The 41,147-nt window shown below is 65.9% G+C and carries 38 protein-coding genes and 2 tRNA genes; 14 read left to right on the top strand and 26 right to left on the bottom strand.

The features are described from left to right. Positions 1 to 282: 282 nt before the first annotated feature. Complete coding sequence (locus K7W03_RS15575; RefSeq protein ID WP_222886761.1) at positions 283 to 1,266, top strand: TerC family protein; 984 nt, start codon at positions 283 to 285, stop codon at positions 1,264 to 1,266. Between the two features lie 85 nt (positions 1,267 to 1,351). Here K7W03_RS15575 and K7W03_RS15570 read toward each other — a convergent pair whose 3' ends face one another. Both K7W03_RS15570 and K7W03_RS15565 read right to left on the bottom strand, forming a co-directional pair. Further along, positions 1,352 to 1,750, bottom strand: coding sequence for an acyl-CoA thioesterase (locus K7W03_RS15570; protein ID WP_222886760.1), 399 nt, complete (start codon positions 1,748 to 1,750; stop codon positions 1,352 to 1,354). 106 nt (positions 1,751 to 1,856) lie between these two features. Next, positions 1,857 to 3,932: a S9 family peptidase gene (locus tag K7W03_RS15565; protein WP_222886759.1), complete on the bottom strand. Its 2,076-nt coding sequence runs from the start codon at positions 3,930 to 3,932 to the stop codon at positions 1,857 to 1,859. A 93-nt stretch (positions 3,933 to 4,025) separates the two neighbouring features. Here K7W03_RS15565 and K7W03_RS15560 point away from each other — a divergent pair, with 93 nt between their 5' ends. Next, the gene (locus K7W03_RS15560) at positions 4,026 to 5,807 is read left to right on the top strand and encodes an aminopeptidase P family protein (RefSeq protein WP_222886758.1); all 1,782 of its coding nucleotides are present in this window, start codon (positions 4,026 to 4,028) and stop codon (positions 5,805 to 5,807) included. Positions 5,808 to 6,066: 259 nt separating this feature from the next. Then, positions 6,067 to 6,141 (top strand) — tRNA-Thr (locus K7W03_RS15555). Positions 6,142 to 6,321: 180 nt separating this feature from the next. On the opposite strand, the gene K7W03_RS15550 is transcribed toward K7W03_RS15555, so the two are convergent. From K7W03_RS15550 to K7W03_RS15495, 12 genes are all read right to left on the bottom strand, one after another. Beyond that, a tRNA-Phe gene (locus K7W03_RS15550) sits at positions 6,322 to 6,397 on the bottom strand. A 51-nt stretch (positions 6,398 to 6,448) separates the two neighbouring features. Then, the gene (locus K7W03_RS15545) at positions 6,449 to 6,643 is read right to left on the bottom strand and encodes a DNA gyrase inhibitor YacG (RefSeq protein WP_076605773.1); all 195 of its coding nucleotides are present in this window, start codon (positions 6,641 to 6,643) and stop codon (positions 6,449 to 6,451) included. After that, complete coding sequence (locus K7W03_RS15540; protein ID WP_061938618.1) at positions 6,633 to 7,622, bottom strand: hypothetical protein; 990 nt, start codon at positions 7,620 to 7,622, stop codon at positions 6,633 to 6,635. The genes K7W03_RS15545 and K7W03_RS15540 overlap by 11 nt, the downstream gene beginning before the upstream one ends. A 6-nt stretch (positions 7,623 to 7,628) precedes the next feature. After that, complete coding sequence (locus K7W03_RS15535) at positions 7,629 to 8,201, bottom strand: Maf family protein (RefSeq protein WP_222886757.1); 573 nt, start codon at positions 8,199 to 8,201, stop codon at positions 7,629 to 7,631. A gap of 12 nt (positions 8,202 to 8,213) precedes the next feature. Continuing rightward, positions 8,214 to 8,432: a translation initiation factor IF-1 gene (infA, locus tag K7W03_RS15530; protein ID WP_003049127.1), complete on the bottom strand. Its 219-nt coding sequence runs from the start codon at positions 8,430 to 8,432 to the stop codon at positions 8,214 to 8,216. A gap of 59 nt (positions 8,433 to 8,491) precedes the next feature. Beyond that, complete coding sequence (locus K7W03_RS15525; RefSeq protein ID WP_222886756.1) at positions 8,492 to 9,781, bottom strand: adenosylmethionine--8-amino-7-oxononanoate transaminase; 1,290 nt, start codon at positions 9,779 to 9,781, stop codon at positions 8,492 to 8,494. A gap of 56 nt (positions 9,782 to 9,837) precedes the next feature. After that, positions 9,838 to 10,221, bottom strand: a complete 384-nt coding sequence (locus K7W03_RS15520) for a hypothetical protein (RefSeq protein WP_373278244.1) — start codon at positions 10,219 to 10,221, stop codon at positions 9,838 to 9,840. A gap of 253 nt (positions 10,222 to 10,474) precedes the next feature. Continuing rightward, positions 10,475 to 12,502: a M13 family metallopeptidase gene (locus K7W03_RS15515; protein WP_222886755.1), complete on the bottom strand. Its 2,028-nt coding sequence runs from the start codon at positions 12,500 to 12,502 to the stop codon at positions 10,475 to 10,477. A gap of 110 nt (positions 12,503 to 12,612) precedes the next feature. Continuing rightward, positions 12,613 to 13,230, bottom strand: a complete 618-nt coding sequence (bioD, locus tag K7W03_RS15510) for a dethiobiotin synthase (protein ID WP_222886754.1) — start codon at positions 13,228 to 13,230, stop codon at positions 12,613 to 12,615. After that, on the bottom strand, positions 13,227 to 14,351 hold the full coding sequence (locus K7W03_RS15505; protein ID WP_222886753.1) for an 8-amino-7-oxononanoate synthase: 1,125 nt from the start codon (positions 14,349 to 14,351) through the stop codon (positions 13,227 to 13,229). Before K7W03_RS15505 ends, bioD begins: the two co-directional genes overlap by 4 nt. Positions 14,352 to 14,526: 175 nt before the next feature. Further along, positions 14,527 to 17,685: an efflux RND transporter permease subunit gene (locus K7W03_RS15500; protein WP_025549753.1), complete on the bottom strand. Its 3,159-nt coding sequence runs from the start codon at positions 17,683 to 17,685 to the stop codon at positions 14,527 to 14,529. A 52-nt stretch (positions 17,686 to 17,737) separates the two neighbouring features. Next, entirely contained in the window at positions 17,738 to 18,910 is a 1,173-nt protein-coding gene (locus K7W03_RS15495) for an efflux RND transporter periplasmic adaptor subunit (protein WP_222886752.1), read from the bottom strand. Between the two features lie 186 nt (positions 18,911 to 19,096). On the opposite strand from K7W03_RS15495, the gene K7W03_RS15490 reads away from it, so the two are divergent. After that, entirely contained in the window at positions 19,097 to 19,345 is a 249-nt protein-coding gene (locus K7W03_RS15490) for a GlsB/YeaQ/YmgE family stress response membrane protein (protein WP_025549751.1), read from the top strand. A 59-nt stretch (positions 19,346 to 19,404) separates the two neighbouring features. Here the strand turns inward: K7W03_RS15490 and K7W03_RS15485 are convergent, their stop codons facing one another. From K7W03_RS15485 to K7W03_RS15475, 3 genes are all read right to left on the bottom strand, one after another. Further along, positions 19,405 to 19,659 carry a GlsB/YeaQ/YmgE family stress response membrane protein gene (locus K7W03_RS15485; protein ID WP_025549750.1) on the bottom strand — a complete coding sequence of 85 codons (255 nt, stop codon included), beginning with the start codon at positions 19,657 to 19,659 and terminating at the stop codon, positions 19,405 to 19,407. Between the two features lie 158 nt (positions 19,660 to 19,817). After that, positions 19,818 to 20,117 (bottom strand): DUF1153 domain-containing protein, encoded by a 300-nt coding sequence (locus tag K7W03_RS15480; protein WP_007687284.1) that lies wholly within the window; start codon positions 20,115 to 20,117, stop codon positions 19,818 to 19,820. A gap of 108 nt (positions 20,118 to 20,225) precedes the next feature. Further along, on the bottom strand, positions 20,226 to 20,522 hold the full coding sequence (locus K7W03_RS15475) for a hypothetical protein (RefSeq protein ID WP_025549749.1): 297 nt from the start codon (positions 20,520 to 20,522) through the stop codon (positions 20,226 to 20,228). Between the two features lie 124 nt (positions 20,523 to 20,646). On the opposite strand from K7W03_RS15475, the gene mnmA reads away from it, so the two are divergent. The 8 genes from mnmA (at position 20,647) to K7W03_RS15435 (ending at position 30,729) form a co-directional block, all read left to right on the top strand. Beyond that, complete coding sequence (gene mnmA, locus K7W03_RS15470) at positions 20,647 to 21,753, top strand: tRNA 2-thiouridine(34) synthase MnmA (protein ID WP_044661219.1); 1,107 nt, start codon at positions 20,647 to 20,649, stop codon at positions 21,751 to 21,753. A 132-nt stretch (positions 21,754 to 21,885) separates the two neighbouring features. Then, the gene (gene hisG, locus K7W03_RS15465) at positions 21,886 to 22,548 is read left to right on the top strand and encodes an ATP phosphoribosyltransferase (RefSeq protein ID WP_025549747.1); all 663 of its coding nucleotides are present in this window, start codon (positions 21,886 to 21,888) and stop codon (positions 22,546 to 22,548) included. A 120-nt stretch (positions 22,549 to 22,668) separates the two neighbouring features. Then, positions 22,669 to 23,958 carry a histidinol dehydrogenase gene (gene hisD / locus K7W03_RS15460; protein ID WP_222886751.1) on the top strand — a complete coding sequence of 430 codons (1,290 nt, stop codon included), beginning with the start codon at positions 22,669 to 22,671 and terminating at the stop codon, positions 23,956 to 23,958. Positions 23,959 to 24,024: 66 nt separating this feature from the next. Beyond that, positions 24,025 to 24,471 (top strand): transcription antitermination factor NusB, encoded by a 447-nt coding sequence (gene nusB / locus K7W03_RS15455; RefSeq protein ID WP_025548292.1) that lies wholly within the window; start codon positions 24,025 to 24,027, stop codon positions 24,469 to 24,471. 123 nt (positions 24,472 to 24,594) lie between these two features. Beyond that, the gene (thiL, locus tag K7W03_RS15450; RefSeq protein ID WP_222886750.1) at positions 24,595 to 25,509 is read left to right on the top strand and encodes a thiamine-phosphate kinase; all 915 of its coding nucleotides are present in this window, start codon (positions 24,595 to 24,597) and stop codon (positions 25,507 to 25,509) included. Positions 25,510 to 25,738: 229 nt separating this feature from the next. Further along, positions 25,739 to 27,862, top strand: a complete 2,124-nt coding sequence (locus K7W03_RS15445; RefSeq protein ID WP_025548289.1) for a sodium-translocating pyrophosphatase — start codon at positions 25,739 to 25,741, stop codon at positions 27,860 to 27,862. 106 nt (positions 27,863 to 27,968) lie between these two features. Further along, positions 27,969 to 29,891 carry an alpha/beta hydrolase family protein gene (locus K7W03_RS15440; RefSeq protein ID WP_222886762.1) on the top strand — a complete coding sequence of 641 codons (1,923 nt, stop codon included), beginning with the start codon at positions 27,969 to 27,971 and terminating at the stop codon, positions 29,889 to 29,891. A gap of 157 nt (positions 29,892 to 30,048) precedes the next feature. After that, the gene (locus K7W03_RS15435; protein WP_044661213.1) at positions 30,049 to 30,729 is read left to right on the top strand and encodes a DUF2490 domain-containing protein; all 681 of its coding nucleotides are present in this window, start codon (positions 30,049 to 30,051) and stop codon (positions 30,727 to 30,729) included. A 175-nt stretch (positions 30,730 to 30,904) separates the two neighbouring features. Here the strand turns inward: K7W03_RS15435 and feoB are convergent, their stop codons facing one another. The 3 genes from feoB to K7W03_RS15420 form a co-directional block, all read right to left on the bottom strand. Beyond that, positions 30,905 to 32,767 carry a ferrous iron transporter B gene (feoB, locus tag K7W03_RS15430; protein ID WP_222886749.1) on the bottom strand — a complete coding sequence of 621 codons (1,863 nt, stop codon included), beginning with the start codon at positions 32,765 to 32,767 and terminating at the stop codon, positions 30,905 to 30,907. Beyond that, a complete protein-coding gene (locus K7W03_RS15425) occupies positions 32,764 to 33,021 on the bottom strand; it encodes a FeoA family protein (protein WP_025548285.1) in 258 nt (85 codons plus the stop codon). Before K7W03_RS15425 ends, feoB begins: the two co-directional genes overlap by 4 nt. An 88-nt stretch (positions 33,022 to 33,109) precedes the next feature. Further along, on the bottom strand, positions 33,110 to 33,775 hold the full coding sequence (locus K7W03_RS15420) for a COQ9 family protein (RefSeq protein WP_048576395.1): 666 nt from the start codon (positions 33,773 to 33,775) through the stop codon (positions 33,110 to 33,112). Between the two features lie 187 nt (positions 33,776 to 33,962). Here K7W03_RS15420 and K7W03_RS15415 point away from each other — a divergent pair, with 187 nt between their 5' ends. Continuing rightward, positions 33,963 to 35,045, top strand: coding sequence for an alkene reductase (locus tag K7W03_RS15415; protein WP_025548282.1), 1,083 nt, complete (start codon positions 33,963 to 33,965; stop codon positions 35,043 to 35,045). Between the two features lie 163 nt (positions 35,046 to 35,208). Here the strand turns inward: K7W03_RS15415 and ribH are convergent, their stop codons facing one another. From ribH to K7W03_RS15385, 6 genes are all read right to left on the bottom strand, one after another. Further along, positions 35,209 to 35,631, bottom strand: a complete 423-nt coding sequence (gene ribH, locus K7W03_RS15410) for a 6,7-dimethyl-8-ribityllumazine synthase (RefSeq protein WP_044661210.1) — start codon at positions 35,629 to 35,631, stop codon at positions 35,209 to 35,211. A gap of 11 nt (positions 35,632 to 35,642) precedes the next feature. Then, on the bottom strand, positions 35,643 to 36,926 hold the full coding sequence (gene ribB, locus K7W03_RS15405; RefSeq protein WP_222886748.1) for a 3,4-dihydroxy-2-butanone-4-phosphate synthase: 1,284 nt from the start codon (positions 36,924 to 36,926) through the stop codon (positions 35,643 to 35,645). Positions 36,927 to 36,996: 70 nt separating this feature from the next. Next, positions 36,997 to 37,611, bottom strand: coding sequence for a riboflavin synthase (locus K7W03_RS15400; RefSeq protein ID WP_222886747.1), 615 nt, complete (start codon positions 37,609 to 37,611; stop codon positions 36,997 to 36,999). Positions 37,612 to 37,673: 62 nt separating this feature from the next. Then, the gene (gene ribD / locus K7W03_RS15395; protein WP_264319080.1) at positions 37,674 to 38,663 is read right to left on the bottom strand and encodes a bifunctional diaminohydroxyphosphoribosylaminopyrimidine deaminase/5-amino-6-(5-phosphoribosylamino)uracil reductase RibD; all 990 of its coding nucleotides are present in this window, start codon (positions 38,661 to 38,663) and stop codon (positions 37,674 to 37,676) included. Between the two features lie 20 nt (positions 38,664 to 38,683). Then, a complete protein-coding gene (locus tag K7W03_RS15390) occupies positions 38,684 to 39,211 on the bottom strand; it encodes a hypothetical protein (protein WP_044661207.1) in 528 nt (175 codons plus the stop codon). 26 nt (positions 39,212 to 39,237) lie between these two features. Continuing rightward, complete coding sequence (locus K7W03_RS15385) at positions 39,238 to 39,930, bottom strand: energy transducer TonB (protein WP_222886745.1); 693 nt, start codon at positions 39,928 to 39,930, stop codon at positions 39,238 to 39,240. Positions 39,931 to 40,351: 421 nt separating this feature from the next. Here K7W03_RS15385 and ssb point away from each other — a divergent pair, with 421 nt between their 5' ends. Next, positions 40,352 to 40,924: a single-stranded DNA-binding protein gene (gene ssb / locus K7W03_RS15380; protein WP_025548273.1), complete on the top strand. Its 573-nt coding sequence runs from the start codon at positions 40,352 to 40,354 to the stop codon at positions 40,922 to 40,924. Positions 40,925 to 41,147: the final 223 nt, after the last annotated feature.

The raw sequence follows: 41,147 nt of genomic DNA, 5'->3' as shown, positions 1-41,147 counted from the left end.
TTTTGGCCAATTCAGGACATTCCCCTCCCGCCTGCGGGAGGGGAATGTCCTGAATTGGCCAAAACCTACCCCCTCCACCTCAGGCCGGTTGATTTTTGCCGCCTCACCCTTTATCCTCCCCCCCTCGCGGACCGGGCCCCTCTGGCGCGCTTTTCCCAGCGCGTGATGTCGGACCGCATCGGACTATCCGATGCGCATGGCGGTCTGGCTCACCCCATCCCCCATTCATGGCAGCGGATTTCTCCGATCGACCTTTGTCGTTGAACGAGAGGAGCATATCCCATGGAATTTCTCGTCACGGACTGGCTGGGGACGCCCGCCTGGTTCTGGCTCGCCTTTTTCGCCATCGTCGTGGCGCTGACCGCCTTCGACCTTGGTTTCCTGCACAAGGAGAACAAGGAAATCGGCATCAGGGAGAGCCTGAAACTTTCCGTCTTCTACATCAGCATCGCCTGCGCATTCGGCCTCTGGGTCTGGTTCGTCCGCGGGCCTGAGCCGGGCATGCAATATTTTACCGGCTTCTTCATCGAGAAGGCGCTGTCCATCGACAATGTCTTCGTCATCAGCCTGATCTTCTCCACTTTCGCGATTCCGGCGAAATATCAGTATCGCGCGCTGCTTTGGGGCATTATCGGCGTGATCGTGCTGCGCGGCCTGATGATCGCGGGCGGAGCCATGCTGCTGCACCAGGCCTATTGGGTGCTGTACCTGTTCGCCGCCTTCCTGATCTTCACCGGCATCAGGATGATGTGCACCGGGGACAAGCCGATGGACGTCGGCAACAATCCGGCGATCCGCTTCATTTCCCGCCATATGCGGGTGACGCCGGAGCTGCATGGCGAGCATTTCCTGGCGCGCATGACCGATCCGAAGACCGGCCGGGCGGTGACGGCGGCGACGCCCCTGCTGCTGGCGCTGGTGGTGATCAATTTCGCGGACCTGGTGTTCGCGGTGGACAGCGTGCCCGCGATCTTCGCGATCACGACGGACACGTTCATCGTCTATACGTCGAACGTGATGGCGATATTGGGCCTGCGGGCGCTCTATTTCGCGCTGGCGGCGATGGTGCACCGCTTCCACTATCTGAAATATGCGCTGGCCGCGATCCTGGTGTTCATCGGAGCGAAGATCTTCGTGGCGGACTTCCTGCTAGGCGGCGACAAGTTTCCGCCGGTCCTCAGCCTGGGCGTCACCTTCGCGCTGATCGGCGCGGGGGTGGGCTGGTCGCTGTGGAAGACGCGGGAAGAGGGAAGGCGGATGGCGTAAGCGACACCTCGGCCTTGCGTCCGGACCTTATGCCGGGAGATGGATCCCCGCCTGCGCGGGGATGACGGACATGGGTTGGAGGCGGTCAGGAGGTGAGGAAGCGGGCCGCGACTTCGGGAGGAACCCGGAGGATGCGGCCCATTTCCCGGTCGATGATCGCCCAGGTGGACTTGGCCGCGACCTTCACCTTGCCGTCCGGGCCGGTGAATTCCATATGCCGGTCGAAACGGGCGCCGCGCGGGCCTTCGGGAATCCAGGTGCGGGCGGTGACGGTTTCGCCTTCCCGGACATTGCCGCGATAGTCGATCTCATGTCGGGTCACGACCCAGACATAGGCGTCGAGATGCTCCGGCGCGGCGTCGCGGGTCCAATGCTCGGTGGCGACCTGCTCCATCCACTGCACCCAGACAGCGTTGTTCACATGGCCCAGAATGTCGATATGCCCGGGACCGGCGGTGAATTGGGTGGTGTAGGTGGAGGGCATTATCCTCTCCCTCCGTTCGGGCTGAGCCTGCCGAAGCCCCTTCCTTCTTCGAGAAAAGAGAGCCCCTTCGACAAGCTCAGGGCGAACGGAGGAGAGGCGGGCGCCTTCATGCCTCGTCGATGCCCAATTGCCAGAGGATGAAGGCGAATTCCTCCGCCGTTTCGTGGAGGCTTTCGAAGCGGCCCGACTTGCCGCCATGGCCCGCGCCCATATTGGTCTTGAGCAGCAGGATGTTGCCGTCCGTCTTCGTCGCGCGCAGCTTCGCCACCCATTTGGCCGGTTCCCAATAGGTCACGCGCGGGTCGTTGAGCCCCGCCGTCACCATCAGCGGCGGATAGGCCTGGGCGCTGACATTGCTGTAGGGATCGTAGGACAGGATCGTCTCGAACGCCGCCTTGTCCTCGATCGGATTGCCCCATTCGGGCCATTCGCCCGGCGTCAGCGGCAGCGTTTCGTCCAGCATGGTGTTGAGCACGTCCACGAAGGGAACATGCGCCACCACCGCGCCCCACAGGTCGGGGTCCGAATTGATGACTGCCCCCATCAACTCGCCGCCCGCCGATCCGCCGGAAATGCTGATCCGTCCCTTCGAGGTGTAGCCACGCTCGATCAGCCCCTTGGCGACGTCCACGAAATCGGTGAAGGTGTTGGTGCGCTTGTCGAGCTTGCCGTCCAGATACCATTGCTGGCCGAGGTCGTCGCCGCCCCGGATATGGGCCAGCGCAAAGGCGAAGCCCCGGTCCAGCAGCGACAGGCGGCTGGTGGAAAAGCCCGGCTCCATCGCAATGCCATAGGCGCCATAGCCATAGAGATGCAGCGGTGCGCTGCCGTCGCGGGGCAGATCCCTGGGATAGACGATCGACACCGGGATCGGCGTGCCGTCGCGGGCCGGGATCATGAGACGCTCGGTCGCGTAGCGGGTCGCGTCATAGCCGGAGGGAATCTCCTGCACCTTCAGCACTTCCAGCTCACCGGTGGCGAGGTGATAGTCGTAGATGGTGTCGGGCGTGACCATCGATTCATAGCCGATGCGCAGCTTCGTCACGTCATATTCGGGATTATCGTCCAGCGACGCCGAATAGCTCGCCTCCGGGAAGGGAATGCGCCTGGCGCTGTGGGTCGCATAGTCGCGCAGTTCGATCTGGTCGAGGCCGTCCTGCCGCCCCTCCGTGACGTAGAAGCCCTTGAACAGCGTGAAGTCGGTCAGGTAGAAATGCGCGTCCGGGGCGATCACTTCGGCCCAGTCGCCGGGATTTTCCAGCGACGCCTTCGCCAGCCGGAAATTGGGATGCGTGTCGTTGGTGCGGATGTAGAGCGTGCCCTCATGCTCATCCACCTCATATTCGCGGCCCGGCTTGCGCGGGGCGACGAGCAGCGGCTGGGCGGCGGGATTGTCGGCGGGGAGCAGCCAGACCTCGCTGGTCACATGGTCGCCGGTCGCGATCACGATCCATTTTTCGGATGAGGTGAGGCCGACCGAGACGCGGAAGCCCTCATCATCCTCATGGAAGAGTTCGACGTCGCTTTCCACCGGCTGGCCCAGCCAGTGGAGGCGGGCATTGTCGGTGCGCCATTGTTCATTGGCGATGCCGTAGAGCAGTCCCCTGCTGTCGCTCGTCCAGACCAGCGAGGATAGGGTATCGGGGATCACCTCCGGCAGGATTTCGCCGGTGAAGAGGTCCTTGATCCGCGCCTCGAACCGTTCGGAGCCATTATTGTCGATGGCATAGGCGAGGTAGCGGCCGTCCGGGCTGACCGACAGGGCGCCGAGGCGGAAATAGTCATGCCCCTCCGCCAGCGCGGGTTCGTCCAGGATGAGCTGATCCTCGGCGCCGTCGTCCCGGGCGGCCACGGGCCTGCGATACCATTTGCGATATTGGGCGCCGACCTCGAACGCGCGCCAGTAGATATAGTCGCCGTCCTTCTGCGGGACCGAGCTGTCATCTTCCTTGATGCGGCCCTTCATCTCCTCGAACAGGCGGTCGGTCAGCGCCTTGTGCGGCTGCATCGCGGCCTCGAAGAAGCCATTCTCCTCCTCCAGATAGGAGAGCACGTCCCTGTCCTTCACCTCCGGATAGCCGGGATCGCGCAGCCAGGCATAGGGGTCCTGCACGGTGATGCCGTGACGGGTGAAGCTGTACGGGCGGCGGGCGGCGGCAGGGACTTGGGCGGGAACGGTCATTCAATGTCCTGATCTGGCGAAACTGTGCTGGTCTGCTTATGTTGGCGGCCATAGGCCCTGCGCAAGAGGGCCGGCAAGTCCAAGGGAAATTTGATGTCTAGCTATGAAGACCGGCTGAAAGCCCTGCGCGCCCAACTGGTGCGCGATGAATTGCATGGCTTTGTCGTGCCGCTGACCGATGAGCATATGAGCGAATATGTCGGCGCCTATGCGCAGCGGCTGGCCTGGCTGACCGGTTTCCAGGGATCGGCGGGCAGCGCGGCGGTGCTGCCGGAGGAGGCCGCGATTTTCGTGGACGGCCGCTATACCTTGCAGGTGCGCGAGCAGGTGGATGGCGCGCACTGGCAATATGAGAGCGTGCCGCAGACCTCCGTCGCAGCGTGGCTGGGCGAGCATGCGCCGGTCGGCGGACGGATCGGCTATGATCCCTGGCTGCATACGCGCGCCTGGGTGAAGGCCGCGAGCGAGGCTTTGGCCGAACGCGGCGCGGAACTGGTGGCGGTGGACACCAATCCGGTCGACGCCATATGGCCTGACCGCCCCGCGCCCAGCGACGCCAAGCTGGTAGTGCATGAGGACCGCTATGCCGGGCAGTCGGCGGCGGAGAAGCGGCAGGCCATGGCCGACTGGCTGGTGGCGAAGCATGCCGATGCGGCGGTGCTGTCCGCACTCGATTCGCTGGCCTGGACCTTCAACATCCGGGGCAAGGATGTGGAGCGGACGCCGGTCGCGCTCGCCTATGCCATCGTCCATGCCGATGCGACCGCGGACCTCTATGTCGCGCCGGAGAAGATCGACGAAGCGGTGGTGAAGCATCTGGGCAATGCGGTGCGGGTGCATGACCGCGAGGCGTTCGCGGATGCGCTGGCGGGCTTTGCGGGCAAGACGGTCGCCGCCGATCCCGAACGGGCGGTGGCGGCGATCTTCACGGGCCTGGAGGCCGGCGGCGCGCATGTGCTGGCGTTGCGCGATCCGGCGGTGCTGCCCAAGGCGGTGAAGAACCCGGTCGAGATCGCCGGGCACAAGGCGGCGCAGGCGCGGGACGGCGCGGCGCTCAGCCGTTTCCTGCACTGGATCGCGACCGAGGCGCCCAAGGGCGGCGTCGACGAACTGGGCGCGGCGGCGAAGCTGGAGACGTTCCGCAAGGAGACCGGGCTGCTGGAGGACCTGTCCTTCGACACCATTTCCGGAGCGGGCCCCAATGGCGCGGTGGTGCATTACAGGGTGGAGGAGAAGACGAACCGGCCGATCGAGACGGGCAGCTTCTATCTGGTCGATTCGGGCGGGCAATATCGCGACGGCACGACCGACGTGACCCGCACCGTCGCCATCGGCACGCCGACGCAGGAGATGAAGCGCCGCTTCACGCTGGTGCTGAAGGGGCATGTCGCCCTTGCCCGCGCGCAGTTTCCCAAGGGGACGCGGGGCGGGCAGCTCGACGTGCTGGCGCGTCAGTTCCTTTGGGCGGAAGGGCTGGATTATGCCCATGGCACCGGGCATGGCGTCGGCAGCTTCCTGTCGGTGCACGAAGGGCCGCAGCGGATCGCGACCTTCGGCGGCGGGGACGAAGCGCTTCAGGCGGGGATGATCCTTTCCAACGAGCCGGGCTATTACAAGACCGGCGAATATGGCATCCGCATCGAGAATCTGGTGCTGGTCGAACCCCGCGACGTGCCGGGAGCGGAGCGGGAGATGCTGGGCTTCGAAACGCTGACCTACGCGCCCATCGACCGGAATGCGATCGCGACGGAGTTGCTGACGGACGAGGAGCGCGCGTGGCTGGATGCCTATCACGCCCGGGTGCTGGAGATCGTCGGCCCGCAGTTGGAGGGCGGTGCGCTCGAGTGGCTGAAGGGGGCCTGCGCCCCGCTATAATGGACCGGAATTACCCCTTGGCGCCGTCGGGGTGTCGGGGGTTTCCGCGTCGCGCGATTCGCGGGACTGTGCCTTGCGGCGACGCAGATTGTCCCGCAACGCCTGCGCCAAGCGCTCTTTCCGTTCGTCCTGACCGTTTGTCATGGCCCGCCCATAATCAAATTGCATCTTCTGCCGCAAGCCGCCTTGACATGGCGCGAGGAGGCAGCCATAGGCCCGGCTCCGCCGGCGCGATAAGCCGGATGGAACTGAAAATAGTGCTGCCGTAGCTCAGTGGTAGAGCGCATCCTTGGTAAGGCTGAGGTCGCGAGTTCAATCCTCGCCGGCAGCACCATTTTTCCTGATCTGTCTGTGATGCAGATTTTCCCAAAGCCGAAATAAGCGCGTGGTTTGAACGGGTGCGCCAGTATCGTCGCGGAGCCATCACCCGGATGGCAGTGGACGATATACCGCAAGCCGGCCAAATATATACCGTCATTCCCGACGGTCATAGGCCTATGGAATATTGGGGAAATGGTGCCCGGGGACGGAGTCGAACCGCCGACACTGCGATTTTCAGTCGCATGCTCTACCAACTGAGCTACCCGGGCACGGGCGACGGTGAGGACCACCTGTCGTTTGGTGAGGCGTGCCTATAGGCATCAGGCCGGGGTGCTGTCTACCCCATCTTCGTCACTTTTTTTCATCTCGTCCGAAGCAGGTGCGCCGGGGACGCGGTAGCCCTCGCCCAGCCATTGCAGAAGGTCGCGATCGCGGCAGGCCTTTCCGCAGAAAGGGCGGGTTTCAGGGTGCGAGGGCTGGCCGCAAATCGGGCAGGAGGAGGCTTTAGGAGACATGGCCGGCCGATATGGTCAGTGCCGCGTCCGCCTTCAAGCCGATCACGCCGCCGCGCCGTTTGGCGAGCTGTTCGATCCAGTCGGTCGCCTTGTGCAGGCGGTCGATGATCGCAGGCGCGGCCGTGATCGTCGCCGGGCCGCCATTGCCGTGGCGCTCGGCGCGGCGCAGCAGCGCCAGGGCCGCCGTCTCGACCGGGTCGGCGCGGAGCAGTTCCATGAGGTTCATGCGTTCCCGGCGGCGGATGATCTGGACGAAGCCGAAGCCGTTGACCGCCGTGCGCTCGAAGGGGAGCGGCAGATATTTGTCAATCTGAGCGGAGGCGACGGCGCGCTCGTCCTTGTTGTTCATCGTCGGCAGGTCGATGCCGATCGATCCGGTCAGGCCCATGCGGCGGATCGCCTGCGCCGCCAGCTTCGCGCCCTTGGGGCCGAGCTTGGCCGGGGGCAGGGAGCCGTCGACGTCGATCAGGATCATCGCGGGCGTGGGGAAGATGCGCAGCGCCGCTTCCTCCGTGCCGATCTCGCCGGAGATCGCCTCTTCCATCAGTTCGCTCCAGCCATGGGCTTCGAAGCGGTCTTCCTCATGCGCGGGGCAAGGGACGATGGGCAGCCCGGTGGCGCGCAGGCGCTGGAGCAGGCTTGGGGCAGGATGCGCCTTGGAGCCGGGCTGGGCGATGCGCGCCTTGGCGAGCTTGGCGCGCCCTTCCTCCGGGATGGCTTCGCGCAGGATTTCGAGGAGGATTGTCGCGCCCTCCGCGATCTTCGGCGGGATGGGTTCGACCAGAACCTCTTCGCCGGAGATCAGGCGGGCGATGCCGCGCTTCTTCGGGATGACGGTGCGGATCAGCTTGCCCTGCATCACCGCACCGGCACGGGCGGCGTCGCTTTCCCGTTCGATCTGCGCTTCGACCAGCCGGCCCTTTTCGATCAGCGCGGCGCGGGCCTCGCCAATGCCTTCTTCGTAGAGCCATTCGGCCATGTGCGGTTAGTCCAGTGGATAGCCCGCTGCCTTTAGCAGCGCGCGGGTTTCGTAGAGGGGCAGACCCATGATCGCGCTGTGGCTGCCCTGGATGGCGCGGATGAGTCCGGCGGCGCGGCCCTGTATCGCATAGCCGCCCGCCTTGCCGCGCCATTCTTCAGAAGCGATATAGGCTTCGATTTCGGCGCGATCGAGCCGTTTGAACGTGACGATATTGGTCGAGAGGCGGTGGCGGGCCTTGCCCTCCGCGTCGATCAGGGTGATTGCGCTGAAGACGCGATGGCGGCGGCCGGACAGGAGTTGGAGGCACTCGCGCGCTTCGGCTTCCGTTTCCGTCTTGGGCAGGATGCGGCGACCGGCGGCGACCACCGTGTCGCCAGACAGGACCAAGGCGCCGGGGTGACGCCCTGCCACCAGCGCGCCCTTTTCGGCGGCGACGCGAGCGGCGTAGGCGGCGGGAAGTTCGCCCTTCCGGGGTGTTTCGTCGAGGTCGGCCGGGTCCACCGCGTCCGGAGACGCGCCGATCTGACCCAGAAGTTCACACCGTCTGGGAGAAGCCGAAGCAAGGATGAGCCGCATGCGTGAGGCGGCTTATTTGAAGCGGTAGGTGATCCGACCCTTGGTCAGGTCGTAGGGAGTGAGTTCGACCAGCACTTCGTCGCCCACCAGCACGCGGATGCGGTTCTTGCGCATCTTGCCGGCGGTGTGGCCGAGGATCTCGTGATCATTTTCAAGCCGCACGCGGAACATGGCGTTGGGGAGAAGCTCCACAACCTGTCCGCGCATTTCAAGCAGTTCTTCTTTTGCCATAATATCCTGGAAAGCCGAAAAATCGCGCCGCCATAGCGCCAAAATGCGGAAAAAGAAAGTCAGGCGGGACGTCCGAACTTTTCACCGGCTTTTTGAAGCACCGCGAAGACGTGATCGAGCTGATCTGCGTCAAGGCAATAGGGCGGCATCAGATAGATGGTGTTTCCCAGCGGCCGCAGCAAGAGGCCGTTTTCATGGGCAAAGGCGCGCAGGCGCGGCGCGACGTCGGACAGATAGCCGGCGTCCGGCGTGATCAGGTCGATGGCGGCGATGGCGCCCAGCCGGCGAGGCCCCGCAAAGGCGGGATGCGCGCCGAGTTCTTCGAGTCGATCCGCCATGGCCTGACCGAGAGTCGCGATGCGGCCAAGCACATCCTCCTCCCGCCAGATGGCGAGATTGGCGGCGGCGGCGGCGCAGGCTATGGCGTTGGCCGTGTAGCTGCTGGAATGGTAGAAAAGGCGGGCGCGGTCGGTGGACCTGTGCGCGTCGAAGATGCGCGGCGTGGCGAGCGTCGCGGCGAGCGGGATCGCGCCGCCGGTGATGCCCTTCGCCACGGCCATGATGTCCGGCACCACGCCGGCCTGATCGCAGGCGAAAAGGGTGCCGGTGCGGCCCCAGCCGGTCATCACCTCGTCCGCGATGAAAAGGACGTCGTGGCGCGCGCAGATCGCCGCCATGTCCCGCAGGACGGAAGGCGGGTAGATCAGCATCCCCCCTGCCCCCAGGATCAGCGGTTCGACGATGAAGGCGGCCGGCCTTTGCGCGCAGGCGGCCTCCAGCGCGTCGAGCGTCGCCTGTTCCTTGCCCTCATGGGGAAAGGGGATCGTGTCCACATCGAACAGCAGCGGCGACCAGGCGGCGTTATAGACCCCGCGTTCCCCCACCGACATGGCGCCGATGGTGTCGCCATGATAGCTGTGCTGGAGGACGAGGATGCGGTGGCGCGGGTCGGAAAGGCCGTCCAGCGCCCGGTTGTGCCAGTAGCCAAGCGCCATTTTCAGCGCCACTTCGACCGCCGTGGAGCCGCTGTCCGAGAAGAAGACATGAGCGAGAGGGTCGCGATCCGCGGCCCTGGGGGCCAGTTCGATCAGCCCGCGCGCCACCTCCTCCGCTGGTTCATGGGTGTAGCCGGCGAAGATCAGCTGGTCGAGCCGCCCGGCCTGCCCGGCGATCGCCGCGGCGATCCGGGGATGGCAATGGCCGTGGGTCGTGACCCACCAGCTTGAAATGCAGTCGATCAGCGTGCCGCCGTCGGCCAGATGCAGCAAAGCCCCCTCGGCCCGGCGGACGAGGGGGATCGGCTCGTTCAAGCCATGCTGGAAAAAAGGGTGCCAGACGGGAGAGGTCATGGCCGCTGCTTAGGCCGATGACCTCTCCCAATGCAATGATGCTTCCAACGCCGCGCTTACTGGGCGGGCGGCGCGGCCGGCGAAGCCGGAGCCGCACCGGCCGCAGGCGCCGCCGGAGCGGCGGGCGCGGACGGAGCCGCCGCCTGGATCTTCTGCTGGAGCGCGGGGTCAGCCGCAGCCGCCTGGCCGATCTGGTTGAACTTTTCCGGCGGAATGCCGGACGCCTGAAGCGCGGCCAGCATCTTGGGCTGCTTGTCGGCTTCAGCGATGGACGTATCCTGCTGAATCTTCGTCACCTCGACCGCAGCGGCGGCGAACTGCTTGATCTCCGCATCGCTGAACGTGCTCGCGCCCGCCGCCGCTGGAGCAGCCGGGGCGGCGGGAGCGGCAGCGCCCTGCGCCAGCGCCGGGCCTGCAACCGCCAGCGCGATCGAAGCCATGCCGCTTTTCAGAATGATTGATTTCAGACCCGTCAAAATGCTTCTCCTCAAACTTGCACAGACTTTGAACGCCAAGCTGAGGAAGAGGTTGAACCGATTAAAGGGCGATCCGACAAAATGTTGCATTTGAGAGACGGTCAACAAAGAAAATGCGGTTAATCGCCTGTAACTCACGATTCATCGTCCGATGAAATCATTACGTAGCAAGAACGAAAAATGGGGCCGGAATCACTTCCGGCCCCGGTCCATATCCTTACCAGATCTTCACGCGATCTTGCGGTGCAAGATAGATCTTGCCGCCTGCATCAGGCTTGAAAGCCGCATACCACTGATCGAAGTTGCGTACGGTGTCGGTACGATATTGCGATGGCGAATGGGGATCGGTGACGAGCCGCTGGCGCAGATTGGGTTCGCGATAATTGCGCCGCCACACCTGCGCCCAGCCCAGGAAGAAGCGTTCATCGCCGGTGGTGCCGTCGATCACCGGCGCGGGCTTGCCGCCCAGCGACGCATGATAGGCGTCCAGCGCCACCGCGACTCCGGCCAGGTCCCCGATATTCTCGCCCAGCGTGAAGGCGCCCTTCACATGCGCGCCCGGGAAGGGTTCATAGGCGTCATATTGCTTGACCAGCCTGTCGGTCAGCGCCTTGAAATTGGCGACGTCCTGATCGCTCCACCACTGGTTGAGCTTGCCGGTCTCATCATATTTCGCGCCCTGATCGTCGAAATGATGGCTGAGCTCATGGCCGATCACCGCGCCGATGCCGCCATAATTGACCGCCGGATCGGCATGGGGATCGAAGAAGGGCGGTTGCAGGATGGCGGCGGGGAAGACGATCTCCACCATGCCGAAATTGGCGTAGGCGTTGATCTCCATCGGGGTCATGCCCCATTCCCAGCGGTAGATGGGCTTGCCGAGCTTGCCCATCTGATAGTCGAACTCATACTGGTTCGACCGCAGCGCATTGCCGAACAGGTCGCCGCGCTGCATCGTCAGGCCGCTATAGTCGCGCCATTTGTCGGGATAGCCGATCTTGGGCGTGAAGGCGGCCAGCTTCTTGTGGGCGCGGGCCTTGGCGGCGTCGCTCATCCAGGTGAGACCGTCGATGCGGCGGCCCATGGCGGCGATCACATTCCTGACGAGCTGGTCCATCGCCGCCTTGGTTTCGGGCGGAAAATATTTGGCGACATAGACCTTGCCCACTTCCTCTCCCATGGAGGATTTGAGGAAGTCCACCGCCCGCTTCCAGCGCGCCTCACGCTCCGGCGTGCCTGAGAGGGTGGTGCCGTAGAAGGCGAAATTCTCATTGGCGACCGCGTCCGGCAACTGGTCGGCAAAGCCGTGCAGCGTGCGCAGCAGCAGCGCGTCCTTGAGTACGCCGACCGGGGTCTTGGCGATCAGCGCGGCTTCCCCGGCCACGGCGCTGGGCTGCGACACCAGCAGATCCTTGGGTGCGAGCCTGTTGGCGGCGAAAAAGGCGGCGAAGTCGAAGCCCGGCGCGGCCTTTTGCAGATCGGCCAGCGTCATCTTGTTATAGGTCTTGTCGGCGTCGCGGCTGTCGACCTGGGTCCAGTGGACCTTGGCCACGTCCGTTTCGAACGCCATCAGCGCGGCGGCGCGGGCCTTGGCATCACTTTCTCCCGCGAGGGTCAGCATCTTTTCCAGATGCGCGACATAGGCGGTGCGGATCGCCGCCATCTTGGCGTCGGGTTCCAGGTAGAAGTCGCGGTCGGGCAGGCCCAGGCCCGACTGGTGCAGGACGAGGATGTAGGTTTCCGGGTCCTTGTCGTCCTGATTGACGTAGAAGCCGAAGGGGCCGTCTATGCCGGCGCGGGCGGCTTCGGCGGCGAGCCGGGCATAGGACGCCTTGTCCTTCACCGCCCCGATCTTCGCGAGCCACGGCTTGACGGGGGTCAGGCCCTTCTTCTCCACCGTCGCGGCGTCGAGATAGCTGGCATAGGCATTGCCGATCTTGCTGTTCGGATCGCCCTGCGCGGCGTCGAGAATGGCCTTGGTCCGTTCGCGGGACAGATCGTCCAGCGTGTTGAAAGCGCCGTAATTGGACTTGTCGGCGGGGATGGGCGTGTTCTTCGCCCAGCTACCGTTGGCGTAGTCGTAGAAATCGTCGCCGGGCTTCACCGACCTGTCCATGCCGGCGCTGTCGAAGCCGTAGCTGCCATAGGTGGGCTTTGCGGCCGGATCGGTCGTCTGACCGGTCTGGGCCACGGACGCGCCTGCGGCCAGCGCAACTGCCGCCGCGCCGAGGAGGAGATATTTCATCAAAGCTTTCCCTTGCTTTATGCGATGCAGGGAATTGAGCGCTTCGAAGCGAGGATGTCCATGTCGTTTGTCGAAAAACTTGGGCGCTTTCCGCTTTGCCGCACCGGTCTTTAGCCGGGCAGACGGATCGATGCTGCGAAAGCCCTCCGCAACTGCCCCGCATCCAGCGGATCGAGACAGGGCAGGCGGCCAAGGCTGGGAACCTTGCCCAGCAGCGGAACGATCCGTTCATTTTCCTCATGCGGTTCGCCGATGAAGACGATGCCGGCGATGGGGATGGCCCGCGCCCGCAGGGCCTCCAGGCTGAGCAGGCTGTGGTTGATGGTGCCAAGCCCCGTCCGCGCGCAAAGGATCGCGGGCAGGCCCCAATGCGCGAACAGGTCGATCATCAGCATCCTGTCGCTGACCGGTACCATCAGGCCGCCGGCGCCCTCGACCACCAGCGGGCCGTCCACCTTCGGCAGGGCAAGCCGGTCAAGCGCGATCTCTACCCCGTCGATCCGCGCCGCCAGATGGGGCGAGGCGGGCGTGGTGAGGCGATAGGCTTCGGGCAGGATATGCGCCGGAGGCAGGCCCGACAGCGCGGCGACCCGCTCCCTGTCGCCCTCCGGATCGACGCCCGCCTGCACCGGCTTCCAATAATGGGCGCCAAGGGCACCCGCCAGGCCGGCGGCAAAGACCGTCTTGCCGATGTCCGTATCGGTGCCCGTGACGATGAAGCCGCTCACGCCGCCACCCGCCGCAAAATGTCCCCCAGGGCGGCGATGTCGGCGCGCCCCACGTTCAGCGTCAGCGAGATGCGCAGCCGGCTGGTGCCCGGCGGCACCGTCGGCGGACGGATGCCGCGCACGTCGAAGCCGGCCTCCTGCAAGGCGGCGGCGGTGGCCATGGCGCGGCGGTCCTCGCCCAATATCACCGGCACGATCTGGCTGCGCGGGCTTGGCAGGCCGAGCGGCGCGCAGATATTCTCGCCCGCATCGACCATCAGCGTCTTCAGCCGCTCGCGCAGGTCGCCCGCCTGCTCGATCCGGTCCAGCGCGGCGGAGACCGCCACCGCCATCAGCGGCGACGGCGCGGTCGAGAAGATGAAGGCGCGCGCCCGGTTGATGAGGTAATCGATCAGAATGCGCGGCCCGCAGATCAGCGCGCCCTCCACGCCCATCGCCTTGCCGCAGGTGTGCAGCGTCACGACATTGTGCAGCCCGTCCAGCCCGGCCGACAGGCCCCGTCCGGAAGGGCCGAAGACGCCGGTGCCATGGGCCTCGTCCAGGATCAGCATGGCGTCATGCCTGGCCGCCAGCGTTGCGAGGTCGCCGAGCGGCGCCACGTCGCCGTCCATCGAATAGAGCGTTTCGACCGCGATCCACACCCGCCCCTTGCCGCCCTCCTGCCGCCAGGCGGCGATCAGGTCGGCAAAGCTTTGCACATCATTGTGGCGGGCGAAGACGGCCGCGGCCTTCGACATGCGGATGCCGTCATGGACGCTGGCGTGGATCAGCTCGTCCGCGACGATCAGGTCGCCGCGCTGCGGCAGGGTGGAGAACAGCGCCAGATTGGCGGCAAAGCCGTTGGCCATGAACAGCGCCGCCTGGGTGCGGAAGAAAGCGGCGGCCTTCGCCTCCAGCCCTTCATGTTCGGGCGCGTTGCCGCGCAGCAGGCGCGATCCGCCGGACCCCACCGGCACCCCGCGCGCCACGGCATCGGCCACGGCCTGACCGATAATCGGATCGCCCGCCAAGCCGAGATAGTCGTTGGAAGCGAAGTCGCGCCCCGCGCGAGGCGTCAGGCTGCGCAGGCGGCCGCGCTTTTCCAGCGCGGCGAGCTGCGAACGGAAGGGTTCGCTGGTCATGGCGCGGCCTATAGGCCCGCGGAGCGGGAGCGGGCAAGCCCGACCGCCGATCCGCCGTCCGGCTTTGGCACGGTGGGGCGGATAGCGGGCGTTCGCGTTCGGTTCAGGTGAACCGTGCCCCTGCCTTCGCGGGAGCACGGCGCATTATGAGAAAAGCTGAAAGGCAGAAACCACCCTATTCCGCCGGTTGCGCCGTCGCAGCGCGGTTGTCGCCGGGCTTGTAGGTCAACAGGCGGCGGCCCAGGCGCGGGCCGACCCATTCCTCGATCCCCAGCGCCAGGCTGAATGTCGCGGGCACGATCACCAGCGTCAGCACGGTCGAGAGGATGAGCCCACCGATCACGGTGATGCCCATGGGCGCGCGCCATGCGCCGTCGCCGCCCAGCGACAGGGCCGTGGGCACCATCCCCGCCACCATCGCCACGGTGGTCATGACGATGGGCTGGGCGCGCTTGTGCCCGGCGTCGATGATCGCCTCCAGCTTCGGCACGCCCTTGCCCATTTCCTCCAGCGCGAAGTCGATGACGAGGATCGAGTTCTTGGCGACGATGCCCAGCAGCATCAGCAGGCCGATCAGCACCGGCATGGACACCGGATTGCCGGTCAGGTGCAGCGCCACCGCCCCGCCCAGCGGCGCCAGCAGCAGCGACCCCAGGTTGACGAACGGAGGCATCAGCCGCTTGTAGAGCAGCGTCAGCACCGCCAGCACCAGCATGATGCCGGAAATGACGGCGATGACGAAATTCTGGATCATCTCCGCCTGCCACTTGCTGTCGCCGGTATTCAGCTTCTGCACGCCCAGTATCTTGCCGGCGGCGATGGCCTTCATGGTCGGCAGGGCGTCGATCTTGGCCATGGCCTGGCTGGTGACGATGCCCGGCGCCAGGTCCGCGCCCACGACGATGCGGCGGATCTGGTTGTAGCGGCGGATCTGCGTCGGACCCGCGCCGAATTCTATGTCGGCCACGACCTTCAGCGGTACAGACCCGCCGCTGACCGTGGGCACCGGCATGTTCTGGATCGTCGCAAGGTCGCGACGGCTGTTTTCCGCGACCGCCACGCGGATCGGAATCTGCCGGTCGGACAGCGAGAATTTGGCGCTGTTCTGGTCGATGTCGCCGATCGTCGCGACGCGGATCGTCTGGCTGAGCGCGGCGGTGGTGACGCCCAGGCTGGCGGCCAGGTCGAAGCGCGGCTTGATGACGATTTCCGGCCGGTTCATGTCGCCCGCCACCCGCGGCGCACGGATTTCATGGATGCCCGCCATTTCCGCCACCAGCCTGTTGGCGGTTTCCTCCAGCTTCACCGGATCGTCGCTGCCGAACATGATGATGATGTCGCGGCCGAAGCCGCCGCCCGACTGCGACTGGAAATTGACGCGGGCGTCGGCCACCTGCTGGAATTTGGGCGCGACCTTGCGTTCCCATTCGACGGAGGAGATGGGCCGGTCCTTCCTCAATGTCAGGAAGATGTCGGCGCCCGTCGTCTGGATGTCGGCAAAGGCGGCCTCTACCATATCCTTGTCGGCGGCGAGCATGTCCGCGACCTTGCGCGTGATCGCCGTCGTCTGTTGCAGGGTGCTGCCGGGCACGGTTTCGATCTTCACTTGGCTGAAATCGGTGTCGATCGTCGGCTGGAACGACATGGGCAGCGTGCCGAAGGCGAAAATCGTGGCGACAAAGGCCAGGAAACCCATGCCCAGCGTCCAGATGCGGTGGTCGCGAATCCAGGCGGTGAAGCGGGCCATGCCGCCCCGGGCGCGATGGGCGACGGCCTTGCGCTCGTCCAGCGACCAGCGCAGCACGGCCATATAGGCGTCCATCAGCCAGCCCTCGCCATGGCTTTCCTGGCCATGCGCCTTCAGGAAATAGGCCGCGATCATCGGCGTGATCAGGCGCGCGACGGCCAGGCTGAGCAGCACCGCGACCACCACGGTCATGCCGAACTGAATGAAGAACTGGCCCGAAATGCCCGGCATCAGCGCGACGGGCAGGAACACCGCGACGATCGCCATGGTGGTCGCCAGCACCGCGAGGCCGATTTCGTCGGCGGCGTCGATGGAGGCCTGATAGGCGCTTTTGCCCATGCGCATGTGGCGCACGATATTCTCGATCTCGACAATGGCGTCGTCGACCAGCACGCCCGCCACCAGGCTGAGCGCCAGCAGCGAGATGCCGTTCAGCGTGAAGCCCATCATGTCCATGAACCAGAAGGCCGGGATCGCGGACAGCGGAATGGCGAGCGCGGAGATCATGGTCGCCCGCCAGTCGCGCAGGAACAGGAAGACGATGACGACGGCCAGCACCGCGCCCTCGATCATCGCCTGCATGGCGCTGTGATACTGGCCCTTGGTATATTCGACGCTGGTGTAGAGCTGCTTGTACTGGACCTTCGGATTTTCCTTCCGGAGCTGGTCCAGCACCTTCATCGCCTCGTCGAAGACGGTGACGTCGGACGATCCCTTGGCCTTTTCCATGCTGAAGCTGGTCACCTGCCGCCCGTTCATCAGGGACAGCGAACGCTGTTCGGCATACATGTCGCGCACGTCGGCCAGATCGGCCAGCTTGACGGTGCGGCCGCCGGAAATGGCGATCTGGGTCTGGCCCAGGGCATAGGCGTCGCGGGCGTTGCCGAGCACGCGGATCGCCTGTTCGGCGCCCGCGATTTCGGTGCGGCCGCCCGCCGCGTTGAGGTTCACCTGCTGAAGCTGCTGGTTGACCTGGGACGCCGTGATGCCATGCGACTGCAGCTTGGCCGGGTCCAATATGACGCGGATTTCGCGGGACACGCCGCCGCCGCGCTTGACCGCCGCCATGCCCGGCACGGCCAGCAGCCGCTTCGCCACCGTATTGTCGACATACCAGGACAGCTCCTCCAGCGTCATGTCGGTCGCTTCGGCGCTGAAATAGGCGATAGGCCCGCCGTCGATGTCCACCCGGCTGACCTGCGGCTCCAATATCCCTTCGGGCAGGTCGCTGCGGATCTGGTCGACGGCGTTCTTCACATCGTTGACGGCGCGGTCGACGGGCGTGCCGATCTGGAACTGCACATTGGTGTTGGATTCGCCCTCCGACACCCAGGATGTGATCTCGTCCACGCCGCTGATGCCGCGCACGGCGGCCTCGACGCGCTGCGTCACCTGCGTCTCCAGCTCCGTCGGCGCGGCGCCGGGCTGGCGCACGACGACGCTGGCCATGGGGAAGCTGACGTCGGGATTCTGGTTGACGTCCATCCGGCTGAAGCTGACCAGGCCGGCCAGCAGCAGCGCGACGAACAGGACGATCGGCGACACCGGGTTGCGGATGGCCCAGGCGGAGATATTACGAAAACTCATGACGGCTTCCTCGCCTGCCGGTGGATGCGCCGGTCAGACGCATCCCGCCGCTTCATTTCGACTTGCCGGCTTCCGGCTTCACCTTCTGCCCCGGCGTCAGGAACGCGCCGGCCGAAGCCACGATGCGTTCGTCGCCGTTGAGGCCGTTCAGGATCGACACGCCCGCATCGGTCACCTGACCGATCTTGACGTCGCGCCGCTGCACCTCGTCCCGGCCGTTGACGACATAGACGAAATTGCCCTTCTCGTCGCTCTGCACCGCCGATTCCGGCAGCATCGGCGCGGAGCCGGTGCCGCTGACGATCGCGGCGGATGCGAAGCCGCCCGGACGGATCGCCGGATTATAGGGGATGGCGATGCGGGCGATGCCCTGCCGGGTCTGATTGTCGACCACCGGCGACACCTGCCAGACGCGCCCGGCAAATTGCGCCGTGCCGCCGACCGGGGTCACGGTGGCGCTGTTGCCCGGACGGATCGCGGCCAGATCGCCCTCGCTGACCTGGGCCAGCATCTCCATCTCCCCGCCCTTCGCCATGCGGAACAGCACGGCGCTGCCCGAACTCACGATCTGGCCAGGTTCCACCGCGCGGGTCAGCACCAGGCCCGCGGCGGGCGCGCGGATGTCGAGGCGGCCAGTGCGGGCGCGCTGTTCGGCCAGCTGCGCGATGGCGACGCTGACGCGGGCATTGGCGGCGTCGCGGGTGGCGGTGCGCTGGTCGATGTCGGCCTGGCTGATGAAGCCGCGCGACACCAGCGCCCGGGCGCGGTCGAGCTGCGCCTGCGCCAGCTTGGCGTCGGCGCGGTTGACCTCCACCTGCGCGGCGAGGGAGCGGATCTGCTCGGTCTGGACGGAGCGTTCGACCGTCGCCAGCACCTGGCCGGCGCGCACCCAGTCGCCCGGCTGGACCAGCACGCGCGTCACCGCGCCGCCTTCCCCGACCACGCCCACCGGCATCTCCACCCGCGCCGCGAGCGATCCGGTGGCGCTGACGGTGTTCGATACGGTCGACCGGCCCGGGCTGATCACCGTCACGACCGGCGCCTGCACGGCGCCGGCGGGCGCCTCCGCCCCTTTGCCGTGCATGCTGACCCAGGTGGCGGCGGCGATCAGGATGATCGCGATCACGGCGCCGATCGTCAGCCGACGGCGCCAGACGGAGCGTTCCTCCTGCTCGCCAAGGACATCTGCCGGAGCGTCGCCGACCAATGAAGTTTCGTAATTCATCCTGAACCCATCTTTCGGCCATAGGCGCCGTTCGGGTTGCTGTATTATATGAATACATCACCCGGCTCAAGCCCCCATTATCACGGCGGTGCGGAGGACGGCAAAGCCCTTCCGCCGCGCCTGCGGGCCCTTGCCAAAGCGGCACGACTATGGCGCTATGCCCTGTATGGCGGCTGGAGGGCGGCGATGGAATTGCTCGGATGGATCATGGTCGGCCTGTTCGCGGGTGCCATCGCGCGGCTGGTCATGCCCGGGCGCGATCCGGGCGGCTGCGTCGTCACCATATTGCTGGGCATCGCCGGCGCGCTGCTGGCGGGCTATGTCGGGCGGCTGCTGGGCGTCTATGCGCCCGGCGAGCAGGCGAGCTTCATCGCGGCGGTGCTGGGGGCGATCGGCGTGCTGGCGCTCTATCGCTTCTTCTCCGGGCGGGGCTGAACGCAAAAAAGGGCCGCGCCCTTTCGGGGCACGGCCCTTTTGATCGTCTCCGGCGCTGTTTAGCGGACCGAACCGCGACGGACCAGATTGACGATCGCGAGCAGGATGATGGCGCCGACCAGCGACACGAGGAAGCTGTAAAGCGTCAGGCCGTCATTGATCGAACCGCCGCTGAAGATCAGGCCGCCGATGAACGCGCCGACGATGCCGACGACGATGTTCAGCAGGATGCCCTGTTGTGCGTCGGTCCGCATGACCATGCTGGCAAGCCAGCCGATGATGCCGCCGACAACGAGCCACAAGATGATGCCCATTTCTCACTCTCCTTGGACCATAGCCCCTTTCGGGTGGGCTGATCTGTTCAACGGAGAAGTCGGCGTTACGTTCCCTTTCGCACTTGACAAAGAAGAAGGCCGCCGGATGACATATCCGGCGGCCTTCCTGTGCGACCCTTCATTGCTGAAACGGATGATCAGTATTTCTGCTGCCGTTCGTAGAGGGACTTGTAATATTGGATGCGCGTCACGCGCAGGCCGTGCATGCCCGAACGGTCGACGGCGCGCTGCCAGCTCGCAAATTCCTCCAGCGTCAGCGAATAGCGCGCGCAGGCTTCGTCCACGGTCAGCAGGCCGCCGTTCACGGCCGCCACGACTTCAGCCTTGCGGCGCACGACCCAGCGAGTCGTATCGACGGGCGGCAGGCTTTCCAGAGTCAGGGGTTCTCCAAGCGGCCCGACGACCTGTGCAGGTCTGATTTTCTGGTTTTCGATCATTATCACCCTCAATAAGCGGCACTGGCGTTGCCGATTTCAGCAGTGCTTGCCTGTTTGCGCTTCAAGCCCTGAACAGGCCCTAAAGCGCCACGGTAAACGCCCCCTTCATCATCCTTTCCCCACCTTTAAACGGTTCGCGATCAACGGGTTAAAGCTGCCCGCGAGCCCCACGGCCTCGATCTTGCCGCCGGAACGTGGCGCGAGAATATCGGCCAGTTCCTGGACCCAGTCTCCCTCGATCTCCTGCCCCCGCAGGACGCCTGCGACCGCCTGCGCGGTGGGGCTGGCCGCCTGCGCCGCCGCCGAAGCGGCCCGCAAGGACGGCCAGACCGGCACGCGCCGCCGGCCCGAAGGCTTGACGAAGCCGGCCTTGAGCCCGCCCGTCCTGAGGAATCCCAGATCCATGGGAGAGCGGTTTACGGAGCAAAGGATAAGGTCCGGTAAATTTGCCCCCGAAATGGGGTATGGAATGCGACGAAACGTTGAATTCGTCTGGCACCCCGAAGGGCGGGCGACTATATGCGCGCGCATGCAGCCCCAGTTCCAGCTAAACGAGCCGCTCGATGCGCGGCGCATCGTCGTCGCCATGTCCGGCGGCGTGGACAGCAGCGTCGTCGCCGCGCTCGCCGCGCGCACGGGGGCGGAGACCATCGGCGTCACGCTCCAGCTCTACGATCATGGCGCGGCGGTGGGGCGGACGGGAAGCTGCTGCGCCGGGCAGGACATACGCGACGCGCGGGCGGTCGCGGATCGCATCGGCATCGCCCATTATGTCTTTGATTATGAAAGCCGGTTCCGGGATTCGGTGATCGCTGATTTTGCCGACGAATATATGGCCGGGCGCACGCCCATCCCCTGCGTGAAGTGCAATATGGGGGTGAAGTTCACCGATCTGTTTGCAATAGCCCGCGATCTGGGCGCGGACTGTCTCGCCACCGGCCATTATGTGCGTCGGGTGGAGGGAGCGCAGGGCGCCGAACTGCATCGCGCCGCCGATCCGGCGCGGGACCAGAGCTATTTCCTCTTCGCCACGACTCAGGCGCAGCTCGACTATCTGCGCTTCCCGCTGGGTGGCCTGCCCAAGCCGCAGGTGCGGGAGATCGCGGCGGAACTGGGCCTGTCGGTGGCGATGAAGCCCGACAGCCAGGACATCTGCTTCGTGCCGGACGGCGACTATGCGAAGATCGTGCGCAAGCTGCGGCCCGACGCTGATGAGGGCGGCGACATCGTCCATATCGACGGCCGCGTGATGGGCACGCACAAGGGGATGATCCACTATACCGTCGGCCAGCGCAAAGGGCTGGAGATCGGCGGCCAGGCCGAACCGCTCTATGTCGTGCGGCTGGATGCGCAGGCGCGGCGGGTGATCGTCGGGCCGAAGGCGGCGCTCGCGGTTTCGGCGGCAAGGCTGAGCGACATCAACTGGCTGGGCGGGGATTTTTCCGGGCCCTTGACGGCCAAGGTGCGCTCCATGGCCAAACCCGTCCCGGCCCGGCTGGAGGGTGAGCGGCTGGTCTTCGACGCGCCCGAATATGGCGTCGCGCCGGGGCAGGCGGCGGTGCTCTATGCCGGGGACCGGGTGCTGGGCGGCGGCTGGATCGCAGCGACGGAAGCGGCGCTGGCGGAGGCGGCGTAAGCCCCTCCCCGCTGCGACTAAGCTACGCCTGCGGCATGGCAAGTCTCGCTCCCCTCCCGCAGGCGGGAGGGGTTGGGGGTGGGCCTGCGCGACCTTGTTCTTTCAGGCTTTCGCAAGTAAGGCCCGCGCGTCATGACTCGTCCGCTCACCTTCGCCATTCCCAAGGGCCGCATTCTCGATGAGGCGCTGCCCCTGCTTGCCAAAGCCGGTATCGAGCCGGAGGCGGAATTCCATGACAAGAAGAGCCGCGCGCTGCGCTTCGCCACCAACCGGCCGGACGTGTCGATCATCCGCGTGCGCGCCTTCGACGTGGCGACCTTCGTCGCGCATGGCGCGGCGCAGATCGGCATCGTCGGATCGGATGTGCTGGAAGAGTTCGACTATTCGGAAATCTATGCGCCCGTCGACCTCGACATGGGGCATTGCCGCCTGTCGGTGGCGGAACCCGAAGGTCTTGCCGACGAGGACGAAGCGGCGATGAGCCATGTGCGCGTGGCGACCAAATATCCCCACCTGACGCGCAAATATTATGAGGCGCGTGGCATTCAGGCGGAATGCGTGAAGCTGAACGGCGCGATGGAGCTGGCCCCTTCGCTGGGCCTGTCGCGGCGGATCGTGGACCTTGTGTCCTCGGGCGCGACGCTGAAGGCCAATGGGCTGGTGGAAACCAACGTCATCATGCAGGTGTCGGCGCGGCTGATCGTCAATCGCGCCGCGTTCAAGATGCGATCGGCGGAACTGACGCCGCTGGTGGATGCCTTCCGCAAGGCCGTGGGGGTCAAGGATGCGGCGTGATCCCTTCACCGTCGTTCGCGCGCAGGTGGGAACCCGTCTCCCGCACGTTGCGCTTGGTGCGTCTTATGGGAGATGGATCCCCGCCTCCGCGGGGATGACGGCAATGGAAAGGGTGCGCCCATGACCTTCCGCCTTTCTACCGCCGACAGCGATTTCGCAGCCGCCTTCGCCGCCCTGGTCGATGCCCGGCGCGAGGCCGATGAGGATGTGTCGCGCGACGTCACCGCTATCCTGAAGCGCGTGCGCGCCGAGGGCGATGCGGCGCTGGCCGACTATACCAGCCGTTTCGACCGGCATGACCTGAACGTTAGCGGCTGGGCGGTCGAACCCGCCGAATGCCGCAAGGCGCTGGACGGCCTTTCGACCGAATTGCGCGACGCGCTGGAACTCGCGGCGGCGCGGATCGCGGCCTATCATGAAAAGCAGAAGCCGCAGGACAGCGACAGCGTGGACGCGGCGGGCGTCCGTCTCGGCGCGCGCTGGAATGCGGTGGATGCGGCTGGACTGTACGTGCCGGGCGGGCGGGCGGCCTATCCCAGTTCGCTGCTGATGAACGTCATCCCCGCCAGGGTCGCGGGCGTCGAGCGCATCGCCATGGTCACGCCCACCCCCCATGGCGAGATCAACCCGCTGGTGCTGGCCGCGGCCGCCATCGCCGGGATCGAGGAGATCTGGCGCGTCGGTGGGGCGCAGGCGGTGGCGGCGCTGGCCTATGGCACGGACCGGATCAGGCCGGTCGACGTCATCACCGGCCCCGGCAACACCTGGGTGGCGGAGGCGAAGCGCCAGCTTTACGGCGTGGTCGGCATCGACATGGTCGCGGGCCCGTCCGAGATCGTCGTGGTGGCCGACGGCAAGAACGATGCCGACTGGATCGCCGCCGACCTGCTCAGCCAGTCGGAGCATGACCCGACCAGCCAGTCGATCCTGTTCACCGACGACGCGGCCTTTGCCGATGCGGTGGCGGGGGCGGTGGAAAGACGCCTGCCCCTGCTCGCCACGCAGGCGGTCGCGACCGCGAGCTGGAACGCCAATGGCGCGATCATCGTCGTGCGCGACTTCGAGGAAGCCATGCCGCTGGTCGACCGCCTCGCCGCCGAGCATCTGGAACTGGCGGTCGACGATCCCGACGCGCTCTTCAAGCAGGTGCGCCATGCCGGTTCCGTCTTCCTGGGCCGGATGACGCCGGAAGCGGTGGGCGATTATGTCGCCGGGCCGAACCATGTGCTGCCGACCGGCCGCCGGGCGCGATTCTCCTCCGGCCTTTCGGTGCTGGATTTCATGAAGCGCACCAGCTTCCTCAGCCTCAACCAGAGCAGCATCGACGCCATCGGCCCCGCCGCCTTCGCGCTGGCGGAGGCGGAGGGGCTTCCGGCCCATGCGGCTTCGGTGGCGCTGCGTTTGAAATAATTTCCCCCCTCGCTGCGTTCGGCAAAGGGCTTCGACAGGCTCGGCCCGAACGGTTATGGAAAGACTATGAACGACCGCTCCAAATCCCGCTCCGCCGCGCGCCTCGCCGCGGTGCAGGCGCTCTACCAGCTTGAGATGGAGGGCACGCCGCTCCACCTGCTGCTGCATGAATTCCACCAGCACCGCCTGGGCGCGACCATAGAGGATGTCACCTATGCGCAGGCGGAGGAAAGCTTCTTCGACGATGTCGTGCAGGGCGTGGACCGGCGGCGCGAGGAGATTGACGGGCTGATCGTGGCGCGGCTCTCCAAGGGCTGGAGCCTGGAGCGGCTCGACAAGCCGATGCGGCAGATCCTGCGCGCGGGGACGTATGAACTGCTCGCCCGCAAGGATGTGGCGACCGGCACGGTGATCAGCGAATATGTCGACGTCGCCCATGCCTTCTACGACAAGCGCGAGGCGGGTTTCGTGAACGGGCTGCTGGACGCCGTGGCCAAGGATGTGCGGAAATAGGAACAGAAAATATCCGTTCGGGCTGAGCTTGTCGAAGCCCTTCACGTCCTTAAAAAGAAGAAAAAGCCGTTGGCTTCGCCGGCCTTCGGCTCGACAAGCTCAGGGTGAACGGATTTCATTTCAATGTCCGCTGAATCCCGTTTCCTGACCCTTCTCCGCCTGCTGGCGAACGATCCCGCCGCCCAGGGCTTGCGGGACGATGTGGCGGTCCTCGAAATCGGCAGCGCCCGCCTGATCCTCACCAGCGACACGATGGTGGAGGGGGTGCATTATCTGCCGGCCGATCCGCCCGCCGACATCGGCTGGAAACTGGCCGCCGTGAACCTGTCCGACCTCGCTGCCAAAGGCGCGAAGCCGGTCGGCTGCCTGCTCAACTATGCGCTGTCCGGCGACGACGCCTGGGACGCGGCCTTCCTTGAAGGATTGGGCGAGGCGCTTGGCCGCCATGCCATGCCCTTGCTGGGCGGCGACACGGTGCAGATGCCCCGGGGCGCCCCGCGCAGCTACAGCCTGACCGCGCTGGGCGAAGCGACCGGCCCGATCCCGGCGCGGAGTGGCGCGAAGGCCGGCGACCGGCTCTATCTGACCGGTCCTGTGGGGGATGCGGGCGTGGGCCTCGACCTGCTCAGGAACATGCCCGGCGCTTCGGGGCCGCTGGTGGAGGCCTATCGCCGCCCGCGTCCGCGTCTGGCGGAGGGCGCGCTGCTCGCCCGCCATGTCCATGCGATGATGGACGTGTCCGACGGCCTGCTGATCGACGCCGCCCGCATGGCGGAGGCGAGCGGCCTTGCCGTCACCATCGACCATATCCCGCTCTCCCCCGCGCTGGAGGCGACGCGCGGGGCCAGCAACGCCGTCCAGATCGCCGCGGCTCGGGCGGGGGACGATTATGAACTGCTCTTCGCCCTTCCCGCCGCGGTGAAGCCGCCCGTGCGCGCTATTCCCGTCGGCCGCTTCGCCAAAGGCGGGGGACTGACGCTGACGATAGACGGCGTGGCGATCCCGCTGCCGGACCGGCTCGGCTGGGAACATGGCTGATTTGCCTTAATATCGTAACGGGTTGACGCACGCCGTCCGCCCTGTAGCTTCACCCCCGACCTTTCTCAGCCCGGTAGGACCGCATGATGTGCGTGAGCTACGATGCTGATTGACGCGGTGCCCGACGCCGGAAGCGCATGTTCCGGCCGCCCGCCCTTACGCCCTTCGCCCGCCCGTCATTCCCTGCGGAGCGGCCGATGACAGGCATAACAGGGGGAGAGGAACATCCATGCAGATTGTCACGATTGCCATAGGGTGCGGCCTGCTGGCCGTGCTCTACGGCCTCATCACCAGTCGACAGGTGCTGGCGGCGTCCGCCGGCAATGAAACCATGCAACAGATTGCGGGCGCGATTCAGGAGGGGGCGAAGGCCTATCTCGGCCGCCAATATACGACCATCGCCATGGTCGGCGTCGTCGTCGCGGCGCTGGTCTTCTTCTTCCTTGGCGTGACATCGGCGGTCGGCTTCCTGATCGGCGCGATCCTGTCGGGCGCGGCGGGCTTCATCGGCATGAACATCTCGGTCCGCGCCAATGTCCGCACGGCCGAGGCCGCGCGCGGCACGCTGCAAAGCGGGTTGACCGTCGCCTTCCGGGCGGGCGCCATCACCGGCATGCTGGTGGCGGGGCTGGCCCTGCTCGCGATCAGCGTCTTCTTCTGGTATCTGACCGGACCCGCGGGCCATGCGCCCGACGACCGGATCGTGATCGACTCCCTCGTCGCGCTGGCCTTCGGCGCCAGCCTCATCTCCATCTTCGCGCGGCTTGGCGGCGGCATCTTCACCAAGGCGGCCGATGTCGGCGCGGACCTGGTCGGCAAGGTGGAAGCGGGCATTCCGGAGGACGATCCACGCAACCCCGCCGTCATCGCCGACAATGTGGGCGACAATGTCGGCGACTGCGCGGGCATGGCGGCCGACCTGTTCGAAACCTATGTGGTGACGGTCGGCGCGACCATGGTGCTGACCGCGCTGCTGGTGACGGGCGTCGACAACGCCTTCCTGATGCGCCTGATGTCATTGCCGCTGATCGTCGGCGGGGTATGCATCATCACCTCGATCATCGGCACCTATATGGTGCGGCTGGGCGCGAGCCAGTCGATCATGGGCGCGCTCTACAAGGGGTTCTGGACCACCGCGATCCTGTCCATCCCGGCGCTCTATGCCGTGACGCAGTTCGCGCTGGGCGACCTCAACGCCCGTTTCGGCGCCGATCTGGACGGCGCGGGTGGGTATACCGGCATGGCGCTGTTCTGGGCGATGATGGTCGGCCTCGCGGTGACGGGCCTGATCGTCTGGATCACCGAATATTATACCGGCACCAACTACCGTCCGGTGCGCAGCATCGCCCGCGCTTCGGAAACCGGCCATGGCACCAACGTCATCCAGGGGCTGGCCGTCAGTCTGGAGGCGACGGCCCTGCCGACGCTGGTGATCGTCGTCGGCATCATCGTCGCCTATCAGCTTGCGGGCCTGATCGGCATCGCCTTCGCCGCGACCGCGATGCTGGCGCTTGCCGGGATGGTGGTGGCGCTGGATGCCTATGGCCCCGTCACCGACAATGCGGGCGGCATCGCGGAAATGTCGCATCTCGACGACAGCGTGCGGGTCAAGACCGATGCGCTCGACGCCGTGGGCAACACCACGAAGGCGGTGACGAAGGGCTATGCCATCGGATCGGCGGGCCTGGCCGCGCTGGTGCTGTTCGGCGCCTATACGGAGGATCTGAAATTCTACAACTCGGCTCTCGGCCTGACCGAGCCGGTCGATTTCAGCCTCTCCAACCCCTATGTCATCGTCGGCCTGCTGCTGGGCGCGCTGCTGCCCTATCTGTTCGGCGCGATGGGCATGACGGCGGTGGGCCGCGCGGCGGGCGACGTGGTCAAGGACGTGCGCGACCAGTTCGCCACCAACAAGGGGATCATGGAGGGCACCTCGCGTCCCGATTATGCCCGTACGGTGGACCTCGTCACCCGCGCCGCGATCAAGGAGATGATCGTGCCCAGCCTGCTGCCGGTGCTGGCGCCGATTTTCGTCTATTTCGCGATCTCCGCGGTGGCTGGCACGCCCAACGGCTTTGCGGCCCTGGGCGCGTTGCTGCTGGGCGTCATCGTCTCCGGCCTGTTCGTCGCGCTGTCCATGACCTCCGGCGGCGGGGCCTGGGACAATGCGAAGAAATATATCGAGGACGGCCATCATGGCGGCAAGGGCAGCGAAGCCCATAAGGCGGCCGTGACCGGCGATACGGTGGGCGATCCGTACAAGGACACGGCTGGCCCCGCGGTCAATCCGATGATCAAGATCACCAACATCGTCGCCCTGCTGCTGCTGGCCGCCCTGGCGCACGGCGCGTAATGCCCCGTTAAAAAAGGGAAAGACAGCAAAATGGCTCCGCCCTATAGAAAGGCGGGGCCATTATATTATGGGGGTAAGATTGAGGGGGCTTTCTGTCGTCGCGGGCATGGCGCTCGCGCAGCTTTGCGTGTCGGCCAGTGCGCAAACGGCGCCTGTACCGCGCAAGGAATGGCCGATCGAGGCCTTTGCCGAACTGCCGATGATGGTGGAACCGCAACTCTCGCCCGATGGGATGCGCCTCGCCGCCAGGGTGTCGCGCAATGGCGAACTGCTGCTGATGATCGCCTCCATCATCGAAGAGCCCAACCGTATCCGCACCCTGCAACTGGGGGAAAACGATCTCAACTGGTGGCGTTGGGTCAATGACGACTGGCTGATCGCGGGCATAGGCAGCGAAGCCAACGTCCAGGGCATGCCCTGGTCGATCAGCCGCGTCGTCAGCATCAAGCGCGACGGGTCGAAGATCAACCTGTTGGCCAAGAATGTGGCGGCGCAGAATGGCGATGACGTCATCTGGGTCGCCCGCGATGGCACGCCGCGCATCCTGCTCGCCTATCAATCGTCCATCTTCGGCAGTGAACTCGGCTTCTGGCCGCAGGTGGACGAGGTGGATGTCGCCACCGGCAAGATGCGCCCGGTGGTGCAGTCGCGCCAGAATGTCATGTCCTGGTATGCCGATGCGACCGGCACGGTGCGCATGGGCGTGGGCTATGACGACTCGACGCGCATGTCGAAGCTGCTCTATCGCGTCGACGGCCGGTCCAGTTTCCGCACGATCGACCGGGCCAATCGCCGCCGCGACGAATCCATGGTCGTGCCGCTGCTGTTCACGGCCGATCCGGGCAAGGCGATCGCCAGCGACGATCATGAGGGTACTGACGCGCTGTACGAATATGACCTGACAAGGCTGGAACTGGGCAAGAAGATTTTCGCCGCGCCCGGCTTCGACATAGACGGGATCGAACGCGACACCGCCGGCACCGGGCTGGCCGGGGTGCGCTATACCGCCGAAGGACCGGGGGTGCACTGGTTCGACGAGGGGTTGGCGAAGATCCAGGCCGACATCGACAAGGCGGTGGGCGCCCATCGCCGCGCCCGGATCGTGTCCACCAGCCGGGATCATCAGCGCATGATCGTTCATGTCGGCAGCGCGGACCAGCCGGGCACCTATTATTATTACGACACCGCCGCCGGCGCGATGAGCATCCTGTCGAAGATCAGCGAAAATTTCGGGCCCGGCGTCCATCTCTCCCCGGTCAGGACGATCCGTTACAAGGCGCGCGACGGGCTGGAGATCGCGGCGGTGCTGACCGTGCCGGCGGGCAAGGACCCCAAGGGTCTGCCGTTGATCCTGATGCCGCATGGCGGCCCCTTCGCACGGGACAGCGAGGAATGGGACTGGTGGGTGCAGTTCCTGGCCTATCGCGGCTATGCGGTGCTGCAGCCCAATTATCGCGGCTCCTCCGGCTATGGCACTGCCTTTGCGGACAAGGGCGAGGGGCAGTGGGGCCTTGCCATGCAGGACGACCTCAACGACGCGGTCGACTGGGCGGTGAAGGAAGGGATTGCCGACGCGAAGCGCGTCTGCATCGTCGGCGCCTCCTATGGCGGCTATGCGGCGATGCGTGGCGCACAGCGCGACGGCGCGCGCTACCGCTGCGCGGTCTCCTATGCCGGCGTGTCGGACCTCTCGGCCATGATGCGCTATGACCGCCGCTTCCTCAATCATGGTTCGCGCAAGGACTGGATGAAGGAGCAGGCGCCCGATTTCGCCGCCGTTTCTCCGATCAATTTCGCCGCGCAATTCTCAACGCCGATCCTGCTGATGCATGGCAGGAAGGACCGGCGGGTGCAGGTGAACCAGTCGCGCGAAATGGCGGAGAAGCTGAAGGCGGCGGGCAAGGTCGCCGGACGCGACTATATCTATGTCGAACAGCCTTTGGCCGACCATTTCTTTTCCCGCCAGGCCGATCGGCTGGAATTCCTCCAACGGCTCGACGCCTTTTTGAAGGACCATAATCCAGCCTGAAACCGGGCCCGCGACGTCGAACCGCGCGCTATAGCGGGCCGAACGGTTCGGCGTCGGGCGAGATTGTCATAAATTAGAAATGAGATAGTCACATGAATGTAACGCATCGGTCATAGTTCGCCCGCGTCCGCCACGATGGCGAGGGGAGATTGACTTCATGCGACTGACCCACAAGCTGCTGCCCGCGCTTGCCCTGCTGGCCGTCCCGGCCGTGGCGCATGCCAGCGAGGACGAACAGCTCTGGACCACGGCGAACGCGACGGTAAAGCTGAGCGATCATTGGCGCTTTTCGCAAGAGGTCGTCGCCCGGTTCAGCAACGATCGCGACGGGCTGTACGAGGTCGAGATGAATTCGCTGGTCGGCTACAGGATCGGCAAGAAGGTGACGGTCTGGGCGGGCTATACCCATGACCCGCAATATGACGCCGGCCATTTTTCCGTGATGGAGCATCGCGGGCGCCAGCAGGTCACCTTCGACAATATCGTGAAGATCGGGCCCGGCCAGCTCAGCGCGCGCCTCCGGCTGGAGGAGCGCTGGCGCGAGGGGATCGACGGCACCGCCTGGCGGCTGCGTCCCTATGTCAAATATGTGCTGCCGTTCAGGGAAGGCGGCAAGACCGCGCTGCTCCTCAGCCATGAGAGCTTCATCGACTTCAACACCACCAATTTCCAGCGGGTGCAGGGGGAGGAGCGGATGCGCAACCTGATCGCCATCACCACCCCCGTGGCGAAGAATGTGAATGCGGAGATCGGCTATCTGCACCAGCACGGCTTCCGCCCGGACGCCGACGACAGCAATGACAATGTCGCGTCCTTCTCGCTGAACTTTTCCTTCTGATCTGCGGCGCGGGGGTGCGATCGAACCGCATCTCCGCGCGGAAAGCCGGAAAAGCCGAGGGTTGAGGACCGCACCATAGTCTCGAACATTCTCCCTCGTCGCCATCGTGGCTCAAATGGCTCAATATGTCCCCAACCTTAGCACCCACTTTCCACCCAATATCAACCTGCGCGCTCTACCCTAGGCCGAGCGCCGTCGCCGTCCAGTAGGTAAGGCCCGCCGCGACATAGGCCAGGATGAACAGATAGCCGATCATGAACAGCGGCCATTTCCAGCCGTTGGTCTCGCGCCGCGTCACCGCGATGGTGGAGATGCATTGGGGTGCGAAGACGAACCAGGCGAGGAAGGCGAGTGCGGTCGGCAGCGGCCAATTGTCCTTCAGCCGGTCGCCCAGGCTGCGTTCCAGCTTCGCTTCATCCTCGTCGGCGTCCAGCGAATAGACGGTGGCGAGCGCGGACACGGCCACTTCGCGCGCCGCCATGGCCGGGATCAGCGCGAGCGAGATGTCGCGGTTGAAGCCGATCGGCGCGAGCACCAGGTTGAGCCCGTTGGCGACACGTCCCGCGACCGAATAGTTGACCTGGCTGATGCCGCTATCTTCCGGCGCCTTGGGAAAGCTCAGCAGCACCCAGAGGATCACCGTCGAGGTGAAGATGATCGTGCCCGCGCGCTTGAGGAAGATCACCGCGCGCTGCCAAAGGCCGAGCAATATGTCCTGTGGGCGCGGCCATTGATATTTGGGCATCTCCATCAGGAAGCCGCCGCTCGCGCCCTTGGTGACGGTGCGGCGCAGCACCAGCGCGGCCAGCATCGCGCCGACGATGCCGGAAATATAGAGGCAGAACAGCACCAGCCCCTGCAAGCCGATGCCGAGCGCCAACGTTCGGGCCGGGATGAAGGCGCCGATGATCACCGCATAGACCGGCAGCCGCGCCGAACAGGTCATCAGCGGCGCGATCAATATGGTGGTCAGCCGGTCCTTCGGGTCCGCGATGGTGCGGGTCGCCATGATCCCCGGCACCGCGCAGGCGAAGGAGGAGAGCAGCGGGATGAAGGCGCGGCCAGACAGCCCCACCTTGGCCATCAGCCCGTCCATCAGGAAGGCGGCGCGAACCATATAGCCGGTCGCCTCCAGCATCAGGATGAAGAAGAAGAGGATCAGGATCTGCGGCAGGAACACGATGACCGATCCGACGCCGTTCAGCACCCCGTCGACCAGGAAGGAACGCAGCAGCCCATCGGGCAGCGCGGCCGTCACCGCGTCGCTGGCGCTGGCGACAAAACCCTCGATCATGGCGATCGGCGCTTCGGACCAGGCATAGACCGCCTGGAACATGATGAAGAGCAGGGCGAGCAGCAGGATCAGCCCCGCCACGGGATGCAGCGCCACCCGGTCGACCGCCGCGGTCAGGCGGCGGGAGGGGGTTTCGCGCACGATGGCCGCGCGGGCAATCCGGCGCGCTTCCCGGCGCAGCCGTTCGAAATCGCGCTGTTCGGCTGAAGCGCGGACCTTGCCTGCGCTGCCGTCGAGCATCGATTCCAGCTCGCCGCGCAGATGATCCAGGCCGCGCTTGCGCACCGCCACGGTGGAGATCACCGGCACGCCCAGTTCACGGGAGAGGATATGGGCGTCCAGTTCCAGCCCGTCGCGGGTGGCGAGGTCGACCATGTTGAGCGCCACGATGGTCGGCAGGCCAAGCGCGATCAGTTCCAGCGCGAAGCGGAGGTGATTGTCGAGATTGGACGCGTCGACCACCACGACCAGCGCGTCGGGCAGGCGCTCGCCCGCCTGCCTGCCCAATATGACGTCGCGCGTCACCTGTTCGTCGGGACTGGTGGGGTTGAGGCTGTAGGTGCCGGGCAGGTCGACCAGTTCGATCGGGCGGCCGTCCGACAGGGAAAAGCGGCCCGCCTTGCGCTCCACGGTGACGCCGGGATAATTGCCCAGCTTCTGCCGTGCCCCGGTCAGGGCGTTGAACAGGGCGCTCTTGCCGGCATTGGGATTGCCGACCAGCGCGATCAGCGGCAGGTTCGTCACAGGTCGCTGTCCGAGGGGCCGGTGCGGACCGTGATGGCGGCGGCATGGTTGCGGCGCATGGCGATGGTCATGCGGCCGACCTTGCAGGCGATGGGCCCGCGGCCCAGCAACCCGCCATGGTGCAGCGCTTCCACGCTCGCGCCCTCGCACAGGCCGAATTCACGCAGCCTTTGCCCGTCGGACGCGGACAGCGCGTTCCAGTCGATCAGGTCCACATAAGCGGGTTGGCGCAGCGGCAGGTCGGTCAGGCGCAAGGGTAAGGCACTCGTCATTTACTTCTGCGAGTGACTATCAATACCGATTGGAAAAGGCCAGCGCGAATCGGTGCGGCGGCGCGGCAGATTATATGGCCGGGTAGCGCAGCCGCCCGATGAAGCGGGCGAAGCTCAGCCGTTCGCCGCCGCCAATGCCCTTCCACTGGGCCTTGGCGCGCTCGAAGCGCATCACGCCTTCGATCCGCCGCGCCAGGAAAGCGCGGGTCTCCGCCCAGTCATCGCTCTCATCATCGACGAAGACCAGCAGGGTCGCGGCATAAACCCCCGCCAGCGTCAGGCGCTTGCTGTAATGATTGAGGTCCGTCGACTCGTCGCCCGCGGCGCGCCACATCACGTCCGCCGCGCGCCAGCCGAGTTTGGCGGCGCGGGCCGCGTTGCGGGGCATGGCCATGACCGCCTGCGCCCGGCGCAGCGCTTCCCGGTCGCGCGCGAGCAGGGTCAGGCGGCTTTCCACCAGCCGCGTTATGCGCTGGCGGATCGACAGGGCCGCCAGCTTCTCAGCCGGCAGCGCCTCCAGCATCCGCGCATCGATGCTTTCGAACCAGGCATCGATCATGTCCATCGCGCCCCCTGGAAAGGCCAGCGCGGCGATGTCGGCATCGATGCCGCACTGCTCCGCCGCCATGGCCACCGCTTCCCGGCGCCAGCCGTCGAAGGCGGCATGGCGGGGCAGGATCGGGGCGAGCGCGGCCCGCACTTCGTCGAGCGTCATGTCTTGATGCGTCGGGGTCATGGCCCGCTATTACGCCCCGCCGCGCAGGCGTACAAGCGCGCGGACGCATTAGCCGAGATGAAGGCGGGGAAAGCAAAACTTGGCGGCATGGCGGCGGCCAGGGTCTTGAAGCAGCTCGCCAGGCATCCTAGCTGGCTTTGGCAGGCAAGTCCCGTTGCAATCTGCAACTTTGAAAAGGGAGTATTTCATGGCGAATCTGTTCGAACCGGTACAGCTCGGGGCGATCCATGCCCCCAATCGCGTGCTGATGGCGCCGCTCACGCGCGGCCGCGCGACCCGCGATCATGTGCCGACGCCGATCATGGCGGACTATTATCGCCAGCGCGCTTCGGCGGGCCTCATCATCAGCGAGGCGACGGGCATTTCGCGGCAGGGGCTGGGATGGCCCTTCGCGCCGGGGCTGTGGTCGGAAGAGCAGGTTGAGGCGTGGCGGCCGGTGACGGAGGCCGTGCATGAGGCAGGCGGCCGGATCGTCGCGCAACTCTGGCATATGGGGCGCGTGGTGCACAGCAGCGTGACCGGCGAGCAGCCCGTCTCGGCCAGCGCCACCGCGGGACCGGGCGACGCGCACACCTATGAGGGCAAGAAGCCCTATGAACAGGCGCGGCCTTTGGCCATAGACGAAATTCCGGGCGTGATCGCGGATTATGTCCGCGCTGCCAAAAACGCCATCGCGGCCGGTTTCGACGGTGTGCAGATCCATGCCGCGAACGGCTATCTGATCGACCAGTTCCTGCGCGACGGCAGCAACCATCGCGACGATATTTATGGCGGTTCGATCGAAAATCGCGTGCGCCTGTTGCGGGAGGTGACGCAGGCGGTGGCCGACGCCATCGGTGCGGACCGCGTGTCGGTGCGGCTGTCCCCCAATGGCGAGACGCAGGGCGTCGACGACAGCAATCCTTCCGCCCTGTTCGCCGCGGCCGCGGACGTGCTGCAGCAGATCGGCATCGCCTTCCTGGAACTGCGGGAGCCGGGGCCGGACGGGTCCTTCGGCCGGACCGACGTGCCGCGCCAGTCGCCGGTCATCCGCCGGCATTTTTCCGGGCCGCTGATCCTGAACAGCGATTACGACCTGGAGCGGGCGCAGCGGGATCTGGACAGCGGTCTGGCAGACGGCGTGAGCTTCGGGCGCGCTTTCCTGGCCAATCCGGACCTGCCCAAGCGCCTGCGGATCAATGCGCCGCTCAATGGCGCGAACATGGCGACCTTCTACAGCCAGGGCGAGGAAGGCTATGTCGACTATCCGGCGCTGGAGGAAGCGGCCTGAATAGAGGTCTGGGGGGTGGAAAGAGGACACCCCCCTCACGCCTTAGGGGAGCGGGCTGGATCGGCCAACTTCGGCCTCCCGTCCTGGGCCCGCCGCAACCTCGAACCGCATAAAGAAGGGGGCCGCCCGGCAGCAGCCCCTTTGCACACCTAAATCCGGCGTCTCAGGCGCTGAATCTCTCCCGCAGCGCCAGCATGGCGATGGCCGCCTTCGCCGCCTCGCCGCCCTTGTCCTTCTCGTCCCGCCTGGCGCGGGTCAGCGCCTGTGCCTCGTTCTCGACCGTCAATATGCCGTTGCCGATCGGGATGCCGTCCATGCTGAGCGCCATCAGGCCGCGCGCGCTTTCGTTCGACACGACTTCGAAATGATAGGTTTCGCCCCGGATCACCACGCCGATGGCGATGAAGCCGTCATAGCGCCCGGTTTCCGCCGCCAGCGCCACCGCGCCGGGAATCTCCAGCGCGCCGGGAACCGTCACCACCTCATATTTATGCCCCTCATCCTCCAGCGCGGCGACCGCGCCCTCGATCAGCAGGTCGTTGAGATGGTCGTAGAAGCGCGCTTCGACGATCAGGAATTTTGCCATGGATAGGTTCCTTAAAGCTCGATCGACCGCTGCCCAACCACGGCCAGGTCATAGCCGTCAAGCGCGATCAGGCTGTGGTGCGTGTTGCTGAGCAGGATCATGTCATGGACGCCGAGTTCGGCCAGAATCTGCGCGCCCACGCCATAGTCGCGCAATTCGTCCATGCCGGAGTCGGGCTGGCCCGCATGATGGCGCAGGCTGCGGCTCATGAAATCGCCCGGCGCCTGGGCGGCGAGGACGACGACGATGCCGACTCCCTGCCGGGCGATGATCTCCATCGACTTGGCAAGCAGGCCGTTGCGCGGCCCGGTCGATCCATAGACGTCGTCCAGCAGGGAGAGCTGGTGCATGCGGACCAGCGTCGGCTCGTCGGGGGAGACATGGCCCTTCTGCAGCACGAGCTGCTCGGTCTGGGTCGCCTTGTTGTAGAAGCTGATCGCCTTCCAGTCGCCGCCCCACTGGCTGTTGAAGACGGTTTCGGCGCGGCGTTCCACCATGTGGTCATGCCGGCGGCGATAGGCGATCAGGTCGCGGATCGTGCCGATCTTCATCCTGTGCTTCTGGGCGAAGGGGATGAGGTCGTCCAGCCGCGCCATGGTGCCGTCGTCCTTCATCACCTCGCAGATGACGCCCGACGGATTGAGCCCGGCCAGACGGGCGACATCCACCGCCGCCTCGGTATGGCCGGTGCGGACCAGCACGCCGCCATCCTTCGCCACCAACGGGAAGACATGACCGGGCGTCACGATGTCTTCGGGCCCCTTCGACCCGTCGATCGCGACGGAGATGGTGCGGGCGCGGTCGGCGGCGCTGATGCCGGTGGTCACGCCCTCGCGCGCCTCGATCGACACGGTGAAGGCGGTTTCGTGGCGGGTGCCGTTGTTGCGGCTCATCAGTCCCAGGCCCAGATGGTCGACCCGCTCCTTGCTCAACGCCAGGCAGATGAGGCCGCGGCCATGGGTGGCCATGAAGTTGATCGCGTCCGGCGTCGCCATCTGCGCGGGAATGACCAGGTCGCCCTCATTTTCCCGGTCCTCGTCATCGACCAGGATGAACATGCGGCCGTTGCGGGCCTCATTGATGATCTCCTCGGGAGAGGCGAGCGCGGTGCCGCCCTCCCGCTTGGCGAGATAGCTTTCCAGCTTGCCCAGCGTTTCCGCCGTCGGATTCCAGTCCGCCTCGCCCAGCTTGCGCAGGGAATTGGCATGGAGACCCGCCGCGCGGGCAAGGCCGGATCGCGACATGCCGCCCTCCGTAACCAGCGAACGGACCGTATCGATAAGGGCTGACGACATGCTGAAGACTCCTTCCCACGGCGGGATGGAGCGGCATATCACATCAAGATGTGATTATGGCAAGCAATAATCACATTGAGCGAGAGCGAAGGCTCTGCATCCGGTCGAGATAGCGCGCCAGCACATCGATCTCCAGATTGAAGGCGCGGCCAGGCGTCAGGCTGTCCAGCGTCGTCGCGGCGGCGGTATGCGGGATGATGTTCAGGCCGAAATGGACGGAGCCGTCCGCCTGGTCCTCCACCGTGTTGACGGTCAGCGAAATGCCGTCGACGGTGATCGAACCCTTGGCCGCCAGAGCGGGGGCCAGCGCGGCGGGCGCGGCGATGACAAGGCGGGTCGAATCGCCTTCATGCGCGGCGGACACCAAAGTGCCGATGCCGTCGACATGGCCAGTGACGATATGGCCGCCCAACTCATCCCCGACCTTGAGCGCGCGTTCCAGGTTGAGGCGGCCGCCCTGGTCCCACAGGCCCGGCGCCGTGCGGGCGACGGTTTCGGCCGACAGGTCGACCGCGAACCAGTCGGCGCCCTTCTCCACCACCGTCAGGCAGGCGCCCGAACAGGCGATGGACGCGCCGATGGCGACCGATTCCATGTCATAGGCGCAGCCGATCACCAGCCGCAGGTCGCCGCGCTGTTCATGGGTGCGGATGGTGCCGATGTCGGTGATGATGCCGGTGAACATGAGGAGCGCCTTGCTTGTGTTCCGTTGGCCGCGCCCGGAAGGGGCGGGGCTTTCGGGGTGATCTAGGCGTTCCGGCTGCGGAGGTAAACCTCCAGCCGATCATCGCCCAGCCGCCGCTCGTCGTCGAGCCGCCAGCGGCCATGCGCGCCGGCCAGATCGGTCAGGCCGATGTCGCCCACGCCGGCAAGCCCGGCGCCGATCAGGATCGGCGCGCGATAGAGCAGCAGGCGGTCGACCAGATCGGCGCGCAGGAAGGCGGCGGCGGTCTGTGCGCCCCCCTCGACCAGCAGATGGTCGACATGCGGCAGGGTGGCGATGTCTTCCGGCGCGGCAATGCTATCCCACCCATCAGGCGCGTCGCCATGGCTGAGCAGCACGCGCCGGGGCGAGCGGTCCTCCAGGCCGGCCAGGCGCACATCCAGCCGGGGCGCGTCGGTGCGCAGCGTGCCGCCGCCAACCAATATGGCGTCATGCCGTGCCCGTTCCACATGGGCATGAGCACGGGCGTCCGGACCGGTGATCCAGCGGCTGGACCCATCGGCCAGCGCGATCCGGCCGTCGAGCGACAGACCCAGCTTGAGCGTCACGGCCGGGCGGCCCAATGTCTGGCGCAGCACGAAACCGCGCATCGCGGCGGCGGCTTCCTGCGCCATCAGCCCCATTTCGACCACGATGCCGCGCTTGCGCAGCCAGGCGGCGCCCTGCCCGTCGGTGCGCGGATCGGGATCGCGCAGGGCGATGACGACGCGGCGGACCCCTGCCCGCGCCATCAGGTCGGCGCAGCGCGGACCGCGCGGGGAAAGGTGGAAACAGGGCTCCAGCGTCACATAGGCGGTGGCGCCGCGGGCGCGGTCCATGGCCTCCTCAAGCGCCTGCGCCTCGGCATGGGGGCGGCCGCCCTTCTGCGTCCAGCCGCGCCCGACCACATGCCCGTCCTTCACGATCAGGCAGCCGACATTGGGATTGGGCGTGGAAAGGCCGCGTCCCCGTTCGGAAAGTGCGATGGCGGCGGCCATGAAGCGCCGGTCCTGAGCGGGATCGGCGGGGGGCAGGACGCTTTTGGATCGGGCGCTCAGGGCTGGGCCGCCCCGCTCTGGGCTGCTCCGGGGACGGATTTCTCCGCAGCCTCGGCCTTGGCCAGCCGGGCGTCGAGCTGGGCGTTGATCTGCTTCAATGCTTCCTTGCGGCGGGCGGTGTTGCGGGCCTCGTCCTTCTTCCAGTCGATGCCGAAAATATCGGCCACGCCCTGCATTTCCTTCTGCTTCTTCTCGATCGCCGCCTCCCGCTTGGCGAGGTCGATCTTCTGCTGGAGGATGATCGCCGCGTCGGACCGGCTGGAGTCCCAGCTCTGGACATAGAAGATCTGGTTGCGCGTCGGCATGGTGTTGGTGTTGGCGTCGACGATGAAGGCCCAGATAATGACCCAGGTGACCGCGACGGACAGGCCGAGCAGCGGCCATTTATGAGGCCGGTTCTCACGAAAATAGCTCCACAGGTCGCTCATCGCGCTCTTGGGAGACACCGGACGGGGGAAGATCGCCATCGCGCCGATATAGGGTAAGGCGGGGCCGGATGCAAAAGCGCTGTTGCTGTCCGTCATGATTTCCGGCCCCTTCCTGTTGGATTTCAGACGTCTGCCAGGCGGAAATGGACGGTCAGCATCTTGGTCGAACTGATCGGCACGCCATCCCGAGTCGCCGGGCGGAAGCGCCATTTGCGCAGGGCATGGCGCTGGGTGGCGATCCAGAAGGCCTCGTCCGCCGCCGACAGCCGCTCTATGTCGGTGACGCGCCCGTCGGGGCCGATGGTGACGCGGACCACCACCTTGCCCTCCATCCCCTGCCGGATCATCGCACCGGGATAGTCGGGCTGGAACGCGGCCAGCGCGCGGGGATCGATGGTGGCATCGGCCAGCACCGGTTCGGGCGTCGGCGGGACTATGGGCGGCATGATCGTGCCCGTGCCGGAATCGCCGGCGGCCATGCCATCGTCGGCCTTCGTCGTGAAGCCCGTCGGCGGCGGCGGGACGACGGGCTTGTCCACCACGGTCGGGTGGGATTTGGTTCGGGGCAGGGGTTTGGAGTCGTTTTCCGGCTGCTGCTGTTCCGGGGGCGGCGGCGTATCGTCCACCGGATAGGTCAGCAGCGGCGGTGGATCGCGGAAGACATCGACCACTTCCTTGGGCATCAGCAGATAGGCCCCGACCACCAGCGCATGGACGGCGATCGCCCCGCCTATGCCGAAGGAAGATCGGCTGCCGCCGCTATAGCCGGAAACCTGAGCCTGCCCACCTGCTGTCCGCAACGTCATCAGTCGCATATCGCACCCTCCTGTCATGCGATCCTTCCCGGATCGACATGTCATGTTACAACATATTTCCATGATATGTTGCAACATTAATTTTTGGCCATTTCTAATGGTGACAGCTCTAGGTGCTGCCTCAAATTGCCCGAGAACGCTCCAGCTTGTAGTCATTGGCGGGAGGAGACGAATTGGGTGGATGGCAGACAGACCGCTTTCCCCCGTTTGCCCTGAGCCTGTCGAGCCGAAGGCGGCGAAGCCAAGGACTTCATTTCTCCTTGAAACTGTGGCGTCGGTCGCACCCCCTGTGGCTGTGCCGGATCGCGGCGTCCCGGCTCGCCTTGCTGTCGGGCGCCTGCTGCTGGGCATCATCGCGCACTGATTTGTGGACCTTCCAAGACAGCCCGCTATAAGGGCCTGCTAACGCTTCGGAGGAAACATGGCGGGTTCGGTCAACAAGGTCATTCTGGTGGGCAATCTGGGCGCGGACCCGGAGGTGAAGAGCTTTCAGAATGGCGGCAAGGTGTGCAACCTGCGGATCGCGACCTCCGAAAGCTGGAAGGACCGCATGTCGGGCGAGCGCAAGGAACGCACCGAATGGCACAGCGTCGCCATCTTCTCCGAGGGGCTGGCGGGCGTGGCGGAACGCTTCCTGCGCAAGGGATCGAAAGTCTATCTGGAAGGCCAGCTGCGCACCCGCAAATGGCAGGACCAGTCGGGCAATGACCGCTATACCACCGAAGTGGTGCTGCAGGGGCCGGGCGCGGTGCTGACCATGCTGGACGGCGCGCCGGGCGGCGGCGGTCAGGGAGGCGGCTTCGGCGGTGGCGGCCGCTCGCAGGGCGGCGGCGACTGGAGCGGCGGGTCGAGCGGCTTTGGCGGGGGCGATTATGACGATTTCGGCGGCGGCGGCGGCTTCGGCGGCGGTTCCGGCCGCTCTTCCGGCGGCGGACGCGGCGGCGCTGGCGGGCCCAATTTCGACAATGACCTGGACGATGAAGTGCCGTTCTGAGGGCATTTTCCTGAAAGAAGGATGAGCGCCCCGCCCGGAAGGATGGGGCGTTTTTCTTTTGGTGGTCGGGCAGGATGGCGAAGGTCGATGGCCGGCCCGGTGAACCGCGTTGCTGCGCCGGCGTCGGAACGAGCCTGACGCGCGTGATCCCCGCGATCGGCAAATATGCGCCAGCCGCCAACAAAACTTACTTTCCCCGGCATTTTGCCCTAGGCGCTTCCCA

The organism is Sphingobium sp. PNB (assembly GCF_019873065.1).
Lineage (GTDB): Bacteria > Pseudomonadota > Alphaproteobacteria > Sphingomonadales > Sphingomonadaceae > Sphingobium > Sphingobium fuliginis.
This window is presented reverse-complemented; position numbering and strand designations above follow the sequence as displayed.

Bases quoted from the DNA above. Each gene is read 5' to 3' on its own strand.
- K7W03_RS15575 (WP_222886761.1), top strand. From the start codon at position 283: ATGGAATTTCTCGTCACGGACTGGCTGGGGACGCCCGCCTGGTTCTGG.
- K7W03_RS15570 (WP_222886760.1), bottom strand. From the start codon at position 1,750: ATGCCCTCCACCTACACCACCCAATTCACCGCCGGTCCCGGGCATATC.
- K7W03_RS15565 (WP_222886759.1), bottom strand. From the start codon at position 3,932: ATGACCGTTCCCGCCCAAGTCCCTGCCGCCGCCCGCCGCCCGTACAGC.
- K7W03_RS15560 (WP_222886758.1), top strand. From the start codon at position 4,026: ATGTCTAGCTATGAAGACCGGCTGAAAGCCCTGCGCGCCCAACTGGTG.
- K7W03_RS15545 (WP_076605773.1), bottom strand. From the start codon at position 6,643: ATGTCTCCTAAAGCCTCCTCCTGCCCGATTTGCGGCCAGCCCTCGCAC.
- K7W03_RS15540 (WP_061938618.1), bottom strand. From the start codon at position 7,622: ATGGCCGAATGGCTCTACGAAGAAGGCATTGGCGAGGCCCGCGCCGCG.
- K7W03_RS15535 (WP_222886757.1), bottom strand. From the start codon at position 8,201: ATGCGGCTCATCCTTGCTTCGGCTTCTCCCAGACGGTGTGAACTTCTG.
- infA (WP_003049127.1), bottom strand. From the start codon at position 8,432: ATGGCAAAAGAAGAACTGCTTGAAATGCGCGGACAGGTTGTGGAGCTT.
- K7W03_RS15525 (WP_222886756.1), bottom strand. From the start codon at position 9,781: ATGACCTCTCCCGTCTGGCACCCTTTTTTCCAGCATGGCTTGAACGAG.
- K7W03_RS15520 (WP_373278244.1), bottom strand. From the start codon at position 10,221: ATGGCTTCGATCGCGCTGGCGGTTGCAGGCCCGGCGCTGGCGCAGGGC.
- K7W03_RS15515 (WP_222886755.1), bottom strand. From the start codon at position 12,502: ATGAAATATCTCCTCCTCGGCGCGGCGGCAGTTGCGCTGGCCGCAGGC.
- K7W03_RS15505 (WP_222886753.1), bottom strand. From the start codon at position 14,351: ATGACCAGCGAACCCTTCCGTTCGCAGCTCGCCGCGCTGGAAAAGCGC.
- K7W03_RS15500 (WP_025549753.1), bottom strand. From the start codon at position 17,685: ATGAGTTTTCGTAATATCTCCGCCTGGGCCATCCGCAACCCGGTGTCG.
- K7W03_RS15495 (WP_222886752.1), bottom strand. From the start codon at position 18,910: ATGAATTACGAAACTTCATTGGTCGGCGACGCTCCGGCAGATGTCCTT.
- K7W03_RS15490 (WP_025549751.1), top strand. From the start codon at position 19,097: ATGGAATTGCTCGGATGGATCATGGTCGGCCTGTTCGCGGGTGCCATC.
- K7W03_RS15485 (WP_025549750.1), bottom strand. From the start codon at position 19,659: ATGGGCATCATCTTGTGGCTCGTTGTCGGCGGCATCATCGGCTGGCTT.
- K7W03_RS15480 (WP_007687284.1), bottom strand. From the start codon at position 20,117: ATGATCGAAAACCAGAAAATCAGACCTGCACAGGTCGTCGGGCCGCTT.
- K7W03_RS15475 (WP_025549749.1), bottom strand. From the start codon at position 20,522: ATGGATCTGGGATTCCTCAGGACGGGCGGGCTCAAGGCCGGCTTCGTC.
- mnmA (WP_044661219.1), top strand. From the start codon at position 20,647: ATGCAGCCCCAGTTCCAGCTAAACGAGCCGCTCGATGCGCGGCGCATC.
- hisG (WP_025549747.1), top strand. From the start codon at position 21,886: ATGACTCGTCCGCTCACCTTCGCCATTCCCAAGGGCCGCATTCTCGAT.
- hisD (WP_222886751.1), top strand. From the start codon at position 22,669: ATGACCTTCCGCCTTTCTACCGCCGACAGCGATTTCGCAGCCGCCTTC.
- nusB (WP_025548292.1), top strand. From the start codon at position 24,025: ATGAACGACCGCTCCAAATCCCGCTCCGCCGCGCGCCTCGCCGCGGTG.
- thiL (WP_222886750.1), top strand. From the start codon at position 24,595: ATGTCCGCTGAATCCCGTTTCCTGACCCTTCTCCGCCTGCTGGCGAAC.
- K7W03_RS15445 (WP_025548289.1), top strand. From the start codon at position 25,739: ATGCAGATTGTCACGATTGCCATAGGGTGCGGCCTGCTGGCCGTGCTC.
- K7W03_RS15440 (WP_222886762.1), top strand. From the start codon at position 27,969: ATGGCGCTCGCGCAGCTTTGCGTGTCGGCCAGTGCGCAAACGGCGCCT.
- K7W03_RS15435 (WP_044661213.1), top strand. From the start codon at position 30,049: ATGCGACTGACCCACAAGCTGCTGCCCGCGCTTGCCCTGCTGGCCGTC.
- K7W03_RS15420 (WP_048576395.1), bottom strand. From the start codon at position 33,775: ATGACCCCGACGCATCAAGACATGACGCTCGACGAAGTGCGGGCCGCG.
- K7W03_RS15415 (WP_025548282.1), top strand. From the start codon at position 33,963: ATGGCGAATCTGTTCGAACCGGTACAGCTCGGGGCGATCCATGCCCCC.
- ribH (WP_044661210.1), bottom strand. From the start codon at position 35,631: ATGGCAAAATTCCTGATCGTCGAAGCGCGCTTCTACGACCATCTCAAC.
- ribB (WP_222886748.1), bottom strand. From the start codon at position 36,926: ATGTCGTCAGCCCTTATCGATACGGTCCGTTCGCTGGTTACGGAGGGC.
- K7W03_RS15400 (WP_222886747.1), bottom strand. From the start codon at position 37,611: ATGTTCACCGGCATCATCACCGACATCGGCACCATCCGCACCCATGAA.
- K7W03_RS15390 (WP_044661207.1), bottom strand. From the start codon at position 39,211: ATGACGGACAGCAACAGCGCTTTTGCATCCGGCCCCGCCTTACCCTAT.
- K7W03_RS15385 (WP_222886745.1), bottom strand. From the start codon at position 39,930: ATGCGACTGATGACGTTGCGGACAGCAGGTGGGCAGGCTCAGGTTTCC.
- ssb (WP_025548273.1), top strand. From the start codon at position 40,352: ATGGCGGGTTCGGTCAACAAGGTCATTCTGGTGGGCAATCTGGGCGCG.